Below are 57,671 nucleotides of genomic sequence, written 5' to 3'. Positions count from 1 at the left end.
CGTCCCCCTGACACGTCGACACGGCGGTTGAGCGCCCGGGATTACCCGTTCTGAGCCCGCGTACACCCGAATCGGGTGCTCCCGGTGGCCGGACCGCCGGGAGCACCCGGTCCGCTCAGGGCAGCTTGGGCGGGTCGAGCCAGGTCCAGGTGACGCCGTCGGTGGAGAGCCAGGCGCCCTTGCTGTCCGGCCAGCCCGTCTGCACGTACCCGTCGGGCAGCGGGCGGGGGTCGGCGCCGGGCTCCAGTGGTGCGGGGCGCAGCGTCGCGCCGGCGTCGGAACTGGCGAACATCAGCGGGTTCTCCCGGGCGGAGATGCCGGCCTGCACCACCAGCACCCCGTCGGGCCGCACCGCCGCGCGGATCGTGCGGTCGCCGACCGGGGCCGTCGCGGCGGTCCGCGACCAGGTGCCTCCGCCGTCCGTGCTGCGCCAGACCACCAGGGCGCCGCGCACCCGGCCGAGCGCGTAGACGGTGCGGCCGTCCCGGGTGGCGACCGCCGGGCCGCCGATGTCGTCGGAGGCGGTGAGGTCGTCCGGGAACTCGTGCCGGGACCAGGTGCGCCCGCCGTCGCGGCTCACCTCCACGGCGCCGCCGGTGCCGACGATCCGGCCGTCGTGCTCGGTGCGCTCACCGGTGAACCCGCTGACCCACAGACCGGCCGCGGCGGGCACGCTCTCGACCCCCACCGCGTTGCGCAGGGCCGACCTACGGGTGAGCTGCGCCAGGTCGCCGGTGGCCGGGTCGGCGGCGATGATCGGGTCGTACGTGGGGCCGGGCTGCCGGCCGAGGACCCGCCAGCCGGCCGGTAGGGCGTCCACGGGCCGCACGGTCACCTCGCGCCAGGTGGTCCCGCCGTCGGCGCTGGCGATCCACCGCGCGGACCTGCTGTCCGAGGCGGACCGGGACAGGTAGCGGGCCACCACGGTGCGCGGTCCGGCCGCCCTCAGCTCCACCGTGGCGTCGGCCGGTACGGGCAGCGGACCGGTGCGCCAGTGCCGGCCGCCGTCGTCGGTGCCCGCCCACCTCGGGGGACAGCCCCGGCACCCGGTCCAGACCAGGTAGACGTGGGCCAGGTCGCCGGCGGCGGGCCGGCCGGTGGCGACCTCCGGGCCGGTGCCCGGGGTCGGTGTGCCACCCGGGGCGGGGATGAACTCCGGCGTACGGTCGGCGGCGAACCGGCCGACCGTCGGGCCGGAGTCGCCGGACCGGGCCGCCACGGCGGCCCCGGAGCCGGCGAGCAGCAGTGCGACCGTGGCGACGGTCACGATCTGCCGCCGGCGACGGCGCCGGCGGGCCGCGGCGACGACCTGCTCGAAGTGCGGCTTGAACCCGGCCTGGGCGGCCGCGTTGAGGCTGGCGAAGTTCAGCTCAGGCATGGCGGGCCTTCCGGTCGGGGCGGGTCGGGACACCAGCGGAGGCGGCCGGTGCCAGCGGGACGGGGTCGTCGTCCTCGCCGAGCTGCTCGGCCAGCGCGCGGCGGGCCCGGACCAGCCGGGTCTTCACGGCCTCCACCGAGCAGCCCATGGCGAGGGCCACCTCGCTGACGGGCAGGTCGGCGAGGTGGTGCAGCACGACGGTCTCCCGGGCCGTCCGCGGCAGCTTCTGCAGCGCCGCCACCAGCGCGACGTGGTCCGGGGACAGCGCCGGTGCGCTGGGCTGCCCCGGGTCGAGGCGGCCGGAGCGGACGAGCCCGTGCAGCAGCATGCGGCGGCGGTGCCGGGACCGGGCGACGTTCAACGCCACCGTCCGCAGCCACGCCTCCGGGTTGGTCACCTCGCGGAACCGTCCCGGCCGGGCCAGCGCCCGGACGAACGCCTCCTGCACCACGTCCTGCGCCTCGGCGTAGTCGCCGGTCATGGCGTACGCCTGCGCCACCAGGCGGGCCGCCGAGGTGGCGTACACCTGCCTGATCTGTTGCTGTGGCTCCACATCGTCCCCTCCCGTGTCGGTCCCTCCACCCGGTACGACCGGCGGGCGGGCCGCGAGGTGACATCACCGCCGGGCGGGCTCCCGTCCGGCGCTGGTGAGGATGACGAGCTGCTGGGTCGCCCGGGTCATCGCGACGTAACGGTCCACCGCTCCCTCGATGCCGCCGCCGAACGCCTCGGGGTCGACGAGGACGACCAGGTCGAACTCGAGCCCCTTCGACAGCTCCGGGGTAAGCGACCGGACCCGGGGCGTCTCCCGGAACGTCGGGTCGCCGATGACGCAGGCGACCCCCTCGGCGTGCGCGGCGAGCCAGGTGTCGAGGATCGAGTCCAGGTCGGAAACGGATCCGTGTACGACGGGAACGCCGCTGCCGCGGATGGAGGCCGGCACGTTGGCGTCCGGGAGCACAGCCCGGATGACCGGCTCGGCCTCCGCCATGACCTCCGTCGGCGTGCGGTAGTTGATGGTCAGCGTGGCCAGGCTGATCCGGTCGAGACCGATCCGTTCGAGCCGTTCCTGCCACGACTCGGTGAACCCGTGCCGGGCCTGGGCGCGGTCCCCGACGATGGTGAAGCTCCGGGACGGGCAGCGGAGCAGGAGCATCTGCCACTCGGCGTCGGTCAGCTCCTGGGCCTCGTCCACGACGATGTGCGCGAACGGGCCGGCGAGCAGGTCCGGGTCGGCGCCGGGCAGCCCGGCCTCGTCGACCAGGGCGTCCTGGAGGTCCAGTTGACGCAGACTCGACAGCACACCTTCACCGTCGTCGTAGGCGTGGGCCTCGATCAGCTCGTCGACGACCGTGGCCATGCGTGCGCGTTCGGCCGCCACCGTGGCGTCGTGCCGGCGCTGACGCCCGGACGCCTCGGGGTCGCCGAGCCGCTGCCGTGCCGCGTCCAGGAGCGGCAGGTCGGACACCGTCCAGGCCCGGGCGTCGGCACGCTGCAGCCGCCGGACCTCGTCCGGGCTGAGCCAGGGGGCGCACCTGCGCAGGTAGGCGGGGACCGACCACAGGTCTCCGACGAGGTCGGTCGCCTCGAGCAGCGGCCACGCCCGCTGGAAGGCCGTGCGCAGCTCCCGGTTCCGCAGCAGCGACCGGCGGAGCTGGTCGGCCGGTTCGTCGCCGTCGTGCTTGTCCATGAGGATCGTGAGCAGCTCCGCCCAGATCTGGTCGCGCGCCTCGTTGTGCGGGGTGCCGGGATCGGGTGCGTCGAACGCGGCGGCCCAGTCGTCGGCGCTCAGCCAGATGTCGGTCTCGTCGGTCGTGACGGTCATCCCGGTGGCCGGCGGCTCCTCGTAGAACCGGACGGCCGCGTCGATCGCCGTCACCAGCCGCGCGGACGACTTCAGGAGCGCCACGTCCGGGTCGGTCTCGACCGTCGCCGCGGCGCCCTCGGGGACGAGGTCGCGCAGGGTGCAGGTCTGCACCTCCTCCTCGCCGAGGCTGGGCAGGACGTCGCCGACGTACGCGAGGTAGGGCTGGTGGGGCCCGACGAACAGCACGCCGCCCCGGCGGTGCCCGAGGTGCGGGTCGGCGTAGAGGAGGTAGGCGGTGCGGTGCAGGGCCACGACGGTCTTCCCGGTGCCCGGACCGCCGTCCACGACGAGGGCGCCGCGGGACCCGGCCCGGATGATGGCGTCCTGGTCGGCCTGGATGGTGCCGAGCACGTCCCGCATCCGGTTCGACCGGCTGCCGCCCAGGCTGGCGATGAAGGCGGACTGGTCGTCGAGCGCGGCGTGCCCGTCCCACCCGTCGGAGGTGAACACCTCGTCCCAGTAGTCGGTGATCCGGCCCTGCGTCCAGCGGTACCGGCGGCGGCTCGCCAGGCCCATCGGGTTGGCGTGGGTCGCGCCGAAGAACGGCTCGGCCGCGGGGGAGCGCCAGTCGAGCAGCAGGCGCCGACCCGCGCTGTCCGTGAGGCCGCGCCGTCCGATGTACACGGGCTCGCTGCCGTCGGCGCCGACCATGCGTCCCAGGCACAGGTCCACGCCGTAGCGGCGCAGGGTGCGCAGCCGGGCGGTCAGCCGGCGGACCTCCTCGTCCCGGTCGGACGCCTGCCGGCCCTTGCCGCCGGGCGACCGGCGCGCGGCGTCGAGGCGGTCGGACAGGTCGGCGGCCAACCGCTCGATGCACTCCGCCATGGCCGCGAAGTGCTCCTCGTCGCGGGCGATCAGGGTCGGGTCGGCCTTGGGCGAGAGACGGTCGGGAAGGTCGAACACGCTGCTGGTCAGGGGATTCAACGCACCATTTCCGATCTGGGGCCGCGGCGGCGCCGCCGGGTCACCGGCGCCGGTCCGCCACCCCGTTTGCGCAGGTGGACGGCTTCGGCCGGTGATTCTGCGGCACCACCGGGGTCTTGCCGCAAGCCCCCCGGTGCGATATACGTTGGAGGTGGAAGGGAGCAGGTGCTCCCTTTTTTCGTGTCGAGGCCGGCGCCCCGGGCCCGCTCGCTGCGACCCCGGGGCGCCGGCGCCCGGTCAGGGCAGCGCCTTCAGGAACGGGCCGTGCTGGAGCCGGAACTCCCAGCCGTAGTACCGGTCCCAGTTGATCGACCACGTCATCAGGCCGCGGAAGCCCGGGTTGGTGCCGCTGCGCGGCGTGTAGCCGCCACAGTTCTGGCCCTTGACCAGGCAGGTGACCGCCTGCTGCACACCCGCCGGGGCGACGTAGCCGTTGCCGGCGCTGGTCGACGACGGCGCGCCGAAGGCCACCTGGTCCTCCCGTAGGGCCGGGAAGACGGCACTGGCGTTCCCGGCGACCGGGAAACCGGCGAGCAGCATGTCGGTCATCGCGATGTGGAAGTCCGCGCCGCCCATGGTGTGGTACTGGTTGTCCAGCCCGACGATCGGGCCGGAGTTGTAGTCCTGCACGTGCAGCACCGTGAGGACGTCGCGCAGGGCGTGGATCACGGGCAGGTACGACCCGGCGCGGGGATCCTGCCCGCCCCAGGGGCCCGGCCCGTAGAACTGGTAGCCGAGCTGCACGAAGAACGTCTCCGGGGCCATCGTGAGGACGAACCCGGCGCCGTAGCGCTGCTTCAGGGTCCGGATGGCCGCGATGAGGTTGACGACCACCGGGGTGGTGGGGTTGCGGAAGTCGGTGTCGCCTGCGTTCAGGTAGAGGGAGTGGCCCTCGAAGTCGATGTCGAGGCCGTTGAGGCCGTACCGGTCGATGATCGCGGACACGGACCGGACGAAGGTGTCCCGGGCGGCGGGCGTGGTGAGCTGGACCTGCCCGTTCTGGCCGCCGATGGACAGCAGCACCTTCTTGCCCTGCTGCTGCTTGGCCCGGATGGCGGCGGTGAACTCCGCCTCGCTCTCGACAGTGGGGCACTCGGCGACGGGGCAGAGTTGGAAGCGGATGTCGCCGGAGGTGACCGAGGTGGGCTCGCCGAAGGCCAGGTTGACGATGTCCCAGTCGGCGGGCACGTCGGCCATCCGCAGGTAGCCGGAGCCGTTGGCGAAGCTGGCGTGCAGGTAGCCGATCAGCGCGTGCTTCGGCAGCCCGCCGGCCGGCGGCGGGCCGGTCGTGGGCGGTGCGGTGGTCGTCGGCGGGGTGGTCGGGTTGCCGCCGCCGCACGGTGCGCCGTTGAGGGTGCAGTCGGTGGGCGAGCCGGACCCGGTGGCGAGGAAGCCGAACGACACCGAGGCGCCGGGGGCGATGGTGCCGTTCCAGGACCGGTTCGTGAACGTGTGCCGCTGGCTGACGCTGCTGACCGTGGCATCCCAGTACGAGCCGAGGGTGGTGCCCGCCGGCAGGGTGAAGGCGACCTGCCAGCCGGTGATGGTGCTGGCGCCGCCGTTGGTGATCGTGTATTTGCCCTCCCAGCCGGTGCCCCAGTCGGAGGTCTTGGCGAAGGTGGCGGTGGGGCCGGCGGCCAGCGCCGGTGCGGCGAGCGCCACGGTCGCGGCGGCGGTGGCGAGCGCCGCGAGGGCGGCCAGGAACGGGGTACGGGCGGTGCGGTGCATCCGGTCCTCCCGGTACGGGGTGGGCCGTCGGACGTATCGACGGATGCACAATTATTAGGTTTGTTAACTGTAGCTGTCCAGGACCCTCTGTCGCCGTGGTCACTTCCGCCGGTGGATGGCGGCGCACCGTGGTTGGATGGCGGGATGGGTTTCACGGTGACGGACGTGCCCGAGCGGGAACGCTTCGAGGCGCGGGACGAGACGGGCGCGACGGCCGGCCTGGTCACCTACCAGCTGACCGGCAACATCATCGCCTACACCCACACCGAGGTCGCCCCGGAGTTCGAGGGGCAGGGCGTCGGCTCGCTCCTGGCCCGGACCGTCATGGACGACGCGCGGGACAACCGGCGGACCGTGGTGCCGATCTGCCCCTTCCTGAGCGGCTGGCTGGAGAAGCACCCCGAGTACGACGGGATCGTGGCCCGCTCGACCCGCAAGGTCAAATAGCCGGAAGGCCTCAGTCCGCCGAGCGGGTGAGGACCGGCGACGCGCCGAGCGGCGGCGACGAGATCGCGGTCTCCGTGCCGTCACCCCCGCGGACCGGAAGGGCGACCGCCGGGCTCTCTGCCAGGGCGTGCCGGCGCCCGGCGCGGACCACCGCTGCCGCCGCCGCCACCGCGGTCAGTGTGATCATCGCTGCCTGCAGCAGTGACCGCCGCCTGCTCCGTCGACGCTTCATTGTCGTTGCCTCCTGGCGCTCGCGTCCTGTCTCGTTGTCATGATGAGGGCGTCGGACCGGCCGTTCAGGACGTTTCGGAACTTCGACACCGCCCGGGTGAGTCGGTCCGGCTCGCGGAGCCGAAGCGGCAATTCGTGGCGCCTGAGCCCGTCACGCCCCCGGCCGGCGTCCGGGCCGCCGTCAGCGAGCCAGCGCCGAGCAGGCGGCAGCCACGTTCGCGGTCAGGCCCTCGTCGCCGCAGTCGAGCCCCGGGCTGGTCCGTGCGGCCAGACGCCAGTCCGCGCCCACCCGGTGCAGGAACACCTGCCCGTTCGCCAACGGCTCGGCGTTCGATGCTACGGCGATCACCCGGGCGTAGGCGTTGCCGCAGCCGAAGATGTCGATCCGGTCGATGGGAACCCCGCCGGTCGCCCCGTCGAGCAGCGCCGTCGTGGCGCGCAGCAGCGTGCCGGGGGTGCACGACGGGTCCGTGGTGTCCGTGTTGGCGGGCGGGGGCGCGGCCCCGGCGCCCGACGGCCTGGACCCTCCGGTGGCACCGCCTGCCCCACCCGCGGCGGGCCGGTGGGGCGCGACCGGCTGACCGGGCACGCTCGCCGCGGGTTTCCCCGCACCTGCCGCGCCGCCCGACGGTCGGGGAGTCAGCGGGTCGCCGGCTACGGGCGCCGTGCCACCCGGGTGCGCCACCGCCGGCCCGGGGTCGCTCGACCCGCTCGAACAGCCGAGCACGGCGGCGGCCATGGCCACCGTGATGGACAGTGCCAGAGCGTTGCCTCGCTGCTTCATGGTCGCCTCGCATCGTCGTCGTCTGTCGAGCCCTCGCTCGATCCGCGACCGACGCTAGACATCGTGCCTCTGTCGAACCTGGACCAGACCTTGAATCCGCAGGCGGGGACCGCCGGGCCGATTCCCTACCGGTCCGCCGCGTCGCAACCCGGCCCACACGACACGTGCCAGCCGAGGGCCTCGCCGGCCTCCCGGGTGCCCAACCGCTCGAAGACCACCAGCGCCTCGGCCCACGCGAGGTGGGCGGCGGACCGATCACCGCGCCGGGCATGCACCATGCCCAGGTCCCGCAGCGTCCGCGCCTGGCCAAGGTCGTGGTCGAGCTCCCGCCAGTTCTTGTACGCGAGTTCGAGCATGTCGGACGCGGCCTCGAGTTCACCGGTGGCGAGTTGCAGTTCCCCGACGGTCCGGCGCAGCAGCGCGACTCCCAGCCGGTCGTGCAGCCGCTCGCACGTCAGCAGGGCGCGGTGCAGCGGCTCCCGGGCCCGATCGGTCCGACCCTGCCGGATCCAGATCTTGGCGAGCGCCTGGGTGGTGTAGCAGGACATGTGCGAGTCGTCGTGGGCGACGACCAGGTCGTGCGCCCGCGAGCACCACCGCTGCGCCTCGTCCAGGTCACCGAGGGCTCGGTGCACCAGGCCGATGCCACGGGTGGCGATCGCCTCGCCCCGCCAGTGACCCAGCCGACGATAGCGGTCCACCGCCTGGGTCAGGTTCTCGATCGCCGCGGCGTCCTCGCCCAGCTCGCGGTGGCAGTGCCCCAACCCGTAGCGGGCGTGGGCGGCGCCGTTCTCGTCGCCGAGCCGGGCGAGGGTGTCGGCGGCGGCCGCCAACAGCGGGATCGCCTCCCGGTGCCGGCCCACCTCGCGCAGCACCGTGCCCAGACCGTTGCGGGCGGCGGCCGAGCCGGCCTCGTGCCCCGCCTCCTCCAAGAGCGCGGTGGCTGAGGCGAAGTAGCCTTCGGCCTCACCGAACCGGTCCTCCTTGTATCGCAGCAGGGCGATGCCGCACTCGATGACCCCCTGGGCGACCCTGTTGCCCGCCCGGCGGGCCACCCCCAGCGCCGCTGCGTGCGTACGGCCCCAACCCACGAAGTCGTTGCGAACGGCGAACGACGCGAAGACCAGGGCGTCGGCCAGTGCGCAGGCGGCCTCGTCCATGCCCAGTTCGGCCGCGCGCTCGACGGCCGCCACGAGGCAGAGCCCTTCCGCGTCCAGCCAACCCGGCCGAAGGTGGTCCACGGCGAGCACGCCGGGCCCGAGACTGACCGGCACGGGCGGTCGGTGCAGCGGGGACACCGCGTGCGGCAGCCGCTCGCCGAGTCGTTCGCTGAGCGCGGTGGCGGCGGCCAGCACCCGGGCGACCGCGGTGTGCAGGACCTCCGGGGCGTCCTCCTGGACGGCGCACTCGTACGCGTACAGGCGGACCAGATCGTGCATCTGGTAGCGAACGGCGCAGTGCGCCGGGTCCTGGACCACCTCGACAAGCCGGGCGTCGACGAGCTGTTCGAGGAGTTCCTCCGCCTGGTCGGCGGGCTCGTCCAGCAGGGCCGCGGCGAGCCAGTCGGCGAAGTTGGGCACCGCCATGAACCCGAGCATCCGGAAGGCCTGCCGCGCCGGCTGGTCGAGCCCCTGGTAGCTGACCGCCACGCTGACCCGCACCGCCAGGCCGTCGACGGTCATCTCGTCGAGCCGGCTCCGCTCGTCGCTGAGGCGCTCGGCGAGCCGGGCCATCCGCTGGTGCGGCCGGGCCATGAGCCGTGCGCCGACGATCCGTAACGCGAGCGGCAGGCCGGCACAGAGGTCGACCAGCGTCCGAGCCGCCTCGGGATCAGCGGCGAGCCGGTCCGGCCCGACAAGCTGACCGAGCAGGGCCATCGACTGGTCGTGGCGGAACATCTTCAGCTCGACGTGCCGGGCACCAGGAATGGTGGTGAGCCGGGCGCGGCTGGAGACGATCAGGGCGCTGCCGGCCGAGCCCGGCACCAGCGCGCGTACCTCCTCGGCGCTGCCGGCCGAGTCGAGCACGATCAGGATCCGTCGCCCGCTCAGCGCCGCCCGGTACTGGCCGAGCTTCTCCTCAACCGTGCGCAGCTGCTGGACGTTGGCCACGCCCAGCGCGCGCAGCACCTGGTTGAGGGCGCTGGCCGGGTCGTCGCGGCCGCCGCCCAGCCCGACGAATATCTGCCCGTCCGGGTAACTGTCGCGGAGCAGGTGCGCCAGCCGCACGCTCAGCGAGGTCTTGCCGATCCCGCCTGCGCCGGTGAGCACCAGGGAGGGTCGTGGCTGGCCCGGTTGCCCCGGCCCGGCCAGCACCGCCAGTGCCTCGGCAATCTCCTCCTCGCACCCGGTGTGGTCGGGCAGCGGCGCCGGAAGCTGGCAGCCCGGCGCGGCCGGGGCGTTCCGCTCCGGTTCGTCCTCCGTGGCCGGAGGGACGGGCTCGGGTGCGGGCTGCCGCGGGACGGGCGGCGACGCGGCGGGCGACGGCTCGGCCCGCAGGAGTGATCGGTGCAGCTTCTGCAGCTCGGCGCCCGGATCCACGCCCAGCTCGTCGGCGAGCAGAGCCCGGGTCCGCGCGTACTGATCGAGGGCCTCGGCCCGGCGCCCACAGAGCTGCAGCGCCCGCATCAGGTAGAGCACCAGCGGCTCGGTGAGCGGATGGTGGTTCACCGCCTCGCGAAGCCGGTCGGCGACCGGCCCGGGACGTCCCTGGTGAAGCTCGCTGTCCGCCCAGTCGAGCAGGACCCCGAGCAGTTGCTGGCGCAGCCGCTCCCGGACGTGGGCCGCCCAGTCACCGGCCAGCCCCGCCAGCGGGTCGCCGCGCCAGAGGTCCACCGCCTGCCGGAGTAGGTGGGCGCGCGCGGGATCGTCCGGGCTCAGCCGCTGCGCCTGCTGGGTGAGGCTGCGCAGCCGGCCGAGGTCAACCTGGTCCGTTGCCGCGGTGAGCAGGTATCCGCCGGGCTGGCGAACCAGCGTCACGGCCGTCTCGCCGCCCGCGCCGGCGGTGGCGAGGAGCCGGCGGATCCGGGTGATGTAGGTGTAGAGGACGCCACGCGCGTCGGTAGGCGGGGAGGCGCCCCACACCCGGTCGATGAGCGCCTCGGTCGACACGGGCCGGCCCGCGTCAACGGCCAGCCCGGCCAAGACGAGCCGCTGTTTCAGCGGCCCCAGCTCAATCGGCCGCCCCTCAGAGCGGATCTCGAGTTCGCCCAACATGAGGACTTCCATGGCACCCATCCCGCCCCCGCGGTGACCGTCGCAAGCCGGCCCACCCGGGGCCGGCCAGGACCGTCAAGGATTCGTCCAGCTTCGCTACCGACACCGGCTGCGAAGGTCTCTCCAGCGCGGTGAACAGCACCGGAAAGGGCGCCACCGCCGGATCCGTCACCTCCTGCCGGAAGGGGCCGCACACCACAACTGAAGACGTTCGCCGATCGGAAGCCGCCGAGGAACGGCTGCTTTCTCGATCTTGCACGCCCGGATCACTCTACCGGCCGATCGGCGGCGGCAGATACCTGCGCCGCGTCCGTCGCCTGCCGGAAGCGAGATCGTTTTCGCCCGCCACACACCAGCTTGTACGGAGAAAGGTAGCGATGAATCTCTTCGCAGAAGGCAACAAGACCCGTCACGTCATCCGGCTCCTCGCCGGCACCACGCTCAGCCTCGTCGCCGTCGCTGCGGCCGCGGCTGTGGCCGTCACGCCGGCCCAGGCCTCCACGCTGAACGGCGAGATCACCCGGGACGAGATCCTCGACCGCGCGCAGAACTGGGTGGACCGGGGCATCACCTACACGCAGACCGGTACGTGGGCCACCGACCCGGACGGGGACCACCGGTACCGCCGCGACTGCTCCGGCCTGGTCTCCATGGTCTGGCACCTGTCCGACAGCTACGTGACCTCCGAGTTCATGGGCAGCAACGCGATGTGGAGCACGCTCGGCAGCATCAATGACTTCAAGCCCGGGGACGCGATGGTCCGTACCGGACACATGGAGCTGTTCGCGCACTGGAAGGATCCGGGCGACCATACGAAGGGCGCCTACGTCTACTCCTTCAACAGCGACGGACAGACCGTCCAGAACCCGTACGCGGACAACAACGAGGGGGCGCGCGGCTTCAACGGCTGGTCGGACCTCCAGTCGTACAAGCCGATCCGGCGGACCCGCATCGTCTCGCCGCCGGCCGTCATCCCGCCGAGCTATGCCCTGGCCGGCGACTGGTTCGGCACCGGGGAGGCCACCCCGGCCGTCGTGCAACGCAACGGCGCGGTGTGGGAGTGGCACATCAAGCGCACCCAGTCCTCCGGGTTCTCCGACCTGAAGTTCTCCTACGGGGACGCCGACATGGTTCCGGTCGCCGGTGACTGGGACGGCGACGGCAGGTGGACCCCCGGTGTGGTGGCCAACGAGGTCAACTCCCGACGGTGGTACCTGAAGAACTCGCTCTCCGGTGGGGTCTCCGACGTCGACTTCCTCTACGGCGGCAAGGACGCCGTCCCGGTCGTCGGCGACTGGGACGGCAACGGCACCTCCACCCCCGGCGTGGTCTCGGCCGACAGCGGCGCTTGGAAGTGGGAGCTGCGCAACGCCAACAGCGGTGGCGGCGTCAGCAACACCCTGCGCTACGGCAACGTCAACACCTGGCCGGTGACCGGCGACTGGGACGGCAACGGGACCTGGACCCCCGCCGTGGTCGACGACGCTGACGGCCCGCGTCGCTGGTTCCTGAAGAACGACCTGACCACCGACGGCCTCGCCGACGTGCAGTTCAACTTCGGCAGCCACGGCACCTACCCGGTTCCTGGTGACTGGAACGGCGCCACCGCCGCCACCGAGCCCGGCATCGTGGCGAACTACGACGAGCGGATGTGGCGCTGGTACCTGAAGGACACGGTCAGCGGCGGCGTCGACGACAACTACTTCGACTACGGCAACGACGCCCCGTACCCGTACACCTTCTGACCGCACCGCGGACACGAACGGGGTTGACGGGCCGCTGGTCGCGGCCCGTCAACCCCGATACGTGGTGCTACGCCGCTGACCTGAGCAAAAGGCCCCCATGAGGCAGCCTCCGGCGCCCGGCGGGTGACAGGCCGCCGCCGGCGTGGGAACCTACCGGTCGGTAACGTTCTCGGCGGAAGGCAGTGACATGGCGGACCTGACAGCGCTCGCGGATCCGGGCGGGCAGCAGCAGGCGGCGCTCGACCCGGCCGTCGTGCGCCGCGCCTGGCGGGTGACCGAGCCCCTGCACGCGATGATCTACTTCGTGCCGGAGGCGCACGAGCGGTACGCCGCCCTCGGCCTCCCCGCCCCGGCCGGCTACTTCGCCTCCCGCGCGGCCGCCCTGGGACCGGTCGGCCCCGGCCCGGTGGTGGCCAGCTTCTTCAACTTCAGCCCGGACCTCGTGGCCCGGGTGCTGCCCGCCGCCTGGGAGCGGGCGACGCCGGCCGCCGTGCTGGCCGCCCGGTGGGATGCCGCCGACGCGGCCCTGACCCGGGCGCTCGGCGACGCGGTGCGGGCCCCCGAGCTGGTCGAGGCCGCCGAGCTGGCCCGGCGCGCCGCCGAATCCGCCACGGCGTACCCCGAGGGGCGGCCGCTGTTCGCCGCCCACGCCGCCCTGCCCTGGCCGGACCGGCCGCACCTGATCCTCTGGCAGGCCCAGACGCTGCTGCGGGAGTTCCGCGGCGACGGGCACGTGGCCGCCCTGGTGCTCGCCGGCCTGACCGGGCTGGAGGCACTGGTGCTGCACGTCGCCTCCGGCGAGGTGCCGGTCCGCTTCCTGCGCCGCACGCGGGGCTGGACCGGTGAGCAGTGGGCGGGCGCGATCGAGCGGCTGCGCGGGCGCGGGCTGGTCGAGGGCGACGAGCCGGCCCTGACCGACCGCGGACGGGCGCAGCGCGCCTGGATCGAGGCGGCCACGGACCGGCTCGCCACCCCGGCGTACGCGGTGCTCGGCGGCGACGGCTGCGCCCGCCTCGCCGAGCTGACCCGGCCGCTGAGCCGGGCCGTCGTCGACGCCGGGCTGCTCGACGTCGACAACGCCGTGCCGCCCGCGCCCCGCGCGGGATGAGCCGGGTCAGCTCAGGTCGAGCTGCACCGTGGCGATCTCCCAGGCGCGCAGGGGCAGCCGGACCAGCCCGTCACCGTCGACGGTGAGCTGCTCGCCGGGCCGGCCGAGCAGGTCGGCCCGCCAGGCCCCGCGGACCGTCGCGCCACCGAGCACGGCGGTGGTGTCGACCGGGGCCTGCGCCACCAGCCGCACCTCGGTGCGGCCCGCCCGGTCCCGGACGCTGGTCACCGCGACGCCCGGCCCGTCGACGGAGAGCCCGACCGCCGGCGCGGGCAGCGCGGTGGCCGGGTCGGCGGCGCCCGGGAACGCCAGCACCTCGTGCCGGTACGCCTCGGCCGCCGCCAGCACCCCCGCCTCGTGCCAGGCGCCCCGGTAGGGCAGCACCGCCAGCTCGACCGTGCGGATGCCGCGGCACTGCGCCTGCGGCGTGGGCAACTGCGGGCCGGCGGGCTCGTCACGCAACGCGTGCCGGTTGCGCGACAGCATCCCGATCGACCGCAGCACGGTGACCGCCAGCTCGCGGCCGGCGTCGGTCAGCTCGTACTCGGTGGGCTGGGTCAGCAGCACGGCGAGCGCGCCGTCCGGCCCGCCGGCCGCGACGAACCCGTTGGCCGGGAAGGTGGGCAGCGGCACCTCACCGCCACCACCCTCGGCCGTCAGGCCGCGCCCCACCACGGCGAACTGACCCTCGGCGTACGACGTGTCGGCCGGCGACGGCAGCGGCAGGTGCAACCGCACCCGATGGTCGTCGCAGCGGTTGTCGAACTCGACGCGCAGCCGGACGAAGCCCTCGCCGCGGCGCAGCTCGACCCGGGTGGTCACGGTGATCGGCTCCCGCTCCACGGCGCGGGAGCCCGCGTCGACGTCCGCGGCCACCGGCCAGCGGTACTCGCGTACCACCTCCAGGACGGCCACCAGCGGGCCGTCGTGGCGCACCACGGTCCGCACGGCCTGCGGCTTGTCCACCAGCTCGTCGGCGGCCGGCGGGGCGTAGTTGTAGCTGTCGCCCACGTCGCCGCCGTCGACGATCCGGCCCACCCCGTCCACGGTCACCCCGTCCGGGGTGGACAGCGCCAGGGTGCCGTCCTCGGCGACGTCGACCCGGAGCAGGCCGTTGTCGAGGCTGCGGCCGGCCACCGTGACCGGGTCGGACGCGGGCGTCGCGGTCGCCGGCAGCGGCACCGGCCGGACCGCGGCCCGCCCCAGCGGCGGCACGTCGACCAGGGCGGCGACGGTGGCCCGGGGCGCGGCGAGGATGCGTACCCGCCACCGGTCCGGCTGCGCGGCGGCGGCGAGCGCCAGCCGGACGTCCTCCACGTCGAAGGCCGGATCCCCGTGCCGGGCCACCTCGAAGGTGAGGGTGGCGTCGTCGGGCGACACCGACCAGGCCGTGACCTCCTGGCCGTACAGCTCCCGGCCGTGCACCCGGGTGAGCACGGCCGGCAGGTCGGCCGCCGGCACGACGTCGTCGGCGAGCAGTGTGCGGCCCCGATCGAGGACCTGGGTGGCCACGCTGCGGCCGGCGGCGTCGGCGAGCGCCACGGCGCCGCCGGCCGGTGTCTCCACGTCCAGGCACACCAGGGCGGTACGCGCCGCCGGGGTGGGGTTGAACAGCAGGTAGCCGTCCCGGGGCACGGCGGCCGACAGCCGCGCGCCGACCAGGTCGCACACCGCACGGCCGAGCTGGTCGGCCTCGGCGAGCCGGGCGGCGACCTGTTCGGCGGTCTCGTCACAGCCGCAGCCGGTCACCGAGTCGTGGCAGCTCGCGTCGATCAGCCGGGTCCAGGCCATGTCGAGGAAGCGCTGCACGGACCCGTCGTGGGTGAGCGCGGCGAGCGGTTCGGCGTACCGTTCGACGCGCCGCTCGGCGCGGTTCATCGCCTGCTTCAGGTGCGCGCGGACGGAGATCACGCCGGGCAGGATGTTGGCCCGGGCGTGCGAGCGCAGTTCGCCACGGACCACGGGCAGGCCGTCGACGGTGGCCGGTTGGGTGGCGAAGTACTCGGCGAGGGTGCCCAGCCGCAGCCGGGTGCCGGCGACGTCCGCGGTGGCCAGCAGGTCCGGGGCGTCCGGCGCCGGGGCGGCGTGGTCGGTGCCGTACATGGCCAGCACCGGGGTGTCGTCACCGTCCGGCCGCCATTCGGCGAGCCGGTCGGCGAGGTCACCGGCCCGGCGCGTGACCTGCCCGGCGTTCTCCATCAGCGCGGCACCGTTGCCGTAGCCGCCGGGCAGGTACTGGGTGCGGATCGTGGTGCCGTCGGGCGCCTGCCAGGCGAACGCGTGACGGTGCACCCGCTCGGGCACGCCGCGGAACACGCAGGCGTGGGCAAGCCCGGCGCCGGCCAGGATCTGCGGCATCTGTGCGATGTGGCCGAACATGTCGGGCAGGTAGCCGACCGGCATGGCGCCGCCCAGATCGGCGCTGCGGGTCAGCCCGCGTTCGAGGTTGCGGACGATGTTCTCGCCGGAGCAGAGGAACTCGTCGAGCAGGATCTGCCAGGGGCCCACCGACAGCCGGCCGGCCCGGACCAGGTCGATCACCTGCTCCCGCCGCTCCGGGCGGACCTCCAGGTAGTCGTCGACCGCGGCGAGCTGCCCGTCGAGGGTGAACCGCTGCCGCGGGTCGCGCTCCATCCGGTCGAACACGTCGTCCAGCAGCGCCACCAGCCGCAGCCGGAACCGCTGGAACGGCTCGTACCACTCCCGGTCCCAGTGGGTGTGTGGCACCACGATGATCTCGGTCGGTCGCGTCATCAGCTCGCCGCCTCTCCGCCGATCGCCGCCCCGGTCAGCTCACCGTAGCGGCGTACCACCTGCTGGCTGGTCCGTACGTCGGCCGCGCCCTCGGCGATGCCGGTCAGCGGCGCGGCGCCCGCGGTGACCATCGCGTGGAACGCGACCAGCTCCTGCTCGAACGCCTCGGTCACCGACCGGTACGCGGCCCGCCGCTCACCGCCGCCGTGCTCGTCCACCACGGTCAGCGTGGTCGGCGCGTTGAGCAGGTACGGCGAGGGGAACACCAGCTCCAGCGAGCCGCGGGCGTGGTGCAGGGTGACCGTCTCCCGGTAGGCGGGGTAGTCCGGCAGGTTGAGCCACCGGATGCCGTAGCGGGCGCCGTCCGGCAGCCGTCCGCTGATCTCCACCGACGGCTCGGCCGGGCCGTCCGGGAGCGGCCACGTGGCGACCTGCTCCACGGTGGCCGGTGCCCCGGTGAACAGCCGCAGCAGGGACAGGTCGTGCGAGATGCTGTTGATCAGGATCTGGTAGAGGGTGCGGGCGCCCGGGTCGACGCCGACGGCGGCGTCGAGCAGCGCCCGGTCGGCGGCGGACAGCCGGGCCGCCTCCCCGGCCGGCACATCGCCGGCGGCCGGGGGCAGGTTGGCGAAGCGCAGCTGCCGGTCGCCGCCGGCGTGCAGCACGGTCACCTCCACGGCGTGCACCCGCTCGGCCCCGCCGAGTTCCGCGAGCAGTCGCGCCGCCTCGGCGACCGCTGGGTCGTACTGCTTCATGTAGCCGACCATCAGCGCCGGGCCGCGGGTGTCCAGCTCGGCCAGCCGGGCCGTCTCGGCGAGGGTGTAGGCCAGCGGTTTCTCGCACAGCACCGGCAGGCCGGCGCGCAGCGCCAGCGCGGCCAGGTCGCCGTGCGAGCCGGAGGTGGCCAGCAGCACCGCGTCGCAGCCGCCGTCGGTGACCATCCGGGCCGCGTCGGTGTAGCGGCGGGCGGGCTCGACGCCGTACCGCTCGCCCAGCTCGGTCATCCGGGACGGGGACAGGTCGGCCAGGGCGACGATTTCGAACAGGTCGCCGCGGCGTTGCAGCAGCGGCAGGTGCACGGTGCGGGCGATGATGCCCAGCCCGGCCACCGCGATCCGGATCCGCTTGCCGGGCTCGGTCATCGCAGCACCTCCTCGAGCCACCGCCGGTTGGCGTGCTGGTCGGCGCGGATCCGGTCGAGGTCCCCGTCCTCGGGGGCGTCCTGCTCGACCACCAGCCAGCCGGTGTAGCCGATGTCGTCGAGCGCGGCGAAGACCCCGGCGAGGTCCACGTCGCCGCGGCCCAGGGCGCAGAATCCGCCGGCGGCGACCATGTCCATGAGGCCGCCGCCGGCCGCCCGGGTCCGGGCGTGGGCGGCGAGGTCGGCGTCCTTCAGGTGCACCTGGCCGATGCGGCCGGCCCAGCGGCGTGCGGCGGCCACCGGGTCGCCGCCGGCCAGCGCGAGGTGCCCGGTGTCCAGGCAGATGGCGATGTCGGTCAGTTCGAGCAGCCGGTCGGCCTCCGCCTCGGTCTCCACGTCGGTGCCGAGGTGGTAGTGGAACACCGGCTCCAGGCCGCGGTCGCGGCACCGGTCGGCGGCCTGCTGCACCCGGGCGGCGAAGTCCGGCCAGGCCGCGGCGGGCAGCGCCGACGCCAGGTCGGTCGGCATGCCCGGCCGGGCCATCCGGCCCGGGTTGCCGGGGCAGGCCAGGGTCGGCCGGGGCGCGAACCGGGGGTCGTCGACCGGCGCGGCGGTGAACACGTCGAGCGCGGCGTCGAGCTGGGTCAGGTCCTCGGCGAAGCCGGCCGGGTCGGCGAACCGCAGGTCGACCCAGCCGCCGGCCAGCGCGATGCCGGACGCGGCCAGCCGCCGCGCGAGGGTCTCGCCGGTGCCGAGGTAGCCGATCGGGCCGGAGTCCACCCCGGTGTAGCCGTCGCGGGCCAGTGCCGCGAGCAGGTCGTCGGGGCCGACGGGCGCCCCGGTGGGCTGGTAGATGCCGTAGTTGACGGGGGCGCCGGCCACCCGCGTGCGTGCGGTCAGCTGCACAGCGCGATCACCTCCATGCGGTGGGACTCCAGGACGTGCAGCCCGTCGCCGGCCGGCAGCAGGCACCGGTCGCCGCGGACCAGCCGGTGCCGGCCGTCCGGGTAGGCCAGCAGCGCGCCGTCGGCGTCGAGCGCCAGCAGCTCGTCGCCGAGGCGCAGCAGCAGCGGCCCGCCGGGGTCGGCGGAGATCGCGGTACGGCCGCCGCGCAGCGCGTCCAGCACGGCGTCGCCGGGGGCGCGGTCGGGGTCGGCGAGCACCCAGGTGGTGGGGGAGCCGGGCGGTGCGTCGTCGCCGGGGCGGTGGAAGTCGCTGCCGCCGATCGCCACGACGTCGGGCCGCCAGGCCCGCGCCCAGGCCAGCGGGGCGCCCCAGGTGCGGTCCCACCAACCGGAGTGCCACACCTCGACCAGTGGGGTGCGGTCGGCCAGCGGCTGGCGCCAGGCGCAGTCGCCGCCGAGGGGGTGGTTGACCGACATGAGCCCGCCGTCGCGCCGGGCGGCGGCGAGCCACTCGTCCGGCAGGCGGCGGAAGTCGATCCAGCCCACCGGCCCGAACACGTTGGCGTGTCCCCGGTCGGTGGTCACCTCCTGGCCGGGCAGCAGGCTGATGCCGTAGCGGGTGGAGGCGTCCGGCAGCCACGGGTGGTGGCTGACGGTGTTGTGGTCGGTGACGGCGAGGAAGTCCAGGCCGCGGGCGGCGGCGAGCGCGGCCAACTCGTCGATGGTCTGGCTGCCGTCGCTGTGCACGGTGTGCGCGTGCAGGTCGCCGGCGAGCCAGCGCCGGCCGTCGACGGCGGGCAGGTCGCGGCGGGGCGGGCGGTCCGGGCGCGGCGGCGCCGCCGGTGCGGCGGGCGCGGGCGGCGGCGTGGTGCTGGTGGTGGCGGTGACCTCGTAGTCCAGCCCGTCCGGTGGGATGCGGTGCAACCTCAGCAGCACCTGCCACTCGCCGGGTTCCAGCTCGCCCGGCAGGTAGCCGGGGGTGGCCCAGCCGGCGGCCACGGTGTAGCCGTCGCGGGCGCCGCCCGACCAGCCGCGGAAGCCGTCCGGCCCGACGCAGCCCAAATCGAGCACGCCGGCGCCGCGGGGATAGTCCAGCCGGACGGTGAGCGCGGCGGTGCCGGGTGCGACGGTGACCGGCAGCGCCCGCAGCATGTCGTCGGCCCGGTCCTGCAGGGTCCACCTGCCGCGGTGCACGACCACGGTCAGCTCCGCGCGGCGGCGTCGGCGCGGGGGGCCGGCACGCCGGCCGTGGCGGCGGCGGTGACCAGGTTCCCGTCGCGGTAGAGCAGGGACCGGCCGGGGCGGGGCACCGCCCAGCCGGTGTCGCCCGGTTCCGGTTCGCCGCCCTCGGCCACGACGACCTGCACGCTGGTCCGGCCCGGGCCGGTCTCCTCGGTGTCCTCGCCGGGGACGTCCAGCGAGACCAGGGAGACGCTGCCCAGGTTCTCCACGACGACGACCTCGCCGGTCAGCGCGCCGGGAACGGCCGTGGGGGAGTAGTCGAGATATTCGGGTCGGATGCCGTAGACCAGCCGCTCGCCGTCGGTGACCTGGCCCCGGGCGTCGTCGGGCAGCGGCAGCCCGGCCCGGGCCACCGACAGCTCGTCGCCCCGCACCCGCGCGTCGATCAGGTTCATGGGGGTGGAGCCGATGAAGCCGGCCACGAAGGTGTTGGCGGGGCGGCGGAAGACCTCGGTGGGGGTGCCCACCTGGCGGATCCGGCCGCCCTCCATGACCGCGATCCGGTCCGCCAGGGCCAGCGCCTCGGCCTGGTCGTGGGTCACGAAGACGGTGGTGACGCCCAGCTCCCGCTGGAGGCGCTTGAGGAAGGTCCGGGCCTCCAGCCGCAGCCGGGCGTCGAGGTTGGACAGCGGCTCGTCGAGCAGGAACACCTGCGGGTGGCAGGCCATCGCGCGGGCCAGGGCGACGCGCTGCTGCTGGCCGCCGGAGAGCTGCCCCGGACGGCGTTCCAGCAGCCCGGACAGGCCCAGCTCGTCGGCGGTGTCGGCGGCCTTGCTGCCCCGGCTGCGCCGGTCGACCTTCTTGATCCGCAGCGGATAGGCGATGTTGTCCCGCACGGTCATGTGCGGGAAGAGGGCGTAGTCCTGGAAGACCATGGCCACGTCCCGCTTGCCCGGCGGCAGGTTGGTGACGTCGCGCTCGCCGATGCGCACGCTGCCGCCGGAGGCGACCTCCAGGCCGGCGATGGTGCGCAGCAGGGTCGTCTTGCCGCAACCGGACGGGCCGAGCAGGGCGAAGAACTCGCCGTCGGCGATCTCCAGGTCGAGGGCGTCCAGGGCGCGTACCCCGCCGGGGTAGACCTTGGTCAGCTCGCGCATGGTGATGGCGGACATCAGCGCTTGATCCCTCCGTGGAAGCGGAACCCGTATCGGCTGCTGACGAAGACGAACATGAGCGCCACCGGCAGCGAGTAGAGCAGCGAGAAGGTGGAGAGCAGCCGCAGGTCGGCCTGCCCGCCCTCGGTGTAGAGCGTGTACATGATCACCGCGGCCGGCGCCTTGTCCGGCCCGCGCAGCAGCAGGAACGGCACCAGGAAGTTGCCCCAGACGTTGGCCACGGCCCAGACGCCCACGGTGGCCAGGCCGGGGCGGACCAGCGGCACCACGATGTGCCGCATGATCTGCAACGGGCTCGCGCCGAAGACCCGGGCCGACTCCTCGTAGGACGTCGGGGTGGAGTCCATGAAGTCCTTGAGGATGAAGATGGCCGCCGGCAGCAGCCCGCCGCTGAGGATCAGGATGACGCCCAGCCGGGAGTCGATCAGGTTGAGCCGGAAGGCCAGCTCGAACAGCGGCACCATGGTGGCGGTGCCGGTGACGATCGAGGACAGCAGCAGCAGCCCGTAGAGCAGCGCGTCGCGGCCGGGCACCCGGACCCGGCTCAGCGCGTACGCGGCCAGCGCCGCGAACGTCACCACCAGCGCCGCGGTGCCGGCCGCCAGGTAGACCGAGTTGAGCAGCGAACTCAGCGCGTACGGGTTGTCCAGCAGCGCGCGGAAGTTGTCCAGGGTGAACCGCGGCAGCGAGGCGGTGACCGTCGGGGTGTCGTCGAACGGGGCGGTGGCCAGCCACAGCAGCGGCAGCGCGAAGAAGGCCAGCACGGCGCAGAGGAACGTGTAGCGGCCGATCTGGGCGAGCAGGTGGCGTACGGCCACGGTGGGCCCCGTCGGCTCGGTGGTGGGCGCGGGCGCCGTGCCGGTGGTCACGCCGACTCCTTCCGCCGGCCCAGCATGCGCAGGTAGACCAGCGCGATGACCAGGTTGATCAGCAGCATGACGAACGAGATGGCGGCGCCGAAGCCGAGTTCGCCGCCGGAGAGCGCCACCTTGTAGACGTAGACCGGCAGGATCTCCGAGCGCTGCTCGGGCCCGCCGGCGGTGATCAGGAACGGCGCGAAGTCGTTGAACGTCCAGAGGCTGATCAGCAGCAGGTTGGTGAGCACGTGCCCGCGGATGCGGGGGAAGACCACGTCGCGCAGCTGCTGCCAGGTCGAGGCGCCGGCCAGCCGGGCGGTCTCCAGGTGCGAGCGGGGGACGTTCTCCAGCGCGGCGGCGTAGAGCATCATCGAGAACGCGGTGCCGCGCCAGGTGTTGAAGACGATGATCGACAACATCGGGTGGTCCAGCAGCCACGCCGTCCCGGGGATGCCGAGCAGCGCGTTGAGCGTGCCGGCGTCCCTATCGAGCAGGGCGATCCACAGGAAGGCGACCACCGAACTGGGCAGGATCCAGGAGAGCAGCACGAACCCCTCGACCACCCGGCGCAGCGGGCCGCGGCGGTCGCGCAGCGCGAACGCGATGGCGAAGCCGAGACCGGCCTGGCCGATCACCGCAGAGCCGAGGACGAACTGCAGGGTCAGCAGCAGGGAGGTGCGGAACCGCTCGTCACCGAGGGCCCGGGTGTAGTTGTCCAGGCCGACGACCTCGGGGTGGGCGGCGGCCAGGCCGGTCAGCCGGTAGTTGGTCACGCCCAGGTAGATCGTCCAGGCGGCCGGAACCACGAGGAAGACCAGGATGAGCACCATGGCCGGGACGAGGAAACCGGTGGCCCGGGCCCGGCCGAGCCCGGCGGCGTCGGGGGCCGGGGAGGCGCCCGTGACCGGGCGCGCTCCCTCGACCACCTCGTCAGGAGGTGACGTTACCTGGACCACCGACGAACCCTTCGACCTTCTTCTGGTACTCGGCGGCCGCCTCGTCGGCGCTCTTGCCCGCCGTGGCGGCGGCGGTCGCCTCCTGCAGCGCCACCGACACCTGCGGGTACACCGCGAGCGGCGGCCGGTACGCGGTCACCGGCAGCACCTTCTCGGTGATGAAGCTCAGCATCGGGTCGCCCGCGAGGACCTCCTTGTTGACGTCCTGGCGCGCGGTGATGCGCGCCTCGCCGGCGAGTTCGGCCTTGACCGCCTCGGCCGAGTGCATGAACGACAGCAGCTCCCACGCCTGCGAGGGGAACTTGGAGTTGGGGTTGAGCGTCCGCACACCGCCACCGGACATGCTGACGAAGTCCTGGCCGCGGATGCCGGCGCCGGGCTGCTTGGCGGGGATCATCGCGTAGCCGACGGTGGTGTCCCGGTCGGCCATCTTGGCGATGCCGGTGGTCGGGTTGACCACGCTGCGCCAGAAATAGTCGCCCTCGGCGAGGATGCCGATCTTGCCGGCGGCGAACTCGGCGAACGACTTGTCGCGCCCCTTGGCCTCCTGCTGGAGCTTCGGGTCGCCCAGGCCGCCACCGTAGACCTTGGTGTAGAAGTCGAGCATGTCCTTGACCGGCTGGGTGGCGCCGGACCACTTGCCGTCCTTCCAGATCTCGCCGCCCGCACCGACCAGCAGCGGCAGCGCGCCCTGCATGGAGGTGGCCTCGCCCATCGCGGTGCCGGCGTTGATCTGGATCGGCGTCACCCCGGGCAGAGCCTTGAGCTTGGCGCCGGCGTCGAGGATCTCCTGCCAGCTCTTCGGCTGCCAGTCGGCGGGCAGGCCGGCCCGGGCGAAGAGCTTCTTGTTGTAGTAGAGGACCCGGCCGTCGGTGCCGAGCGGGATGGCGTAGCGCTTGTCCTCGAACGAGCCGAGGCCCTGCACGGTCTCCGGGATCTGGGACCAGCCCTCCCAGGAGTCGACCTGGTCCCCGGCGACCTCGGACAGCGGCTTGAGGTAGCCGGCCTGGACGAACTCGCCGACCCAGATGCCGTCCACGGCGATCACGTCGGCGCCGCCCTTGGAGCGCAGGTCGAGGGCCAGCTTGGTCTTGTACTGCTCGTCGTCGACGCCGCTGGGCACGAACGTCACCTTGGCGGTGACGCCCTTGGCCTTCTGCGCCTCGACGAACTTGGGGATGACCCATTTCTCGATCCACTCCGCGCCGGCGGAGTTCTTGCCCCCGACGATGGAGTTGGCGGAGATGGTGAGGGTGATGTTCTTGGCGTCCTTACCGGCGGGCTCGTCCGAGCCGCCGCAGGCCGTGGCGGTGAGGGCGACGGCGGTGAACGCGGCGAGCACGCCGGCGGCGCGTCTCGGCTTGGCTGACATGGGCTGTTTCCCTTCGCAAGGAGGAACTTCGAAGAGACTCGCGGGGTCGCCCCACCGGCCGCAGGTCCGCCGCCGGCGGTGCTTGCGGCCACAATGTCATGACAGCTTGACGACGTAAATACCTGTCACTGAAATGAGCGCGAAACATCCACCGTCACCGCTCGGCGACGGTCACCTCGAGGGAGTAGCGGCTGGCCCGGTAGATGTGGGCGCCGTGCTCGACGTAGCGGCCCTGGTCGTCGTATGCGGTGCGGGTCATGGTGAGCACGGGCGCGCCGCGCCGCTCGCCCAGCATCTGCGCCTCGGCGGCCGTGGCGGCGCGCGCCCCGATCCGCTGCTGGGCGCCCCGGATCCGCCGCCCGCCGGCACGCAGGATCGCGTAGAGGCCGTCGGCCTGCAGGGCCGCCATGGTGAGCCGCGGCTGGTCGACCGGGAGCCAGTTCTCCATGAGGGCGAGGGGTTCCCCGTCGGAGAACCGCAGCCGGCGCAGGTGCTGCACCTCACCACCCGGTGGCACGCCGAGGGCGGCGGCGACCGCCGGCGGGCAGGCCACGGTGGCCAGCTCCAGCACCGAGGTGGACGGCTGCTGGCCGGCCCGGACCAGGTCGTCGTGCAGGCTGGTCAGCTCGACGGCCCGGCGGACCTCGCCCCGCACCACCTGGGTGCCCACGCCCCGCCGGCGGACGATCAGTCCCTTGTCGACGAGGTGCTGGATGGCCTGCCGCACGGTGGGCCGGGACAGCCCCAGCCGGTCGGCCAGTTGCAACTCGCTGTCCAGGCGGTCCCCCGGGGCCAGCTCACCGCGCTGGATCGCCGCCGCGAACTGCTGCGCGACCTGGAAGTAGAGCGGGACCGGGCTGCTGCGGTCGACCGCGATCTCGGGGCCGGTCACGGAATCCTCCTCGCTGCGGCTGCGCGGGATCGGCGTGCTGATGCGCGCCACTGTACCGAAGCGATCACGGAGCGCAGAGCACGGTTGTCATGACAACACATTGACACAACTCGTAGAGCACTGTTACCAATCAGGGACGGAATCGAGCTGGCGGACACGCCGACGCCGGCCGGGACGGAGGGCGCCGCATGCTCGATGTGCTCACCATCGGCCGGGTCGGGGTGGACATCTATCCGTTGCAGATCGCCACGCCGCTGGCCGAGGTCGAGACGTTCGGCAGGTTCCTCGGCGGCAGCCCCACCAACGTGGCGGTCGCGGCCAGCCGGCAGGGCCTGCGTGCCGGGTTGATCACCCGCACCGGCGCCGACGCCTTCGCCGGTTACGTGCACCGGGCGCTGCGCGAGTTCGGTGTGGACGACAGCCAGGTCCACCCGGTCGACGGGCTGCCCACCCCCATCACCTTCTGCGAGATCTTCCCGCCGGACCACTTCCCGCTGTGGTTCTACCGCACCCCCACGGCCCCCGACCTCCAGATCCGCCCGGAGGAGCTGGACCTCGACGCGATCACCTCGGCCCGCGTCTTCTGGCTCACCGGCACCGGCCTGTGCCAGCAGCCCAGCCGGGACGCGCACCTCGCCGCGCTCGCCGCCCGGGCCGCCCGCCCGCACACCGTGCTGGACCTGGACCACCGGCCGATGTTCTGGCCCGACCCGGCCGCCGCGACGGCGGCCGTCGCCGAGGCGCTGCCCCGGGTCACCGTCGCCGTCGGCAACCTCGACGAGGTGGAGGTCGCGGTCGGCACCCGCGACCCGGACCGGGCCGCCGACCTGCTGCTCGAACGGGGTCCGCGGCTCGCCGTGGTCAAGCTCGGCCCGGCCGGCGTGCTGGCCCGCACCGCGGAGCAGAGCGTACGGGTGCCGCCGGTCCCGGTGGACGTGGTCAACGGGCTGGGCGCCGGCGACGCCTTCGGCGGCGCGCTCTGCCTGGGGCTGCTGCGCGGCTGGCCGCTGGAGCGGACCATGCGCTTCGCCAACGCCGCCGGCGCGATCGTCGCCTCCCGGCTGGCCTGCTCCGCCGCCATGCCCGACTACGCCGAGACGGCGGCGCTGGCCGGGGACGCCGCGCCGTCGACGGCCGTCCTGACAGGAGAAGACCGGTGAGCACCGAGTACGACGCGCTGACCCGCACCCGGGCGCACCGGCCGCAGGCGATCGCCGAAGCCGCGGCCCGCCGTACCCGCCGGCCCTGGCCCGAACCGGGCCGGCCGCTGTTCGTCATCGCCGCCGACCACCCGGCCCGCGGCGCCCTCGGGGTACGCGACCGGCCGATGGCCATGGCCGGGCGCGCGGACCTGCTCGACCGGCTGCGGGTGGCGCTGTCCCGGCCCGGCGTCGACGGGGTGCTCGGCACCCCCGACATCCTGGAGGACCTGCTGCTGCTCGGGGCGCTGGAGAACCGCCTGGCCATCGGCTCGATGAACCGGGGCGGCCTGTCCGGGGCCGCCTTCGAACTCGATGACCGGTTCACCGCCTACGACGCCGACAGCATCGCCGCGATGCGCTACGACGGCGGCAAGATGCTCTGCCGGATCGACCCGGACGACCCGGCCACCGCCTCCACCCTCCAGGCCTGCGCCCAGGCGGTCACCGCCCTCGCCGCGCACCGCACCGTGGCCCTCGTCGAACCGCTCTGGGTGGCCCGCGACGGCGGCCGGGTCAGCGCCGACCTGCGCCCGGAGGCGGTCATCAAGGGCGTCAGCGTCGGGCAGGCGCTCGGCGCGACCAGCGCGTACACCTGGTTGAAGCTGCCGGCCGTCGACGAGATGGAGCGGGTGATGGCCGCGACCACGCTGCCGGTCCTGCTCCTCGGCGGCGACCCGGTGGAGGCGCCCGACGTGGTGTACGCGCGGTGGGCGCGGGCGCTGCGGATGCCCGGCGTGCGCGGCCTGGTCGTCGGCCGCGCGCTGCTCTACCCGCCCGACGACGACGTGGCCGCCGCCGTGGACCTGGCCGGCTCGCTGCTGCCCACCGGGCAGGACGCGTGAGGACCCCCGACGCCCACCTGCCCTGGGGCGGCGCCGCTCGGGAACCGTGGGCGCTGGAGGTCACCCCCGAGCGGGCCGGCTGGACCTACGCCGGGCTGCGGGTGCTCACCCTGCCCGCCGACGGCGAGGCCAGCTTCGCCACCGGCGACGAGGAGATGCTGGTGCTGCCGCTGGCCGGCGCCGCCACCGTGCACTGCGACGGGCTGCGGATCGCCCTGACCGGCCGGACGTCGGTGTTCGCCGCGGTCACCGACTTCGCCTACCTGCCCCGCGACGCCGAGGTGACGATCCGCGGGGCGGGACGCTTCGCGCTGCCGTCGGCGCGGGCCACCCGCCGGCTGTCGCCCCGCTACGGCGCGGCCCGGGACGTGCCGGTGGAACTGCGCGGCGCCGGCCCGGCCAGCCGGCAGGTCAACAACTTCTGCGCCCCGGACGCCTTCGACTGCGACCGGCTGGTCGCCGTGGAGGTGCTCACGCCCAGCGGCAACTGGTCGTCGTACCCGCCGCACAAGCACGAGCAGGAGCGGGCGTACGGCGACGGGCGGGTCGAGGCGGCGCTCGAGGAGGTCTACTACTTCGAGGTGGCGGGCGGCGCGCCCGGCGAGGGGCCGGTGGGCTACCAGCGGGTCTACGGCACCGACGACCGGCCCATCGACGTGCTGGCCGAGGTGCGCACCGGCGACGTGGTGCTCGTCCCGTACGGCTACCACGGGCCGTCGATGGCCGCACCGGGCTACGACCTCTACTACCTCAACGTGCTGGCCGGACCCGGGGCCGCCCGGACGATGGCCTGTGTGGACGATCCCCGGCACGGCTGGATCCGGGGCAGCTGGGCCGGCCAGCCGGTGGACCCGCGGCTGCCGCTGACCCGGCCCGGAACGAAAGAGGCGTGATGCCCAGGTTGACGGTGGCGCAGGCGGTCGTGGCGTTCCTGGCCCGGCAGTTCTCCGAGCGCGACGGGCGGCGGCAACGACTGATCCCGGCCTGCTTCGGCATCTTCGGCCACGGCAACGTCGCCGGGCTCGGCGAGGCGCTGGCCACCGCCGGCGCCGACCTGCCGTATCACCTGTGCCGCACCGAGCAGGGCATGGTGCACACGGCCGCCGCGTACGCCCGGATGACCGACCGGCTCAGCACCCTGGCCTGCACCACCTCCATCGGCCCCGGCGCCACGAACCTGGTCACCGGCGCCGCCGGCGCCACCATCAACCGGCTGCCGGTGCTGCTGCTGCCCGGCGACATCTTCGCCACCCGGGTCGCCAACCCGGTGCTCCAGGAGCTGGAGGACCCGCGCTCCCACGACGTCAGCGTGACCGACGCGCTGCGGCCGGTCTCCCGCTACTGGGACCGGATCAACCGGCCGGAGCAGCTGCCCGCGGCGCTGCTGGCCGCCATGCGGGTGCTGACCGACCCGGCGGACACCGGCGCCGTCACCCTCGCCCTGCCGCAGGACGTGCAGGCCGAGGCGTACGACTGGCCCGACGAGCTGTTCGCCGAACGGGTCTGGCACGTGCCGCGCCCCCGCGCCGACGAGGCCGCGCTGGCCCGGGCGGCCGGGATCGTGCGGGCGGCCCGCCGGCCACTGCTGGTGGCCGGCGGTGGGGTGATCTACAGCGGGGCGACCGGGGCGCTGCGCCGGTTCGCCGAGGCACACGGGGTGCCGGTCGCCGAGTCCCAGGCCGGCACCGGCGCGCTGCGGCACGACCACCCGCTCGCCCTCGGCGCGGTCGGCGTCACCGGCACCACCGCCGCCAACGAGATCGCGGCCGGCGCGGACGTGGTCATCGGGGTGGGCACCCGCTACAGCGACTTCACCACCGCCTCCGGCACCCTGTTCGGCGACGGCACGCGCTTCGTCAACCTCAACGTCACCCGCTTCGACGCGGCGAAACTGTCCGGCACGCAGATCGTCGGCGACGCCCGGGAGAGCCTCACCGCCCTCGGCGGGGCCTGCGCCGGCTGGACCACCGAGCCCGCGTACCGGGAGTCGGTGGCCCGGCTGCGCGAGCGGTGGACGGCCGTCGCGGACCGCGCCCGGCACGCCGACCCGGACGCCCGGCCCACCCAGACCGCGGTGATCGGCGCGGTCAACGACGCCGCCGGCCCGGGCGGCGTGGTGGTGTGCGCCGCCGGGTCGATGCCCGGCGACCTGCACCGGCTGTGGCGCAGCGCGGACCCCAAGAGCTACCACGTCGAGTACGGCTACTCCTGCATGGGCTACGAGATCCCCGGCGGGATCGGGGTGAAGCTGGCCGCGCCGGAGCGCGAGGTGTTCGTGCTGGTCGGCGACGGCTCCTACCTCATGCTGCCCAGCGAACTGGCCACCGCGGTCGCCGAGGGCGTCAAGCTGGTCGTGGTACTGGTCGACAACTCCGGCTTCGCCTCGATCGGCCGGCTGTCCGAGAGCGTCGGCGCGCACCGGCTCGGCACCGCCTACACCGACCGGGGCGGGGAGCCACTGCCCGTCGACCTCGGCGCCAACGCGGCCAGCCTCGGCGCCGAGCTGATCCGGGTGTCCACCATGGCGCAGCTCCGGGCGGCGCTGGCGACGGCGAAGGCGGCCACGCGGACCACCGTGGTGCACGTGCGGACCGACCGGTTCGAGGCCGGACCGGACGCCGGCGCCTGGTGGGACGTGCCGGTCGCCGAGGTCTCGACCACCGCGGAGGGGCGGGCCGCCCGGGCGGCGTACGAGGCGGGGCGCAAGAACCGGCGCACCCACCTGCGGCCCGCCTGACCGGTTTCCTGTTCTTCCGGTCCCGGGCCTGTCACGATGGGCGCCCGACCGGACATGGGATGGACGTGAGCTCCGGGACCGAGCACGAGGACCGCTTCCGACGCGTCTACGCCGCCGACTTCGCGCCGCTGCTGGCGTACGCGCTGCGCCGCGTCGCGCAGCCCGAGGACGCGGCCGACGTCGTCGCCGAGACCTTCCTGGTCGCCTGGCGCCGGAGACACGACCTGCCGGCCGACGGCGAGGCCCGGCTCTGGCTGTACGGCGTGGCCCGCCGCGTGCTCGCCAACCATCACCGCGGCGGCGTACGCCGGCAGCGGCTGGGGGAGCGGCTCCGCCAACGGATCACCGCGGCGGTCGGCGCCGACCCGGGCAGTGAGGTGCCCGAACGGCTCGCCGTCCGGGCCGCGCTGGCCCGCCTCGGTGAGCTGGACCGGGAGGTGCTGCTGCTCACCGTCTGGGAGGGACTGGAACCGCGCGAGGCCGCCGAGGTCCTCCGGGTGAGCCCGGCCGCCGTCCGGACCCGCCTGTCGCGGGCACGGGCCAGACTCCGCGAACTCGTCGGTGACGACCTCGGGCCGCCCGGACATGTACTCGACGTCCTGACCGCACCCGCCCCGAAGGAGGGCAGATGACCGAGGAGCACCTCGACCGGATGGTCCGAGACGCCGACCCCTACCGACCCGATGTCATCGGGCACCTCGACGGGGCCAAGCAGGCTCTCCTGGAGGAGATCATGTCCGAGCCGACGCTCGACCGCGTCGCCGAAACACCGCAGCCGCGTACCCGGAGCAGGCGCACCCTGGTCCGCCGCCTGGCCGGCCCGCTGACCGCGGCCGCCGCGCTCATCGGTGTCCTCGCCGTGGCCACCGTCTACGGCGAGCCTCCGCACGACGGCGGGCCGGCTCCGGCCGGTACCGCCGCCGCACCCGGCACCGCCGGTGCGGGTACGCCCGTAAGCTACTCGCCGGTGGCGTTGAAGGCCGCCGAGCAGAACCCGCGGCTGCTCATCGACGAGCCCGGGTGGAAGGTCACCACCGTCTACGGGTTCGCCGAGAAGCAGGGCACCATCGCGTTCCGCAACGGCGCGCGGCAGATGGACATGAACTGGTACCCGGCGGACCAGTACGACGGCTACCACGCGGACCGGCGCAACGTCAGCGCCCCGCAGGCGGTGAAGGTGGACGGCTGGCCGGGTGACCTGTTCCGCTACAGCGGCGAGGACTTCGCCGTCATGCTCCGCCCCCGCGACGGCGTCTTCGTGGAACTGCGGGCCAGCGGCGGAAACCGCACCGAGTTCGACCGGATCCTCACCCACGTCGTCCGCGTCGACGTGCGCACCTGGCTGGCCGCGCTCCCGCCGGAGATCGTCACGCCGGCCCGCGTCGACGAGCAGGCCACGAAGGTGCTGGCCGACATCCCGCTGCCCCCGGACTTCGACCGGGCCGCGCTGGCCGGCCTCGGCACCAACGACGCCTACCAGTTCGGCGCTCAGGTCACGTCCCGGGTCGGCTGTGGCTGGATCGCCGAGTGGCAGCGCGCGAAGCGGGCCGGCGACGACGCCGCGCTCCGGCGGGCCGCCGACGCGCTGCGCAGCAGCCACAACTGGAAGGTGCTGCACCAGATGAACGACGAGGGCGACTGGCCGGAGGTGTTCTGGGAGACGGCGGACAAGGTGGTCGCCGGAGAATCGGTCAGGTACGCCGACGCGTTGGGCTGCGGCTGACCGTCCCTGGTCCAGCCGTGCCGGCGCTCCCACGGGGGGAGCGCCGGCACGGCGGCCCGTAGGGTGGATGCCGTGATCACCTGCGTCGTGCACTACACGATCGACCCCGCGCAGATTGAGGCGTTCGAACGCTTCGCCCGCGAGTGGATGCGGCTGGTGACCAAGCACGGCGGCGTGCACCACGGCTACTTCCTGCCCGCCGAGGGCGCCAGCGACCGGGCCGAGGCGCTGTTCAGCTTCGAGAGCCTGGCGGCGTACGAGCGCTACCGCGCACGGTTCGACGACGACCCGGAGTTCGTGGCCGCCGACCGGATCCGCGACGACTCCGGCTGCGTCCTGCGCTACGAGCGCACCTTCATGCGCCCCCTCCTGCCGACCGACTGAGCGTAGGCTCTCCCCGCCGCAGTCTGGTTCTCGTGCAGTCCCTGCGGCAGGAGCGGTATCTGCGGGGCGAGTGCCGTCGGTGCGAATGGCGCGGCTCGTGTGAGCGCGGCTGTTGCGGAGCTCGCCCTGGTTCGGTGCGGGAGGGGTCTCGGTCGGTTGGCGTCCGGTGGGTCACCGGTTGGCGGCCCGGGCCTCCGGTTTGATCCACCCGAAGGTGCGCTCCACGGCGCGCTGCCAGTTCTCCCGTTCCTCGGCGCGGATCGTCTCGTCCAGTTCCGGTTCCCAGCGGGCGGCCAGGTGCCAGTTGCTGCGCAGCCCCTCCAGGTCGGCCCAGTAGCCTACCGCGAGTCCGGCGGCGTACGCGGCGCCGAGCGAGACCGTCTCGGCGACCATGGGGCGCACCACCGGGACGCCGAGCACGTCGGCGACGAACTGCATGAGCAGGTTGTTGGCAGTCATCCCGCCGTCCACCCGCAGCGCCGTCAGATCCAGTCCGGAGTCGGCGTTCATCGCCTCGACCACCTCGCGGGTCTGCCAGCCGGTGGCCTCCAGCACCGCCCGGGCCAGGTGCCCCTTGGTGATGTACGAGGTGAGCCCGACGATCACGCCCCGCGCCTCGCTGCGCCAGTGCGGCGCGAACAGCCCGGAGAAGGCCGGCACGATGTAGCAGCCGCCGTTGTCGTCGACGGTGCGGGCGAGGGTCTCGATCTCCGGCGCGGTGGTGATGAGGTCGAGCTGGTCGCGGAACCACTGCACCAGGGAGCCGGTGATCGCGATGGAGCCTTCGAGGGCGTAGACGGCGGGCCGGCCGGCGATCTGGTAGCCGACGGTGGTGAGCAGCCCGTGGTCGGAGTGCACCGGCTCCTCGCCGGTGTTGAGCAGCAGGAAGCTGCCGGTGCCGTAGGTGCACTTGGCGTCGCCGGGTGCGAAGCAGGTCTGGCCGAACAGGGCGGCCTGCTGGTCGCCGAGCGCGGCGGCGATCCGTACGCCGGGCAGGACGGTGGTCGCCGTGCCGTAGACCTCCGACGAGGAACGGATCTCGGGCAGCATGGCGGCCGGGATGCCGAAGAAGGCCAGCGAGTCGGGGTGCCAGCGGAGCGTACGCAGGTCCATCAGCATGGTGCGGCTGGCGTTGGTCACGTCCGTCAGGTGCAGACCGCCGTCCGGGCCGCCCGTGAGGTTCCAGATCAGCCAGCTCTCCATGGTGCCGAAGAGCACCTCGCCCCGCTCGGCCCGCTCCGGCAGGCCGGGGGTGTGGTCCAGCAGCCAGCGCAGCTTCGGTGCCGAGAAGTACGTGGTGAGCGGCAGGCCGCAGCGCTCCCGCAGGCCGTCGGCGCCGGCCGCCTCGGACAGCGTCTCCACCAGCGCGTCGGTCCGGGTGTCCTGCCAGATGATCGCGGGCGCCACCGGCACGCCGGTGCGGCGGTCCCACACCACGATGGTCTCCCGCTGGTTGGCGATGCCGATGGCGGCGATCTGGTCGACGCCGATGCCGGCCTCGACGAGGGCCCGGGGCACCACCTTGCCGACGTTGCGCCAGATCTCCAGGGCGTCGTGCTCCACCCAGCCGGGGCGGGGGAAGTGCTGCTGGTGCTCCCGCTGGGCCACGGAGACGAGGTTGCCGCGGCGGTCGAACACGATGCAGCGGGTCGAGGTGGTGCCCTGGTCGATGGAGACGACGTAGCTGTCGGTCATGTCCTCGTCCTCTCTGGCGCGGGGGTGGCGGTGCAGCCTGGACGGATCACCAGCGGGCGGCCCCGAGATCGCGGGACACCGCCCGGGCGGCGTCCCGGACGTACGCGACGAGCGCGGGCCGGGGGTGGCTCTTGCCGTCGCAGACCCGGTCGACCGGGCCGGAGAGCCCGATCGCGCCCACGACGAGGCCGCCGTAGCCGCGGATGGGCGCGGCGATGCCGGCCTCGCCGAGGGTCATCTCCTCGATCTCGGCGCCCCAGCCGTTGTCCCGGATCTCGGTCAGCGCGCGGGACAGGGTCCGCGGGGTGACCAGGGTGCGGCGGGTGTACGGCTCGGGTTCGCCCTGCAGGACCGCGTTGGCAGCGCCGACGTCGTAGGCGAGCAGGACCTTCCCGAGCGCGGTGGCGTGCGGGGGGAGCAGGGACCCGACGTCGAGCGTCTGCAGGGTGTCGTCGGGTCGGAAGACGTGGTGGACCACCAGCACCTTGCCGTCCAGCAGAGTGCCGATGCGGACGGACTCGCCGCTGCGCGCGGCCAGCGGGTCGGCCCAGTTGATGGAGCGGGAGCGCAGTTCGTTGACGTCGAGGTAGCTGGTGCCGAGGTGCAGCAGCGCCGCCCCGAGCTGGTACTTGCCGGAGGTCTTGTCCTGCTCCACGAAGCCGACGTCCTGAAGGGTCCGGACGATCCCGTGCGCGGTGCCCTTGGGCAGGTCGAGGGAACGGGCGATCTCCCCGATGCCGAGCCGGCCGGAACTGCTGGCCAGCAGGCGGAGGATCGCCGCGGCACGCGCGATGGACTGCACCTGACCCGGCATGGGGCGGAATGCTAGCGGCGTTCCACCAGTCGCAACAGTGTTCGGCAATGTCGACCGGGGTTCGTTGACCCGACCTCGCGGCGCTCTCTACGGTTCAGCCACTCCCACCGCTTCTGGAGGCGCCAGATGACGCAACGAGCGAAGGTTCCCGGACTTCTCGGTGAGTTGGCCGCCGAGTTCGCCGGCACCGCGATCCTCATCCTGTTCGGCGTGGGCGTGGTCGCCCAGGTGGCCGCCGCCGGCACCGGCGAGTTCGACAGCATCGCCTGGGCGTGGGGCCTCGGCGTCACGCTCGGCGTGTACGTGGCGGGCCGGATCAGCGGCGCCCACCTCAACCCGGCGGTCACCGTCGCCCTGGCCGTGTTCAAGGGCTTCTCCTGGCGCAAGGTGATGCCGTACGCGCTGGCCCAGACCGCCGGCGCGTTCGTTGCGGCCCTGGTCATCCGCTGGAACTACAGCGAGGCGCTGTCCCGCTTCGACCCGGGCCTCACGGTCAAGAGCCAGGGCGTCTTCTCCACCCTGCCGGGCGCCGGCGTCAGCGAGTGGGGCGCCCTGCGCGACCAGATCATCGGTACGGCGATCCTGCTGTTCCTGATCCTGGCGGTCACCGACGCGCGCAACTCGCTGCCCGGCGGCAACCTCGCCCCGCTGATCGTCGGCCTGATCGTGGTGGCGATCGGGATGGCCTTCGCCGCCAACGCCGGCTACGCCATCAACCCCGCCCGCGACTTCGGCCCCCGCCTCGCCTCCTTCCTGACCGGCTACGAGACAGCGTTCCAGGATGCCGGCGGCTACCCGTACTTCTGGGTGCCGATCGTCGGGCCGCTCGTCGGCGGTGTGGTCGGCGCCGGTCTCTACGAGCTGATCGTCGGCCGGTTCCTGCCCGACGAGGACACCCCGGAGCCGGGCGCCCTGGCCACCGAGGCCGCGCCGGGAGAGGCCGAGCTTTCCCGAGTCTGATCCGCCGACCCCGTATTTCCCGTACCGGAAGGAGACCCCCGCATGGCTGACTTCGTCGGCGCCGTGGACCAGGGCACCACCAGCACCCGATTCATGATCTTCGACCACGGTGGCAACGAGGTCGGCCGCCACCAGCTCGAACACCAGCAGATCCTGCCGCGGGCGGGCTGGGTCGAGCACAACCCCCTGGAGATCTGGGAACGGACCCAGACGGTGATCCAGACCGCGATGAACGAGCACGGCCTGGCCGGCGCCGACCTCGCCGCGCTCGGCATCACCAACCAGCGCGAAACCATGGTGGTGTGGAACCGCCGGACCGGCCGGCCCTACTACAACGCGATCGTCTGGCAGGACACCCGCACCGACCGGATCGCCTCTGCCCTCGAACGCGAGGGCAAGGGGGACGTCATCCGGCGCAGGGCGGGCCTGCCGCCGGCGACGTACTTCTCCGCCGGAAAGATCCAGTGGATCCTGGAGAACGTCGACGGGGTCCGGGAGGCGGCCGAGCGTGGCGACGCCGTCTTCGGCAACACCGACACCTGGCTGCTGTGGAACCTGACCGGCGGCACGGAGGGCGGTGTGCACGTCACCGACCCCACCAACGCCAGCCGCACGATGCTCATGAACCTGGAGACGCTCGACTGGGACGACGAGCTGCTGTCGTTCTTCGGCATCCCGCGGGCCATGCTGCCGGAGATCCGGCCGTCCTCCGACCCGCGCTCGTACGGCAGCACCGTGCCGCACGGGCCGTTCAGCAGCCCCGTCCGCATCACCGGCGACCTGGGCGACCAGCAGGCCGCCACGGTCGGGCAGGTCTGCTTCGCGCCGGGCGAGGCGAAGAACACGTACGGCACCGGCAACTTCATGCTGCTCAATACCGGCACCGACATCGTGCGGTCCAAGGCCGGGCTGCTCACCACGGTCTGCTACCAGTTCGGCGACGACGCGCCGGTGTACGCGCTGGAGGGCTCGATCGCGGTCACCGGCTCGGCCGTGCAGTGGCTGCGTGACCAGCTCAAGATCATCAGCACCGCCGCGCAGAGCGAGATCCTGGCCCGCCAGGTCGAGGACAGCGGCGGCGTGTACTTCGTTCCGGCGTTCTCCGGCCTGTTCGCCCCGTACTGGCGCTCCGACGCTCGCGGCGCGATCGTCGGCCTGTCCCGGTTCAACACCGACGCGCACATCGCCCGGGCCACCCTGGAGTCGATCTGCTACCAGAGCCGGGACGTGGCCGAGGCCATGGAGCAGGACTCCGGGGTGCACCTGGAGTGCCTGAAGGTCGACGGCGGCGTCACCGTCAACGACCTCTGCATGCAGCTCCAGGCGGACATCCTCGGGGTGCCGGTCAGCCGGCCGGTGGTCGCCGAGACCACGGCCCTGGGCGCGGCCTACGCGGCCGGGCTCGCCGTCGGGTTCTGGAAGAGCACCGACGAACTGCGCGAGAACTGGAACGAGAGCCGGCGCTGGCAGCCGACCTGGTCGCCGGAGCAGCGCGAGACCGGCTACGCCCGGTGGAAGAAGGCGGTCGGCCGCACCCTCGACTGGGTCGATGTCGACTGAGCCGTATCCCTGTCCCACCCCCAGGATCCGGGCGGCCGGCGCCCCCTCGTCGGCCGCCCACCCCGCGCAGAAAGAGAAGACGGATGCATTCCGCGACACTGTCACCGGCCGCCCGCGAGCGGTCCCTGGCCGCGCTCGGCGGCGGCCAGGAACTGGACGTCCTGGTGATCGGCGGCGGCGTCACCGGCGCCGGCTGCGCGCTCGACGCCGTCACCCGCGGCCTGTCGGTCGGGCTCGTCGAGGCCCGCGACTGGGCCAGCGGCACGTCGAGCCGGTCCAGCAAGCTCATCCACGGCGGCCTGCGCTACCTGGAGATGCTCGACTTCGGGCTGGTCCGGGAGGCGCTGCGCGAGCGCGGGCTGCTCCTGCAGCGACTCGCCCCGCACCTGGTCCGCCCGGTGCCGTTCCTCTACCCGCTGCGGCACCGCGGCTGGGAGCGGCTGTACGCGGGAGCCGGCGTCCTGCTCTACGACACCATGAGCCTCTCGGGCAGTCACGCGCGCGGCGTGCCGGCCCACCGGCACCTGACCCGCCGGGGCGCGCTGCGCGCCTGCCCGTCCCTGCGGCCCGAGGCGATGGTCGGCGCCCTCCAGTACTACGACGCCCAGGTCGACGACGCCCGGCTGGTGACCTTCCTGGTCCGCACCGCCGCCGCGTACGGGGCGCATCCGCTGTCGCGGGCGCGGGTGGTGGGTTTCCTCCGCGAGGGCGCCCGCGTCACCGGGGCACGGGTGCACGACCTGGAGACCGACCGGGTGTTGGAGGTGCGCGCCCGGCAGGTCGTCAACGCCACCGGCGTGTGGACCGACGACAGCCAGGCACTCGTGGGCGAGCGGGGCCAGGTCCAGGTCCGGGCCTCCAAGGGCATCCACCTGGTCGTTCCGCGCGACCGGATCCGGTCCCGGACCGGCCTGATCCTGCGTACCGATACCAGTGTGCTGTTCGTGATCCCGTGGGGCCGGCACTGGCTGATCGGCACCACCGACACCGACTGGGACCTGGACAAGGCGCATCCGGCGGCGACCAGCCGGGACATCGACTACCTGCTGGAGCACGTCAACCAGGTGCTGGCCACCCCGCTGACCCGCGACGACGTCGAGGGGGTGTACGCCGGACTGCGCCCGCTGCTGTCCGGGGAGTCCGACGCCACGGCGAAGCTGTCCCGCGAGCACGCCGTGCTCCGCCCGACGCCCGGGCTGGTGATGGTGGCCGGCGGCAAGTACACGACGTACCGGGTCATGGCACGCGACACGGTCGACGAGGCCGTGCGCGGCCTCGGCGGCGGGGTTCCCGCCTCGTGCACCGACCGGGTGCCGTTGCTCGGCGCGGAGGGCCACGTCGCGCGATGGAACCAGCGACGCCGGCTGGCGCAGCAGTTCGGCCTGCACACCGAGCGCGTCGAGCACCTGTTGCACCGCTACGGCGCCGCCGTTGACGAGGTGCTGGAGCTGCTGCGGGAGGACCCGACGCTCGGCCGGCCGCTCGACGGCGCGGAGGACTACCTGCGGGTGGAGATCGCCTACGCGGCCTCCGCCGAGGGAGCGTTGCACCTGGAGGACGCGCTGACCCGGCGTACCCACATCTCGATCGAGAGCTTCGACGGGGGGCTGACGGCGGCCCGGCCGGCGGCGGAGCTGATGGCTCCGGTCCTCGGTTGGGACGAGCAGCGGGTCGACCGGGAGGTGGCGCACTACCGGGACCGGGTCCGGGCCGAGCGGGCCGCGCACGAGCAGCCCGACGACACGGCGGCCGACGCGGCCCGGCTGGGCGCCCCCGAGGTGGTGCAGCAGGCGGCCGTGGCGGTCTGACGGGTCAGCTCAGCGCGATGGTGACGGTGGCGGTCAGCCCGTCGGCGCGGCGGCGCAGGCTCAGCGAGTCGGCCAGGTGGTCCGCCAGCCAGAGGCCCCGGCCGCCCGCCGCGTCCCCGGCGACCTGCCGGATCGGCGGCGCGTCGACGCCCGCGCCATGATCGATGACGTCGCAGAGCAGGAGGTCGCCCTGCCGCCGCAGGTGCAGGTGGCCCGTGCCGCCGCCGTGGCGTACGGCGTTGGTGGCCAGCTCGTGGACGGCCAGGACGAAGTCTTCGGCGGGCTCGCCGGTCAGCCCCGCTGCCGCGACAGCCGCGGCGACGGCATGCCGCAGCTCGGTGATGCTGGCCGTGGTGAAGGCCCGGGCCAGCAGCGACGACGCCGCACGTCGCGTATGCCCGGCCCCCGTGGAATTGATGTCGGCCGGCGGTCCCGAACCGCCCATGGAAAAGAGGCTACCTGCATTCCGATTTTTCGCCCGCGACGCCCCGGCCTCGCCCGCCTACCCCGGTGTGCCGGCGGGCTCCGGCGGAATCCGCAGCACGAGCAGGGCGATGTCGTCGTCGCTGCTGGCGGCGAAGCGGGCCAGCAACTCGTCGCAGAGCTGCTCGGCGGTCGACCCGTGCCGGCCCGTGAGGCTCCGCACCAGCTCCGCCAACCCGTCGTCGATGATCGCGTCGCGCCGGTCGATCAGGCCGTCGGTGTACAGGACGACGGCGCTGCCGGGCGCGAGGGTGACCCGGTGGTCGCCGCGCGCGACGCCGGCCTGGACGCCCAGCAACATCTCCGGCGGCGTGCGCAGCAGGGTCGCGGTCCCGTCGGGGGCGACCAGGACCGGCGGCGGGTGTCCGGCGTTGGACCACGACAGGGTGTGTACGCCGGTGCGGGCCTGCTCCTCGTCCTGCTCCAGCCGGGCCAGGACCGCGGTCGTCAACGCGCTCACGCCCAGGCCCCGCGTCGTCGCCTCCAGGCCCTCGAGCACCCCGCCCGGCGGCTTCCCCACCGTGTACGCGACGCCACGGAGCACGTTGCGGATCTGCGCCATGGCCGCGGCGGCCTGCTGGTCGTGGCCCGCCACGTCCCCGATGACCAGGGTGAGGGAGCCGTCGGGCAGCAGGAAGGAGTCGTACCAGTCACCGCCGATCCGCGCGCGTTCCGCCGCCGGCTGGTAGCGGACCGCCACCTCGGTCCCGGGCGGCTGGGCGGGTGGGGTCAGCAGGCTGCGTTGCAGCCGCTCGGACAGGTCCCGTTCGAGGATCGCGACCCGCCGCTCGGCCTGGCGCGCCTGGGCCCGCTGCAGCGCCTGCGCTACCGTCGCGCCCAGCAGCCGCACGAACCCCACGTAGCCGTCGTCGAGGGGCAGGTGCTGGCTCAGCCGTGCCACCAGGACCGTCTCCGCGGACGGTGCCAGGCCCGGCAGGCGCATCCGCATCACGGGGACGTCGGCCATCGTCTCCAGCGCGAAGTCCCCGTCGCGGAGGATCGTCGACGGCAGCGCGGGCAGCGGTGGGTGACCGGCGTCGCCGCCGGCGTCCAGGACCAGGATGTCGACGTCCGGCAGGTCCTGCGGATCGGTGCGCAGCACCCGCAGCGCCAGGTCGAGGATCTCCGCCGGGTCCTCGATGCCGCTGAGGGCGTCGCTGAGCCCGACCAGCATGATCAGCCGCCGCTGGGACAGCACCTGCGTGGTGGTCTCCGTCGCGATGTCGATCACGCCCTCGGCCCGGCCGTCCGGATCGCGGACCGCGGAGTAGGAGAACGTGAAGAAGCACTCCTCGGGAAAGCCGCGCCGGTCCATGAGCAGCCGCATGTCCCGCGTCCAGGTCGCGCGCCCGGTCGACCGCACCGAGCGGAGCATCGGCCCGATGACGTCCCAGATCTCGGCGAACACCCGCGCCGCGGGGGCGCCGAGCGCGGCCGGATGCTTCTGCCCGATCAACTCGACGTAGGCCTGGTTGTAGACCATGACGAACTCCGGTCCCCAGAACAGCGTCACGGGGAACCGGGAGTGCAGGGTGAGGTCGACGGCCGCGCGCAGTGTGGGACTCCAGTCGCGCACCGGGCCCAGTGACGTGGATGCCCAGTCCACCGCGCGGTACGCCGTGCGCAGCGTCCCTGCCGGCGCGAACAGCTCATCCACCGCCCGACCATAGCCGCACCGTCGTACCGCGTCCGGCGTCGGCCTCAGGTGGTGCCCGCGCCCACGGCATCGTCCGGGCGGGGCTGCCGCCCGGGCGCCGGGCCCACCCCGGTCGGGTCGTCGCCCGTCGGGGACGGCCGGCGGGGCAGGCGAGCGAGTGCGGCGGCCGCCACGCCGAGGGCGATCGTGGCCGCGGCGCACAGCAGCAGCGTGTGACGGGCGCCGATCGTGGCTGTCAGCGGGCCGCCGAGCATGGTGCCCAGCGGCACCGCCAGCACGATCACCGCGCTGTAGGCGGCCAGGGCCTGCGGGAGCCTCGCGCCGGTGGTGCTGCGCTGGAACAGCGCCATCGACGTGGACGTGTAGGGGGCCCAGAGGAGGCCGGCCAGGGCGAAGGCCGGCAGCGAGAGGCCGACGGGCGCGTCCAGGCCGAGCGGCAGCATGGCGGCGCCGAACCCGACGACGATGCCGATGGTGGTGGGCCACAGCGGCCAGCGGCGCAGGTGACCGGTGACGAGACCGCCGAGGAGGGAGCCGGCGCCGAAAGCCGTGTAGTAGAGACCGAGGGTCGTCGCGGAGCCGTGCAGCTCCTCGGTGACCACGACGGGCATGGCCACGTAGAACGGGCCGAAGAGGAGGAAGAACCCGAACGTCAGGGCCAGCAGGCCGCGCAGGGTCCGGTGCTGGCGGATGACGCCGAGGCCGGCCGTGCGGGACGGGACGGCCTCCGTCGGGTCCGCGCGCGTGCCGCGGGGGAGGGCGAGGCGGTAGGTGAGGGCCAGCACGGCGAAGGTGAGCGCGTCGAGCGCGATGACCCAGACCGGACCGGCCGCGCCGATCAGGATGCCCGCCAGCGGGGGCCCGGCGATGGTGGCGGCCTGGCCCATGATGCCGAGCACCGCGTTGGCCGGCAGGTGATCCCGTTCGGGCAGGAGTTCGGCGATCAGCGCGTAGCGTCCGGCGGAGCCCCACGAGTGCAGCAGCGAGGACGCGGCGAGCAGGGCCACGTACAGGCCGATGGTGAGCGTCCCGGCAAGGTGTGCGGCGGGGATCGCCGCGAGCGCGCCGGCGCGCAGGACGGCGTCCCAGCCGGCGAGTTGCGCACCGCTCCGACCGGCCAGGCGCCGGCCGAAGGCGATGGTTCCGGCGGCGCTGGGGAGGGTGTACGCCGCCACCGCGACGGCTGTCCACGTGCCGCGCTGACCGTGGGGCGCGAGCTGCAACGCCAGCCAGGTCACCGCGACCAGGGCCATGCCGTCGCCCAGGGCGGACACCGCCAGCCCGGGCAGGACCCGGCGCAGCAGCGGATGGGTCACCACCGGCCAGTAGGGCGAGGAACGCGGAAATCGGGGCGTCGCGGTGTCGGGCGGCATGTCGCCACCCGACACGACGGGGGCGCCGCGCCACAACGAAATCGCCTGAGAGCAGAAGGTCTAGCGGATCGGACTCCCACCCGAAGTGGTGGCGCGCCAAGGCCGGATGTCGGCCTTGCGACAGGGTGACATACGCGCGAAGAGGATTGTGAAAAGCCGGTTACAAATGCGCGACGGCGGCCCCCGGAAAAGCGAGCGGCCGTTCAATGCGGAGCGCTTTTCCGACAGTTTCCGGGATCGCCGGGAAGCGTTCCTGACAGGTGTCTTCCCTGCTCAGCGTTCGTGTGGGAACCGGCAATGGTCGCACGCCGACCGAGCATCCGTAAATGGCTGAGTCCGCTTGGTAGCAGGAGGCCGGTGAATGGGATTCATCGCGCAGAATTCGAGGTCGACCGGGGAAATTGTCACCCCGGCGGCTCTCACCTCCAGGAGGTAAATCTCTATGAGTCCAATGACATCGGGCGGACGCGGGGGCACGGTCATGCGCCGTACCCTTTTCGCGTTGGCCGCCGCGATCGTCGCCACCGGCGCCCTCGGGACCCCGGCGATGGCCGAGGGCAAGCCCGTCACGCCGTCGACCCAGCCGGCCGAGGCGGTGCCGGGCGGGTTCGCCAGCTGGCGTGCGCTGTTCGCCGAGCAGGACCGGCTCAACGCGGCGGCCGGCGAGATCACGGCCGCCCGCGGCGAGGGCTTCGCCGGCGTGGTCGCCGCGCCGGAGGCCCGCAGGCTCACCGTCTACTGGAAGGGGCGGGTGCCCGGGTCGGTCCGTGACCTGGCCAAGCGGCTCTCCGTGCCGGTGAAGTTCAAGCCGGCCCGGTTCCACCAGCGCGAGATGGTCGCCGAGGCGCAGCGGCTCGCCGCCGACCCCCGGGCCGTCTCGGTGGCCGCCAAGGTCGACGGCAGCGGCCTCGCCGTGACCGTCACCGGCAAGGCGCTGGCGTCGGGCAAGCGGGACGTCCTGCGTACCGCGCGGCTGCCGCTCAGCGTGAGCACCACGCCGAACGCGACGCCGCTCAACCGCCAGAACGACTTCGCCCCGTACTGGGGTGGGGCGCGCTACTACGCCAGCGGCGGCTGCAGCACGGGCTTCGGGGTGTACTGGAACGACGCCCGGCAGATCCTCAGCGCCGGGCACTGCGGCTACAACGGCCAGGTCGCCTACGACGGCGGTGGCGTCACCAACACCATGGGGCCGATCATCAACGACTGGAACCCGCGGGACACCTTGATGATCCGGGTCGCGGCCGGCGGCCGGATCTACACCGGGCCGTACAACGCGGCCACCAGCATCGGGGTCGGCGGCGCCGCGTCGGACTACGTCGGCAACTACGTCTGCACCGGCGGCTCCTCCAGCGGTGAACACTGCAGCCTGCGGGTCGACGTGGTCAACCAGTTCGTCAACATCGGGTACGTGATCGGGCCGGTGACGCAGGCCAACCACATCGTCGCCGGGGGCTGCGCCGCCGCGCCGGGCGACAGCGGCGGGCCGGTGTACTCGTACCGGTCGGACGGCCGGGTCGACGCGCGCGGCACCGTCTCCGCCGGCGTGCTCGGCACGGCGGCCTGCCCCGGCGTGAGCCCCAACGGCTCCCGCACCGTCTGGTACGCACCGCTGCTGCGGCCGGTGGGTGACGCGCAGATCGGGTCGCTGACCTACTACGGCGCCTCGCTCATCCAGGGCTGAGGCACCGACGCCGCGACGGCCGGCGTACCGCAGATCCGAACAGCGTGGGCCGGTCCATCCAGGACCGGTCCACGCCGCTGCCCGGCGCGGCCGGCGCCTCAGGCGGCCGTCAAGAAGCGGTTCCGGCCGGTTTCGCCCGCCGGGCGGCGCTGGCAGACTGGGTCGATGCCCGCCGCCGAAACGCCCGTTCCGCCCGTTCCCCGCCGCCGTACCCGGGCGCTCGTCGCGGTCGTCGTCGCGCTCGCCGTGGTGGCCGGGGTCGGCGCCTGGTCGCTGCGCGACCGGGTCGCCGGCACCGGTGGCGCGGCGGAACCGGGGAGCGCGGCCGCCGGCCCGGCCGGCGGTGGCCGGGACTGCGCGGGCCGGCCGACCCGGGCGACCCGCGAGCTGCGCGGCATGTGGATCACGACGGTGAACAACATCGACTGGCCGAGCCGGCGGGGGTTGCCGGCCGACGCCGCCCGGGCCGAGTTCCGCGGCTGGCTGGACCTGGCGGTGCGGCGCCACCACAACGCCGTCTTCGTGCACGTGCGACCGAGCGGGGACGCGCTCTGGCCGTCGAGCTACGCGCCCTGGTCGGAGTGGCTGACCGGGCGCCGTGACGGCCGCGACCCGGGCTGGGACCCCATGGAGTTCATGGTCGCCGAGGCGCACGCCCGCAACCTGGAGTTCCACGCCTGGTTCAACCCCTACCGGGGCGGCCAACCCGCCACCGTGGGCGGACCGGGCCCCCACCTGGACCAGCTCGCACCGACGCACCCGCTGCGGCGGCACCGCGACTGGATGGTGACCTATCCCAGCGCCGACAAGCCGGGCAGCCGCCTCTACTTCAACCCGGGCATCCCGGAGGCGCGCCGGTTCGTCGAGGACGCGATGCTGGAGGCCGTCCAGCGGTACGACGTCGACGGGGTGCACTTCGACGACTTTTTCTACCCCTATCCGGAGGCCGGGCAGGACTTCCCGGACGGCGCGGCGTTCGCCCGCTACGGCCGGCGGTTCGCCGACCGGCACGCCTGGCGCCGGGACAACGTGAACACCCTGGTCCGGGAGATGAGCGAGCGGATCAAGGCGATCAAGCCGTGGGTGAAGTTCGGCATCAGCCCGTTCGGCATCTGGCGCAACAAGCGCACCGACCCGGCCGGCTCGTCCACCGCCGGCCTGCAGAGCTACGACGACATCTACGCCGACACCCGGCTGTGGGTACGCCGGCAGTGGCTGGACTACGTCGTGCCGCAGCTCTACTGGCACATCGGGTTCGGCAAGGCCGACTACGCCAAGCTGCTGCCGTGGTGGGCGGCCACGGTGCGGGGCACCCGGGTGCAGCTCTACATCGGTCAGGCCGACTACCGGGTCGGTGAGCGCGGCGCGTGGCGGGATCCGGCCGAGCTGGACCGGCAGCTCGCGTTGAACCGGCGGCACGGGGTGAGCGGGAGCGTGCACTTCAGCGCCCGGCAGGTGCGTGCCGACAAGCTCGGGGCGGTCAGCCGGTACAGCCGGGCGCACTACGCCGCCCCCGCGCTGCTGCCCCCGATGGCCCAGCTGCCGGCGGCGCCGCCACCCGCACCCGCCCTCAGCGGCGCGCGGCGTCAGGACACCGGCGGTGTGGCGCTGACCTGGCGCGGCGACGCCGTGAGCTTTGCCGTCTACCGCGTGGACGGTGGCGTCGCCCGGCTGATCGGCACCACCCGGAGCGGTGACTGGGTGGACACCGCCGCCCCGGCCGGTGGGCCGCTGACCTACTGCGTGTCCGGCCTGGACCGCAGCGGCAACGAGGGCGGGCTCAGCGCGCCGGCGTCCGTCGCGTGACGGTGGCGGGAGCCGGCGTGTCGGCCGCGTCGCGGTCCGCCGCCGCCGGCCCTGGGTCGTCGGGCGGCTGCGGCGGGTCGGGCGGCTGCGGCGGCGAGATCCAGGTGACCAGCACCACCGAGATGATCATGAGGAGGAACCAGGAGGCGAGCTTCGCCGGCGAGACCAGGTGCCAACCGCCCAGCTGGCTGGGGTAGAGCCAGGCGTTCGACCAGGTGGCGATGTTCTCGGCGAGCCAGATGAAGAAGGCGACGAGGAGGAAGGCCAGCAGCAGCGGCATGCGCCACCGGAACCGGAAGATGCGGAACTGCATGACGCAGCGCCCGAACACGAGCGCGACGGCGGCGATGAGCAGCCACCGCACGTCGACGACGTAGTGGTTGGTGAAGAAGTTGGCATAGATCGCCGCCGCCAGCAGCGCCGTCACCCAGCGCCTCGGATAGCGGGTGAAGCGCAGGTCGAACAGCCGGTTCACCCGGACCAGGTAGGAGCCGACCGCGGCGTACATGAAGCCGCTGAACAGGGGCACCGCGCCGACCCTCAGCAGCCCGTCGGAGGCGTAGGACCAGGAGCCCACCTCGGTCTTGAACAGCTCCATCGCCGTGCCGACGAGGTGGAACAGCACCACCACCCGCAGCTCGCGCAGGGTCTCCAGGCGGCCGGCCACCATCGCGACCTGGATGGCGACCGCCGCGAGCGTCAGGAAGTCGTTGCGGGCGAACGCCGGGTCCGCCGGGTACCAGAGGTGCGCCGCGAAGATGACCGCCAGCATCGCCCCACCGAACACGCACGCCCAGGCCTGTTTGAGCCCGAAGACCGCGAACTCGGTCAGCCAGCCGGCCGGACCGTGCCGGGGCAGCCGGGCGAGGATGGCGCGGGAGCGGGTGTCGATCGCGCGTTCGGCCGTGGTCAGGGCGGCCGGTCCGGACGGGTTGGGCATCAGCTGCGACGCTATCGCGCGCCCGCCGGGGCCGTCCGGGCCGTCCCGCGCAGCCCCAGCAGGGCGACCGCGGCCAGCACGATGACGGCGACGGCGTACTCCTCGGCGGTCCGGCGCAGGCCCCCGCCGTGGACCACGAGGAAGCCGGCGATCACCGTGGGCAGGCCGAAGCCGACGTAGGACACGATGTAGAGCAGGGAGAGCACGCTGGCGCGCTCGTGCGCCTCGACCAGCGGCGTGACGGTCTTGAGGCTGCCCTGGAAGCCGCCGCCGAAGCCGACGCCCCCGAACGCGAGGCCGACGAAGAAGCCGGCGATGGATTCCGCCCGGACCGACACCAGCGTGATGATCATGCCGATCACGAGCGCGGTGATGCCGGTGAGCATGACGGTCCGCGCGGGCCGGTCGCGCAGCACGAGGATGGCGACCGACCCGAAGACGGCGAAGACGAAGATGCTCAGACCCCCGGCCACGATCGAGGAGTTCATGAGCGCACGCACGAGCGCCGGGCCGAGCGCGGCGAAGAACCCCGCGAGGGCCCAGACGGCGAAGGCGACCGGCGCGACGACCAGCAGTGGCCCGCGTACCGCGCGGGGCAGCCGGATCTCCGGCCGCAGGCTCCGCAGCGCCCCCGATATGGGCGTGACCGTCTCCGGCATCAGCACGACCCCGACGCCCTGGATGAGCAGCACGACGAGCAGTACGACGTACACCAGGCGCGTCGGCGCGGGCAGGTACTGGACGAGCAGCGCGGAGAGCAGCGCACCGACCCCGGTCCCGATGCCCGGGGCGATCGAGTTGGCGAGCGTGCCGCGGGCACGGTCGATGTCGAGCATGGCGGCGGCCGCCGCGCCGGTGGCGGTGCCTGCCGCCAGGCCCTGCACGACGCGGGCGGCCACCAGCTCCGGTACGCCGCCGGCGAGGACGAAGATGACCAGCGAGACGATCTGGACCGCGATCGCGGCGAGCAGGACGGGGCGCCGCCCGACATGGTCGGAGAGCTTGCCGACGGTGAGCAGCGAGGCCAGCACCGCGACGGCGTAGACGGCGAACACCACGGTGGTGGTGATCGGCGAGAAGTGCCAGCGCGCCTGGTAGATCCCGTACAGCGGGCTCGGGGCCGTCGACGCGGCGACGAACGACACGATGATCGAGGCGAGCAGGACCACTGTGACGTTCGGCGTGAGGCGCTTCTGCTGCGGGGCGATGCTCATCGGGCGTGCTCCTCGGGTGAGCGGCGCGCGGGCGGGCTCAGGCGGACACGTCGACGGCCGCCGCGCCGACGACGGCCCGCTCGCCCTCCTGCTGCACGTAGCCGACCACCGACGCCTGCGCGGGATCGAGATCCGGCGGCACGGACAGGTCCACCCGGCCCTCCTCGGCGCCCAGGCCGACCGAGGTGAAGGCGCGTACCACGTTGTCCTGCCGCAGCCGGCGGCCGGCGTTCTCGCCCCGGGGCACGTCGTTCTCCAGGCCGCGCTCGACGACCGCCACGTGCAGCATGCCCCGCGCCGGCGGCCGCTGTGTCCGGTAGTCCACCACCACGTGCCCGCCGCCCGCGTCCCCGACCGACAGGGCCAGCGGCGTGAGGGCCGCGGTCGACAGCGCGGACGTGATGGCCTCGGCGGCCCGCCGCCGGTCGGAGCCCACGAACTCGGCGGTGCCGTTGATGACCATCTGCGGGGTGTAGAGGTGTCCGGTCCCGAAGGCCCGCGCGTACGCCTCCTGCCGGGCCGTGTACGCCCCGGCGGCGTACGGGTCGGGCCAACCCAGGTGGTCCCAGTAGTCGACATGGAAGCCCAGGGCGAAGACCGGCTCGCCCCGCTTGCGGGCGTCCCGCTCGATCTCGGTCAGCACCTCCTCGGCGGGCGGGCAGCTCTCGCAGCCCTGCGAGGTGAACATCTCCACGACGGCGAAGCCGCCGTTGCCGGCCTGGGGCGACCCGGTGGGCGAGAGGTCCGTCATGGCGTGGCTCCTGGCGTCCGTCGGTCCTGCTGGCGGCACTCCGATTCCCGTTGCGGCCCGGACCATGCGCCGACGTCCGTCCCGCGTCAGGTCGGCGCCGTGTCCAGCGCCGCCAGGAAGTCGTCGACCAGGTCGGCCGTGTCCTCGATGCCGGTGGACACGCGGACCAGGCCCTCCCCGATGCCGGTGGCCGCCAGCTGGCCGGCGTCCACGATCCCCGCCCACATCGACCGGGGATGCACCACGAGGGTGCTGACGCTGCCCAGGCTGGCCGCGCGCTTGGCGAGACCCAGACCGGCGAGCAGGGCGGCGGCCCCCGCCCGGCCCGCCGCGAGGTCGACGCCGAGCACCCCGCCGAAGCCGGTCATCTGCCGGCGCGCGAGATCGTGCTGGGGGTGCGACGGCAGCCCCGGGTAGCGGACCCGGGCGACCGCCGGGTGCCCCTCCAGCGCCTCGGCCAGGGCGAGCGCGTTGGCGTTGTGCCGCTGCACCCGCAGCGGCAGCGTGCGGATGCCGCGCAACAACAGCCAGGCGTCCACCGGGCCGAGCGTGCTGCCGGTGACGATCGAGGTCCGCCACACCCGCTCGACCAGCCCGGCGGGGCCGACGACCACCCCGGCCGACACGTCGGAGTGACCGCCGAGGAACTTGGTGCCGCTGTGCCAGACCAGGTCCGCCCCGGCGCTCAACGGGCGCTGGTTGACCGGCGTGGCGAAGGTGTTGTCGACCACCACCAGCGCGCCCGCCGCGTGCGCCGCGGCGACCACGGCCGCCAGGTCGGTCAGCTCCAGCAGCGGGTTGCTCGGCGTCTCGACGAGCACCAGGCGGGTCTCCGGGCGCAGCGCCCGGTCGAAGGCCCCGCTGTCGGTCTGGTCGACCTGGGTGCAGGACACCCCGAAGCGCGCCAGCAGGCCGGTGGCCAGCGAGGTGGTGCCGCCGTACGTGCTGCGCTGCACCACCACGTGGTCGCCGACCGAGAGCAGGGCCAGGGTGATCGTGCTGATCGCGCCCATGCCGGAGGCGGTCACGAGGCCCGTCTCCGCCCCCTCCAGCTCGGCCACCACGGCGGCCACCTGGGCGTGGTTGGGGTTGCCGTAGCGGGTGTAGAAGACGCTGCCCCGGGCCTCGGTGGCGATCTCGGTGAACCGCTCGTCGGACTCGGCGCTGAACGTCGCGCTCTGCACGATCGGTGGCGCCACCGCCCCACCGGGAACCAGGCCGTCGTCGCCGTGCACGGCGGCCGTGCTGAAGCCGGTCACGAGCGCGCCACCCGGTCCACCAGCGCGCCGAAGCTGCCGAGCGCCGCGAACTCGGGCAGCGTGAGGTCGCTGCCGTGGCGCTGCCGCAGCACGGTGACCAGCCGCAGGGCACGCAGCGAGTCACCGCCGGCGGCCAGGAAGTCGGTGGCCGGGTCGCGCGGCGCGGCCCCGAGCACCTCCTGCCAGGCCCCCGCCACCCGGGTGGCCCACTCGCCGCGCCCGTCGCCGGCCGCGGGCCCCGCAGGGGCGACGGGCGGCAGCGACGCGGCCGGGTCGGCGGTCAGCAGCCGGCGGAAGCCGTCGGCGAGCGCGTCCACCCGCTCGGCGGGAACGTGCCGGTGGTCGTACTGGACGGTGAGGGCCAGCCGGCCGGTCCCGGCGTCGAGTTCGGCGTCGACGGCGAGGCTGAACGCCACGTCGACCGTGATGCCCCGGCTGTCCACGATGCGGCTGCCGCCGTCGGCCGGCCCGTGCGGGAAGTGGGTCCAGTTGAAGAAGTGGTCGAAGCGGGGGCCGCCGCCGGCACGGACGATCTCGGCGAGCGGGAAGCGGTGGTGCCCCATCAGCTCCCGCTCGGCCCGCCACACCTCGGCGGCCAGCTCGGCCGGCGACCGGGTGCCCAGCGCCACGCTCACCGGCAGGGTGTTGAGGAACAGCCCGAGGGTGGCGTCACTGCCCGCACCCTCCGGCCGGCCGCCGACCACCAGGCCGCTGACCACGTCGTCCCGGCCGGCCAGCTCGCCGATCAGACGCAGGTGGACGGCGAGCAGCCAGGACTTGACCGGCACCCCGGCGGCCCGGGCCGCCTCGGCGACGACCTCGGTGGTGTCCGCCTTCAACGGCACCCGCTGGGTGGTGGTGGTCCGGGGCTGCGCCCCGCCGAGCAGCAGCGGCCGTACCGCGCCCGCGCCGTCCAGCCAGAACCGGCGGGTGACCGGGTCGGCCAGGGCGTGCCGCTCGGCCGCCACGTACTCCCGGAACGGCAGGCCCGGGTCGGCCGGGTGGGTCCGGCCGGCCCGCTCGGCGTCGTACGCGGCGAGCAGGCCGGTGAGGAACCGGTGCAGGCTCCACCCGTCGAGGATGCCGTGGTACTCGGCGACGACCAGCGTGAACGCCTCGGCGTCCTCCCGCACGGCGTGCAGCCGCAGCAGCGGCGGGCGGGCCCAGTCGAAGGGGCGTACCCGCTCCTCGGCCACCAGGTCGTCGATCCGCGCCCGGCGGACCTGCCGGTCGGCGCCGGCCAGGTCGGTCACCGGCACCTCGACCGGCACGTCCGCGTGCACGAGCTGCAACGGCTCGGAGTAGGCGCCCAGCGCGAACCCGGTCCGCAGCACCGGGTGGGCGGCCACCAGCCCGGCCAGCGCGCGGCGCAGCGCCGCCGCGTCCAGGGGCGCGGCGACCCGGTGCGCGGTGACGTTGTGGTACATGGCCGGGTCGCCGGTCAGCTCGCCGTGGTAGACCATGCCCTGCTGGAGGGCGGTCATCGGGTACGCGTCCGCGAGCCCGTCGGGCAGCCGCTCCCGGTCGGCGGCGGCCACCAGGGCGAACCGCCCGGCCTCCACCGCGCCGGGCCCGGCCTCGACACCGTCGACGGTGAGCCGCCCGTGCGCGACCAGCTCCCGGATCGTCTGGTGGGCGAAGATGTCGTTGAGCTGGAAGGACAGCCCCCGCTTCTGCGCCGCCACCTGCATCTGGATGCTGCGGATCGAGTCGCCGCCCAGGGCGAAGAAGCTGTCGGTCACCCCGAAGTCCGCCACCCCGAGCACCTCACGCCACGCCTCGACCAGGATCTCCTCGGCCCGGTTGGCGGGCGAGACGCCCTCGCCGGCGCCGGGCCGGCCCAGGCGGGGCGCGGGCAGCGCCGCCCGGTCGAGCTTGCCGTTGCGGGTCAGCGGCAGCTCGTCGACGAGCACCACGGCGGCCGGGAGCAGGTGGGCGGGGAGCCGGTCGGCCAGCCAGCCGGGCAGCCGCTCCGCCAGCGGGCCGGCCGCCGGTGCGGCCGGCGTGACCACCGCCGGGCGCGGGTCGGCGGCGTACTCGGGGCGCACGGCGTGCAGGGTGTGCCGGTCCGTGCCGGCCAGCAGGTCGTCCTGCCGGGTGACCACGGTGAAGCCGCGCGCCTCGAAGAACGCGACCAGCTCGGCCAGCCGGCCCGCGGTGTCGGTGCCGGGCGCGTCGTGCACCTCCATGGCGACCTGCGCGACCAGCGGCCAGTGCCGTTCCTCCAGCCCGGCCAGCACGTCGGCCTCCGCGCGCTGTACGTCGATCTTGAGCAGGTCGATCCGTTGCGGGGCGAGCTCGTCCAGGACGGCCGACAGCGGCCGGACCGGCACGGTGAGCCGCCGGCCGGCGAAGCGCTCGGCGAGCAGCTCGTCGACCCGGCCGAGCAGGACGTCCCGCTCGCCCGCGCCCGCGTTCCGCTCGTTCGTGAGGTACCGCTTGATCACCGCCACCTCGGCGTCCGCGTCGGCGTACGCGGCGTGGCCGGACATCATCGAGTAGCCGGGGTAGTAGGTGAAGCACACCTCCCCGGCCGCCCGGGACAGCCCGAACCCGTGCACCGTGGCCGGCACGCCGAACTCGGCGACGTTGCTCCGCAGCACGTCGACCACCGACGGCACCGGCTCGAACGCGTGGATGGTCGCGTCCGGGCAGACGGCGTGGACGAAGAGCGAGAACATGCCGATGTTCGCGCCCACGTCGAGCACGGTCGCCCCGGGCCGCAGCACGATGCCGTCGCGCAGGTAGACCTGCTGGACGAAGATCTCGTCGTACAGGTAGCGGGTCTCGTGCGGGTTGACCCCGGCGATCCGGTCCACGTCGACGGTCGGCGCCGGGCCGGCGCCGGGCCGGACGTAGGCGACGAGGCGGTCGCCGTATCCGTCGTCGTCGCGGGCGACCACGGCGGCGTCGGCCACCTCGGGGTGCCCGCGCAGGACGGCGGCCACCTCGCCGGGCTCCACCCGGAACCCGTGGATCTTCACCTGGTCGTCGAGGCGTCCCAGGTAGCGCAGCCGCCGGTCGGCGTCGAGGCGCACCCGGTCGCCGGTCCGGTAGACCCGCGCGGTCCCGGTGGGCAGGCCCACCTCCGGGAAACGCCGCGCCGTGGCCTCCGGGTCGCCCAGGTACCCGTCGGCGAGCTGCGGGCCGCTGACGCAGAGTTCCCCGGCCACGCCCGGCGGCACCGGCCGCAACCGCTCGTCGAGCACCCAGACCGCGACGCCGGGCAGCGGCCGGCCGATGGTCGGCGCGTCCCCGGCGCGGATCTCGGCCACGCTGGTGTCCACCGTGCACTCGGTCGGGCCGTACAGGTTGACCGCGCGGACGCCGGGCAGCGCCGCCACGGTCTCCCACAGGTCCGGCGGGACGGCCTCGCCGCCGAGCAGCAGCAGGCCGGGCAGCCGGGTGTCCCCGGCGCCGGCGAGCAGGATGCGCAGCTGGGCGGGGGTCAGGTCGAGCACGTCCACGTCGTTCGCGGCCAGGGCGGCGGCGAGCGCCGCGCCGTCCCGGCGGACCTCCTCCGGCACCAGGTAGAGGGCGCGCCCGTGGCCGAGCTGCACGAGCTGCTTGACCGAGGCGTCGAAGGTGAGCGGGGCGTTGACCGCCACCCGCAGGCCGGGGCGGCTGCCCGCGTACACGGTCTGCTCCAGCGCCCCGGCGAGGTGCGTGGCGGCGCCGTGGGACACCCGCACCGGGCGGGGCGTTCCCGTGGAGCCGGAGGTGAAGATCACGTACGCCGGGTCGGCCGGGACCGGCGCCGCGGGCGGCGGGCCGCCGGCCGCGACCAGGTCCTCGACGGTGACGGTCGCCGGGCCGCCGGCGCCGACGACGACCTCCGCGTCCACCGCCCGGAGCTGGGCGGCGAGACGCGACGGCGGGGCGTCCGCGTCCAGCGGCACGAACACCGACCCGGCCCGCAGCACGCCGAGGAAGGCCACGACGGTGTCCCGGGAGCGGGCGGCCAGCACCCCGACCGGCGCGCCGGCCAGGCCGCGCGCCGCGAGGGCGCCCGCCACCCGCGCGGCCCGCTCGCGCAGCTCACCGGCGGTGTACGCGCCGTCCGCGGCGACCACCGCCGGAGCCTCCCCGGCCATCCCGGCCAGGCCCGCGTCGAGCAGGTCCACGAGCGTACGCCCCGGCGCCTCGGACGCGGTGCCGGCCGCGTCGGCCAGCCAGCCGGCCTCCCCGTCGCCGAGCAGGGCCAGCGGGGCGTCCCCGGTGAGCGCGGCGGGCAGCGTGCGCAGGACCGCCAGCAGCGCGTCGAGCAGCCACTGCCCCCCGACCACGCGCAGGGTGACCCGGTCACCGTCGGTCAGCGCGGTGAGCTGCGGGCCGGCGACCGGAGCGGGGTCGGCGACCGTCACCGTGGCGGCGCCGAGACCGGTCACCGAGGACGGGTCCACGGCGGACCGCAGCGCGAAGGCGGCGACCGCCCCGGACTGCTCGTCCACCGGGTCGACCAGGTGGAACGTCTGGTCGGCGGCGGCCTCGGCGGCGCGGACGCCCGCCAGCAGGTCGGCGGGGGAGGCCGGCAGCGGCAGGGGCAGCCGGAGCGGGCCGTAGGCGCCCAGCGGGCCCACCACCTCCGCGGTGCCGTCGGCCTGCCGGCCGTCGCTCCACCGGGCCAGCACCAGGTCCGCCTCGTCGGCCCCGTCCGGCGCCTCGGCCCGCCGGGACACGGCGAGGGCCCAGGCGGCGAGCAGCACGGTTCCCGGCTCCACGCCCGCGGCCCGCGCGGCGTCGGCCAGCGCGGCGGCGGGCACCGCCGCGGTGACGACCGCGCTCGGGTCGTCGCCGTGCGGGGTGACCAGCCGGGCGGCCGGCGCGGCCGGCCCGGTGGCCGGGGCCTGCTCCCGCTCCTCCAGCAGCCACTCGGCGACGTCGAGGAACTGCAACGCCTCCGGGTCCTCCGGCAACGCCTCGCCGGCGTAGGCCCGCGCCAGGTCGGCGAGGACCAGCCGCAGGCTGGCCGGGTCGGCGATCAGCGGGGTGGCGGCCACCTCCAGCGCGTCGTCGGTCAACGTGACCGACAGGTCGCCCTGCGCCCCGACCGTCACGGCGCGGGCGTCGTCCACGTCCTGCAACGGCACCCGCAGCCCGGGATGGTGCACCAGGGTCAGCCGGAGCGCCTCGTGGCGGGCCACCACCGCGTCCACGGCGGCCTGCAACCGGGCCCGGTCCAGCGGCCGGTCGAGCCGGACCCGCGCCCGGACCAGGTCCTGCTTCCCGGCCCAGGCCAGGCGCTGGATCGGCGACAGACGGTATCCGTTCACACCACACTCCGATTGACGTAGAGGTCGGACATGGCGACCAGGATCTGCCGGTCGCCGCTGAAGGGTTCCCGGCCGTGGGTGGCCAGGAAGTTGTCCACCACCAGCACGTCGCCGCGCTGCCAGGGCACCGAGACGGCGTGCTGCCGGTACAGCTCGCGGATGCCGGTGACCACCTCGTCGGGGATCGGCTCGCCGTCGCCGTAGTAGGCGTTGCGGGGCAGCCCGTCCGGGCCGTACTCGCGCAACAGGGCGCCGGACACCTCGGCCGGCATGTTGGAGACGTGGAACAGGTGCGCGTGGTTGAACCAGACCGTCTCCCCGGTACGGGGGTGCGTGGCCACCGCCTGCCGGCGGGCCCGGGTCCGCAGCCCGTCGGAGCCCAGCCAGGTGAACTCGGTCGCCGACGCGGCGCAGTACGCCTCCACCTCCGCCCGGTCGCTGGTCTGGAACGCCTCCTGCCAGGGCAGGTCCAGGTGCGGGCCGTAGTTGCGCACGTAGCTGACGCCGGCGCGGAGGAACCGCTCCCGCACGTCGGCCGGGATCAGCGGGGTGATGACCCGCTCGCTGGCCAGCGGGGTGGCCCCGCCGCTGCCGGTGGCCGGCTGCGCGCACCAGAAGTAGAGGTGCGTCGGCCAGTTGTGCGAGTACGACATCTCGTGGTGCAGCGGGATCCACTGCTCGGCGTTGAACTCGGTGGAGGTGAACACCCGGTCGGCGACCTCGTGCCGGGGCGCGGCCCGCTCCAGGTAGCCGAGCAGGTCCGGGCTGACCGCCCGGGCGGCCAGGCTGAAGTCGTCGGGGGTGCGCACCTCGAAGCCGCGGAAGAACACCGCGCCGTGACGGTCCAGGTCGGCCAGCAGCTCGCCGCGCCGGCCGGCGAGCCAGCCGGCCAGGTCGAGGTCGGGCACGGCCGCCTCGACGAGGAGCACGAACTCCTCGTCCACGAGGACCCGCCGGGTCACCGGCGCGGTGACCGTGCCGGTGGCGCGCCGCCGGGGCGCCGGCCCGCTCATGCCCGGCCTCCCGTCGCGACGGCCCGCAGCGCCTCGGTCAGCTCGGGCGCGGCGACCGGGTCGGACATCGCGGTGAGGATGCGGCGGGGCGGGGTGAACGGCTCCCGGGCGTGCGCGGCCAGCATGTTCTCCACCAGCAGCACGTCGCCGCGCTGCCAGGCGAAGGAACGGGTCTCCGCGGCGTACGCGGCCCGCAGCTCGGCCAGCACCGCGTCGGGGATGGGCGTGCCGTCGCCGTACGCGGTCTGGTAGGGCAGGTCCTCCTCGCCGAGCGCGGCCCGCAGGCCGGCGCTCACGTCGTCGGGCAGCGAGGTGACGTGGAAGAACAGCGCGTGGTTGAACCAGGTCCGCTCCCCGGTGACCGGGTGCCGGCGCACGGCCGGGCGGACCTGCCGGGTGCGCAGCTGCCGGTCGCCCACCCACTCCACGTCGATGAGCGCCCGCGCGCAGTACGCCTCGACGTCCTCGCGCCGCTCGGTCTGGAACGCGGTCTGCCAGGAGAGGCTGATGCCGGGCAGGTAGTTGCGCCGGTAGAGCACGCCCCGCCGCTCGAACTCGGCGATCGTCCCGGGGCGCAGCCGGGCCAGCACCCGGCGGCTGTCCGCGAGGGGGGTGCGCCCGCCGGCGGCCGGCTCGACCTCGCAGTGGAAGACGATCCGCAGTGGCCAGTTCACCGTGTACGACTGCTCGTTGTGCAGCACGATCGGCTGGTCGGCCGGGTGCTCGGTGGAGGTGTACACCCCCTCGGTGACCTGGCTGCGCGGTGAGGAGCGCTCGCCGTAGGAGAGCACGCCGTCGGAGAGGGCGGCCATCACCGCGCGGAAGTCGTCGGCGCCGGCCACGGCGAAACCGCGGAACAGCACCGCCCCGGCGCGCCGGGCCAGCTCGTCGACCTCGTCGCGGTGACCGGCCAGCCAGCCGGTCAGGTCGACGTCGGGCACGTTGGCCCGCACCAGCGCCGGCAGCGGCCCGCCGGGCCAGTCGGGGCGCACGTCCACCAGGTTCCGCTCGCGGCCGCGTCGGGGGATGGTCCGCGCGACCCGGTTCTGCTCAGTCATCTTCACTCTCCAGCGGTGTCGGCGCAGTCGGCGAGACTGCGCCGGGGGTCGGCGGCGGCGGTACGCAGCACCGCGCCGAACCGGCGGTGCCACGTGACCACGCCGTCGTGGTCGAACAGGTCGGTGCGGTAGGTCCAGAGGGCCGCCAGCCCGTCCCGCCGCTCGTCGAGCCAGAGGGTCAGGTCGAGCCGGGCGGTGTCCGGGGTCAGTTCCACGCCGCTGAACTCGACGCCGGCGGCGCTGCGGTGCCGGGCCGGCGGGGCGTTCTGCACCCCGAAGGCGACCTGGACGAGGGGGTTGCGCCGCGGCCGGCGGGTGGGCCGCAGCCGCTCCACCAGCAGGTCGAACGGGACGTCCTGGTGGGCGGCGGCGAACAGGGTGACCCGGCGGGCCTCGGCCAGCAAGCTGGCGAAAGTGCGGTCGGGCGCCGGCCGCAGCCGCAGCGGCAGCGTGTTGACGTGGCAGCCGACGCTCCGCTCGGCGGCGACGCTGGTCCGGCCGGCGAAGGCGACGCCGACGAGCAGGTCGCGCCGGCCGGTGGCGGCGCCGAGCACTGTGGCGAACGCGGCCAGCCCGACCATGTGCAGCGTGGCCCGCCCGGTCCGGGCCAACTCGCGCGCCGCGTCGGCGGTGGCGGCGTCCACGGTGGTCCGGAGCGCGGCGCCGGGCGCCGAACTGGTCCGGGCCGCCCTCGCCGGAGCCGGGGACGGCGGACCGTGGTCGGCCCGGGTGGCGGTCGGCGGATCAGGCCGGTCCGGGGCGGAGGCCGGAGCG

General features: G+C 74.2%; 44 protein-coding genes. 15 read left to right on the top strand and 29 right to left on the bottom strand.

The annotated features are described in order from the left end of the window. Nucleotides 1-115: 115 nt before the first annotated feature. The 4 genes from F8274_RS01255 to F8274_RS01240 all read right to left on the bottom strand — a co-directional run bounded on the left by F8274_RS01255 (nucleotide 116) and on the right by F8274_RS01240 (nucleotide 5,897). Complete coding sequence (locus F8274_RS01255; RefSeq protein ID WP_151460400.1) at nucleotides 116-1,378, bottom strand: sialidase family protein; 1,263 nt, start codon at nucleotides 1,376-1,378, stop codon at nucleotides 116-118. Then, nucleotides 1,371-1,931: an RNA polymerase sigma factor gene (locus F8274_RS01250; RefSeq protein ID WP_151460399.1), complete on the bottom strand. Its 561-nt coding sequence runs from the start codon at nucleotides 1,929-1,931 to the stop codon at nucleotides 1,371-1,373. Before F8274_RS01250 ends, F8274_RS01255 begins: the two co-directional genes overlap by 8 nt. Before the next feature lie 63 nt (nucleotides 1,932-1,994). After that, nucleotides 1,995-4,148, bottom strand: coding sequence for an RNA polymerase recycling motor ATPase HelR (gene helR / locus F8274_RS01245; protein ID WP_225853527.1), 2,154 nt, complete (start codon nucleotides 4,146-4,148; stop codon nucleotides 1,995-1,997). Between the two features lie 258 nt (nucleotides 4,149-4,406). Further along, a complete protein-coding gene (locus tag F8274_RS01240) occupies nucleotides 4,407-5,897 on the bottom strand; it encodes a chitinase (RefSeq protein WP_151460397.1) in 1,491 nt (496 codons plus the stop codon). Nucleotides 5,898-6,041: 144 nt separating this feature from the next. On the opposite strand from F8274_RS01240, the gene F8274_RS01235 reads away from it, so the two are divergent. Further along, nucleotides 6,042-6,344 carry a GNAT family N-acetyltransferase gene (locus F8274_RS01235; RefSeq protein ID WP_151460396.1) on the top strand — a complete coding sequence of 101 codons (303 nt, stop codon included), beginning with the start codon at nucleotides 6,042-6,044 and terminating at the stop codon, nucleotides 6,342-6,344. Between the two features lie 10 nt (nucleotides 6,345-6,354). Here F8274_RS01235 and F8274_RS31075 read toward each other — a convergent pair whose 3' ends face one another. From F8274_RS31075 to F8274_RS01225, 3 genes are all read right to left on the bottom strand, one after another. Then, the gene (locus tag F8274_RS31075) at nucleotides 6,355-6,531 is read right to left on the bottom strand and encodes a hypothetical protein (RefSeq protein ID WP_192579653.1); all 177 of its coding nucleotides are present in this window, start codon (nucleotides 6,529-6,531) and stop codon (nucleotides 6,355-6,357) included. A gap of 225 nt (nucleotides 6,532-6,756) precedes the next feature. Beyond that, nucleotides 6,757-7,359: a hypothetical protein gene (locus F8274_RS01230; RefSeq protein WP_151460395.1), complete on the bottom strand. Its 603-nt coding sequence runs from the start codon at nucleotides 7,357-7,359 to the stop codon at nucleotides 6,757-6,759. Nucleotides 7,360-7,484: 125 nt separating this feature from the next. Then, complete coding sequence (locus F8274_RS01225) at nucleotides 7,485-10,574, bottom strand: BTAD domain-containing putative transcriptional regulator (protein ID WP_192579652.1); 3,090 nt, start codon at nucleotides 10,572-10,574, stop codon at nucleotides 7,485-7,487. 377 nt (nucleotides 10,575-10,951) lie between these two features. Between F8274_RS01225 and F8274_RS01220 the strand changes: the two genes are divergently transcribed. Both F8274_RS01220 and F8274_RS01215 read left to right on the top strand, forming a co-directional pair. After that, nucleotides 10,952-12,319 (top strand): hypothetical protein, encoded by a 1,368-nt coding sequence (locus F8274_RS01220; protein WP_151460393.1) that lies wholly within the window; start codon nucleotides 10,952-10,954, stop codon nucleotides 12,317-12,319. A gap of 187 nt (nucleotides 12,320-12,506) precedes the next feature. Beyond that, nucleotides 12,507-13,427, top strand: a complete 921-nt coding sequence (locus tag F8274_RS01215; protein WP_225853526.1) for a hypothetical protein — start codon at nucleotides 12,507-12,509, stop codon at nucleotides 13,425-13,427. A 6-nt stretch (nucleotides 13,428-13,433) separates the two neighbouring features. Here the strand turns inward: F8274_RS01215 and F8274_RS01210 are convergent, their stop codons facing one another. From F8274_RS01210 to F8274_RS01170, 9 genes are all read right to left on the bottom strand, one after another. Continuing rightward, the gene (locus F8274_RS01210; protein ID WP_151460392.1) at nucleotides 13,434-16,181 is read right to left on the bottom strand and encodes a glycoside hydrolase family 38 C-terminal domain-containing protein; all 2,748 of its coding nucleotides are present in this window, start codon (nucleotides 16,179-16,181) and stop codon (nucleotides 13,434-13,436) included. Next, the gene (locus tag F8274_RS01205; protein WP_151460391.1) at nucleotides 16,181-17,323 is read right to left on the bottom strand and encodes a Gfo/Idh/MocA family protein; all 1,143 of its coding nucleotides are present in this window, start codon (nucleotides 17,321-17,323) and stop codon (nucleotides 16,181-16,183) included. Before F8274_RS01205 ends, F8274_RS01210 begins: the two co-directional genes overlap by 1 nt. Beyond that, nucleotides 17,320-18,228, bottom strand: a complete 909-nt coding sequence (locus tag F8274_RS01200; protein WP_225853525.1) for a sugar phosphate isomerase/epimerase — start codon at nucleotides 18,226-18,228, stop codon at nucleotides 17,320-17,322. The genes F8274_RS01205 and F8274_RS01200 overlap by 4 nt, the downstream gene beginning before the upstream one ends. Next, the gene (locus F8274_RS01195) at nucleotides 18,219-19,427 is read right to left on the bottom strand and encodes a CehA/McbA family metallohydrolase (protein ID WP_225853524.1); all 1,209 of its coding nucleotides are present in this window, start codon (nucleotides 19,425-19,427) and stop codon (nucleotides 18,219-18,221) included. The genes F8274_RS01200 and F8274_RS01195 overlap by 10 nt, the downstream gene beginning before the upstream one ends. A gap of 2 nt (nucleotides 19,428-19,429) precedes the next feature. Beyond that, a complete protein-coding gene (locus F8274_RS01190; protein WP_151460390.1) occupies nucleotides 19,430-20,581 on the bottom strand; it encodes an ABC transporter ATP-binding protein in 1,152 nt (383 codons plus the stop codon). Continuing rightward, on the bottom strand, nucleotides 20,581-21,453 hold the full coding sequence (locus F8274_RS01185) for a carbohydrate ABC transporter permease (protein ID WP_225853523.1): 873 nt from the start codon (nucleotides 21,451-21,453) through the stop codon (nucleotides 20,581-20,583). Before F8274_RS01185 ends, F8274_RS01190 begins: the two co-directional genes overlap by 1 nt. Beyond that, entirely contained in the window at nucleotides 21,450-22,397 is a 948-nt protein-coding gene (locus F8274_RS01180; RefSeq protein WP_225853522.1) for a carbohydrate ABC transporter permease, read from the bottom strand. The genes F8274_RS01185 and F8274_RS01180 overlap by 4 nt, the downstream gene beginning before the upstream one ends. Then, a complete protein-coding gene (locus tag F8274_RS01175; protein WP_151460389.1) occupies nucleotides 22,372-23,769 on the bottom strand; it encodes an extracellular solute-binding protein in 1,398 nt (465 codons plus the stop codon). Before F8274_RS01175 ends, F8274_RS01180 begins: the two co-directional genes overlap by 26 nt. A gap of 154 nt (nucleotides 23,770-23,923) precedes the next feature. Beyond that, nucleotides 23,924-24,661: a GntR family transcriptional regulator gene (locus tag F8274_RS01170; RefSeq protein ID WP_151460388.1), complete on the bottom strand. Its 738-nt coding sequence runs from the start codon at nucleotides 24,659-24,661 to the stop codon at nucleotides 23,924-23,926. A gap of 188 nt (nucleotides 24,662-24,849) precedes the next feature. Here F8274_RS01170 and iolC point away from each other — a divergent pair, with 188 nt between their 5' ends. From iolC to F8274_RS01135, 7 genes are all read left to right on the top strand, one after another. Then, nucleotides 24,850-25,821, top strand: a complete 972-nt coding sequence (gene iolC, locus F8274_RS01165) for a 5-dehydro-2-deoxygluconokinase (RefSeq protein ID WP_151460387.1) — start codon at nucleotides 24,850-24,852, stop codon at nucleotides 25,819-25,821. Then, nucleotides 25,818-26,705, top strand: coding sequence for a deoxyribose-phosphate aldolase (locus tag F8274_RS01160; RefSeq protein ID WP_151460386.1), 888 nt, complete (start codon nucleotides 25,818-25,820; stop codon nucleotides 26,703-26,705). The genes iolC and F8274_RS01160 overlap by 4 nt, the downstream gene beginning before the upstream one ends. After that, the gene (gene iolB, locus F8274_RS01155; RefSeq protein WP_151460385.1) at nucleotides 26,702-27,598 is read left to right on the top strand and encodes a 5-deoxy-glucuronate isomerase; all 897 of its coding nucleotides are present in this window, start codon (nucleotides 26,702-26,704) and stop codon (nucleotides 27,596-27,598) included. The genes F8274_RS01160 and iolB overlap by 4 nt, the downstream gene beginning before the upstream one ends. Next, nucleotides 27,598-29,442, top strand: a complete 1,845-nt coding sequence (iolD, locus tag F8274_RS01150; protein WP_151460384.1) for a 3D-(3,5/4)-trihydroxycyclohexane-1,2-dione acylhydrolase (decyclizing) — start codon at nucleotides 27,598-27,600, stop codon at nucleotides 29,440-29,442. Before iolB ends, iolD begins: the two co-directional genes overlap by 1 nt. A 59-nt stretch (nucleotides 29,443-29,501) precedes the next feature. Next, nucleotides 29,502-30,074 (top strand): RNA polymerase sigma factor, encoded by a 573-nt coding sequence (locus F8274_RS01145; RefSeq protein WP_151460383.1) that lies wholly within the window; start codon nucleotides 29,502-29,504, stop codon nucleotides 30,072-30,074. Beyond that, nucleotides 30,071-31,165 (top strand): hypothetical protein, encoded by a 1,095-nt coding sequence (locus tag F8274_RS01140; RefSeq protein WP_151460382.1) that lies wholly within the window; start codon nucleotides 30,071-30,073, stop codon nucleotides 31,163-31,165. The genes F8274_RS01145 and F8274_RS01140 overlap by 4 nt, the downstream gene beginning before the upstream one ends. 72 nt (nucleotides 31,166-31,237) lie before the next feature. Beyond that, nucleotides 31,238-31,549: an NIPSNAP family protein gene (locus F8274_RS01135; RefSeq protein ID WP_151460381.1), complete on the top strand. Its 312-nt coding sequence runs from the start codon at nucleotides 31,238-31,240 to the stop codon at nucleotides 31,547-31,549. Between the two features lie 171 nt (nucleotides 31,550-31,720). Here F8274_RS01135 and glpK (F8274_RS01130) read toward each other — a convergent pair whose 3' ends face one another. Both glpK (F8274_RS01130) and F8274_RS01125 read right to left on the bottom strand, forming a co-directional pair. Further along, complete coding sequence (gene glpK / locus F8274_RS01130) at nucleotides 31,721-33,244, bottom strand: glycerol kinase GlpK (protein WP_151460380.1); 1,524 nt, start codon at nucleotides 33,242-33,244, stop codon at nucleotides 31,721-31,723. Nucleotides 33,245-33,290: 46 nt separating this feature from the next. Further along, nucleotides 33,291-34,058, bottom strand: coding sequence for an IclR family transcriptional regulator (locus F8274_RS01125; RefSeq protein WP_151460379.1), 768 nt, complete (start codon nucleotides 34,056-34,058; stop codon nucleotides 33,291-33,293). Between the two features lie 126 nt (nucleotides 34,059-34,184). Between F8274_RS01125 and F8274_RS01120 the strand changes: the two genes are divergently transcribed. The 3 genes from F8274_RS01120 to F8274_RS01110 all read left to right on the top strand — a co-directional run bounded on the left by F8274_RS01120 (nucleotide 34,185) and on the right by F8274_RS01110 (nucleotide 38,386). Then, nucleotides 34,185-35,018, top strand: a complete 834-nt coding sequence (locus F8274_RS01120) for an MIP/aquaporin family protein (RefSeq protein WP_151460378.1) — start codon at nucleotides 34,185-34,187, stop codon at nucleotides 35,016-35,018. Between the two features lie 42 nt (nucleotides 35,019-35,060). Then, nucleotides 35,061-36,578, top strand: coding sequence for a glycerol kinase GlpK (glpK, locus tag F8274_RS01115; protein WP_151460377.1), 1,518 nt, complete (start codon nucleotides 35,061-35,063; stop codon nucleotides 36,576-36,578). A gap of 83 nt (nucleotides 36,579-36,661) precedes the next feature. Then, nucleotides 36,662-38,386, top strand: a complete 1,725-nt coding sequence (locus tag F8274_RS01110; protein WP_151460376.1) for a glycerol-3-phosphate dehydrogenase/oxidase — start codon at nucleotides 36,662-36,664, stop codon at nucleotides 38,384-38,386. 4 nt (nucleotides 38,387-38,390) lie between these two features. Here F8274_RS01110 and F8274_RS01105 read toward each other — a convergent pair whose 3' ends face one another. From F8274_RS01105 to F8274_RS01095, 3 genes are read right to left on the bottom strand one after another with little or no spacing between them, the layout of a single operon-like run. Next, nucleotides 38,391-38,831: an ATP-binding protein gene (locus F8274_RS01105; protein WP_151460375.1), complete on the bottom strand. Its 441-nt coding sequence runs from the start codon at nucleotides 38,829-38,831 to the stop codon at nucleotides 38,391-38,393. A gap of 57 nt (nucleotides 38,832-38,888) precedes the next feature. Beyond that, nucleotides 38,889-40,526 carry a PP2C family protein-serine/threonine phosphatase gene (locus F8274_RS01100; protein ID WP_151460374.1) on the bottom strand — a complete coding sequence of 546 codons (1,638 nt, stop codon included), beginning with the start codon at nucleotides 40,524-40,526 and terminating at the stop codon, nucleotides 38,889-38,891. A 44-nt stretch (nucleotides 40,527-40,570) separates the two neighbouring features. Continuing rightward, nucleotides 40,571-41,899, bottom strand: a complete 1,329-nt coding sequence (locus F8274_RS01095; protein ID WP_151460373.1) for an MFS transporter — start codon at nucleotides 41,897-41,899, stop codon at nucleotides 40,571-40,573. A 502-nt stretch (nucleotides 41,900-42,401) separates the two neighbouring features. Here F8274_RS01095 and F8274_RS01090 point away from each other — a divergent pair. Continuing rightward, on the top strand, nucleotides 42,402-43,583 hold the full coding sequence (locus F8274_RS01090; RefSeq protein ID WP_192579651.1) for a S1 family peptidase: 1,182 nt from the start codon (nucleotides 42,402-42,404) through the stop codon (nucleotides 43,581-43,583). Nucleotides 43,584-43,748: 165 nt separating this feature from the next. Further along, complete coding sequence (locus F8274_RS01085; RefSeq protein WP_151460371.1) at nucleotides 43,749-45,389, top strand: glycoside hydrolase family 10 protein; 1,641 nt, start codon at nucleotides 43,749-43,751, stop codon at nucleotides 45,387-45,389. Here the strand turns inward: F8274_RS01085 and F8274_RS01080 are convergent. From F8274_RS01080 to F8274_RS01045, 8 genes are all read right to left on the bottom strand, one after another. Further along, nucleotides 45,364-46,329: a DUF817 domain-containing protein gene (locus F8274_RS01080; protein WP_151460370.1), complete on the bottom strand. Its 966-nt coding sequence runs from the start codon at nucleotides 46,327-46,329 to the stop codon at nucleotides 45,364-45,366. The genes F8274_RS01085 and F8274_RS01080 overlap by 26 nt on opposite strands. An 11-nt stretch (nucleotides 46,330-46,340) precedes the next feature. Further along, nucleotides 46,341-47,543, bottom strand: a complete 1,203-nt coding sequence (locus F8274_RS01075) for an MFS transporter (protein WP_151460369.1) — start codon at nucleotides 47,541-47,543, stop codon at nucleotides 46,341-46,343. Nucleotides 47,544-47,580: 37 nt separating this feature from the next. Beyond that, nucleotides 47,581-48,294, bottom strand: coding sequence for a thioredoxin family protein (locus tag F8274_RS01070; protein WP_192579650.1), 714 nt, complete (start codon nucleotides 48,292-48,294; stop codon nucleotides 47,581-47,583). A gap of 86 nt (nucleotides 48,295-48,380) precedes the next feature. Then, nucleotides 48,381-49,553, bottom strand: coding sequence for a PLP-dependent aspartate aminotransferase family protein (locus F8274_RS01065; RefSeq protein WP_151460367.1), 1,173 nt, complete (start codon nucleotides 49,551-49,553; stop codon nucleotides 48,381-48,383). Next, nucleotides 49,550-54,826, bottom strand: coding sequence for a non-ribosomal peptide synthetase (locus F8274_RS01060; RefSeq protein ID WP_151460366.1), 5,277 nt, complete (start codon nucleotides 54,824-54,826; stop codon nucleotides 49,550-49,552). The genes F8274_RS01065 and F8274_RS01060 overlap by 4 nt, the downstream gene beginning before the upstream one ends. Beyond that, complete coding sequence (locus tag F8274_RS01055; RefSeq protein WP_151460365.1) at nucleotides 54,823-55,839, bottom strand: TauD/TfdA family dioxygenase; 1,017 nt, start codon at nucleotides 55,837-55,839, stop codon at nucleotides 54,823-54,825. The genes F8274_RS01060 and F8274_RS01055 overlap by 4 nt, the downstream gene beginning before the upstream one ends. Beyond that, nucleotides 55,836-56,897, bottom strand: a complete 1,062-nt coding sequence (locus tag F8274_RS01050) for a TauD/TfdA family dioxygenase (RefSeq protein WP_151460364.1) — start codon at nucleotides 56,895-56,897, stop codon at nucleotides 55,836-55,838. Before F8274_RS01050 ends, F8274_RS01055 begins: the two co-directional genes overlap by 4 nt. Nucleotides 56,898-56,899: 2 nt before the next feature. After that, on the bottom strand, nucleotides 56,900-57,671 hold a 772-nt coding region (locus F8274_RS01045), incomplete at its 5' end, for a condensation domain-containing protein (protein WP_151460363.1).

Source organism: Micromonospora sp. AMSO31t (genome assembly GCF_008868175.1).
In the GTDB taxonomy this organism is placed as follows: domain Bacteria; phylum Actinomycetota; class Actinomycetes; order Mycobacteriales; family Micromonosporaceae; genus Micromonospora.
Note: the sequence above shows the minus strand (reverse complement) of the source record. Positions and strands in the feature narration are given on the sequence as shown.

What these genes read in the sequence shown, in the direction of transcription:
- F8274_RS01075 (WP_151460369.1), bottom strand. Translation starts at nt 47,543, where the DNA reads ATGAGCATCGCCCCGCAGCAGAAGCGCCTCACGCCGAACGTCACAGTG.
- F8274_RS01175 (WP_151460389.1), bottom strand. Translation starts at nt 23,769, where the DNA reads ATGTCAGCCAAGCCGAGACGCGCCGCCGGCGTGCTCGCCGCGTTCACC.
- F8274_RS01210 (WP_151460392.1), bottom strand. Translation starts at nt 16,181, where the DNA reads ATGACGCGACCGACCGAGATCATCGTGGTGCCACACACCCACTGGGAC.
- F8274_RS01120 (WP_151460378.1), top strand. Translation starts at nt 34,185, where the DNA reads ATGACGCAACGAGCGAAGGTTCCCGGACTTCTCGGTGAGTTGGCCGCC.
- F8274_RS01125 (WP_151460379.1), bottom strand. Translation starts at nt 34,058, where the DNA reads ATGCCGGGTCAGGTGCAGTCCATCGCGCGTGCCGCGGCGATCCTCCGC.
- glpK (WP_151460380.1), bottom strand. Translation starts at nt 33,244, where the DNA reads ATGACCGACAGCTACGTCGTCTCCATCGACCAGGGCACCACCTCGACC.
- F8274_RS01205 (WP_151460391.1), bottom strand. Translation starts at nt 17,323, where the DNA reads ATGACCGAGCCCGGCAAGCGGATCCGGATCGCGGTGGCCGGGCTGGGC.
- iolC (WP_151460387.1), top strand. Translation starts at nt 24,850, where the DNA reads ATGCTCGATGTGCTCACCATCGGCCGGGTCGGGGTGGACATCTATCCG.
- F8274_RS01215 (WP_225853526.1), top strand. Translation starts at nt 12,507, where the DNA reads ATGGCGGACCTGACAGCGCTCGCGGATCCGGGCGGGCAGCAGCAGGCG.
- F8274_RS01235 (WP_151460396.1), top strand. Translation starts at nt 6,042, where the DNA reads ATGGGTTTCACGGTGACGGACGTGCCCGAGCGGGAACGCTTCGAGGCG.
- F8274_RS01095 (WP_151460373.1), bottom strand. Translation starts at nt 41,899, where the DNA reads ATGCCGCCCGACACCGCGACGCCCCGATTTCCGCGTTCCTCGCCCTAC.
- F8274_RS01190 (WP_151460390.1), bottom strand. Translation starts at nt 20,581, where the DNA reads ATGTCCGCCATCACCATGCGCGAGCTGACCAAGGTCTACCCCGGCGGG.
- F8274_RS01105 (WP_151460375.1), bottom strand. Translation starts at nt 38,831, where the DNA reads ATGGGCGGTTCGGGACCGCCGGCCGACATCAATTCCACGGGGGCCGGG.
- F8274_RS01230 (WP_151460395.1), bottom strand. Translation starts at nt 7,359, where the DNA reads ATGAAGCAGCGAGGCAACGCTCTGGCACTGTCCATCACGGTGGCCATG.
- F8274_RS01225 (WP_192579652.1), bottom strand. Translation starts at nt 10,574, where the DNA reads ATGTTGGGCGAACTCGAGATCCGCTCTGAGGGGCGGCCGATTGAGCTG.
- F8274_RS01110 (WP_151460376.1), top strand. Translation starts at nt 36,662, where the DNA reads ATGCATTCCGCGACACTGTCACCGGCCGCCCGCGAGCGGTCCCTGGCC.
- F8274_RS01220 (WP_151460393.1), top strand. Translation starts at nt 10,952, where the DNA reads ATGAATCTCTTCGCAGAAGGCAACAAGACCCGTCACGTCATCCGGCTC.
- F8274_RS31075 (WP_192579653.1), bottom strand. Translation starts at nt 6,531, where the DNA reads ATGATCACACTGACCGCGGTGGCGGCGGCGGCAGCGGTGGTCCGCGCC.
- iolD (WP_151460384.1), top strand. Translation starts at nt 27,598, where the DNA reads ATGCCCAGGTTGACGGTGGCGCAGGCGGTCGTGGCGTTCCTGGCCCGG.
- F8274_RS01240 (WP_151460397.1), bottom strand. Translation starts at nt 5,897, where the DNA reads ATGCACCGCACCGCCCGTACCCCGTTCCTGGCCGCCCTCGCGGCGCTC.
- glpK (WP_151460377.1), top strand. Translation starts at nt 35,061, where the DNA reads ATGGCTGACTTCGTCGGCGCCGTGGACCAGGGCACCACCAGCACCCGA.
- F8274_RS01055 (WP_151460365.1), bottom strand. Translation starts at nt 55,839, where the DNA reads ATGAGCGGGCCGGCGCCCCGGCGGCGCGCCACCGGCACGGTCACCGCG.
- F8274_RS01080 (WP_151460370.1), bottom strand. Translation starts at nt 46,329, where the DNA reads ATGCCCAACCCGTCCGGACCGGCCGCCCTGACCACGGCCGAACGCGCG.
- F8274_RS01255 (WP_151460400.1), bottom strand. Translation starts at nt 1,378, where the DNA reads ATGCCTGAGCTGAACTTCGCCAGCCTCAACGCGGCCGCCCAGGCCGGG.
- F8274_RS01070 (WP_192579650.1), bottom strand. Translation starts at nt 48,294, where the DNA reads ATGACGGACCTCTCGCCCACCGGGTCGCCCCAGGCCGGCAACGGCGGC.
- F8274_RS01145 (WP_151460383.1), top strand. Translation starts at nt 29,502, where the DNA reads ATGGACGTGAGCTCCGGGACCGAGCACGAGGACCGCTTCCGACGCGTC.
- F8274_RS01085 (WP_151460371.1), top strand. Translation starts at nt 43,749, where the DNA reads ATGCCCGCCGCCGAAACGCCCGTTCCGCCCGTTCCCCGCCGCCGTACC.
- F8274_RS01140 (WP_151460382.1), top strand. Translation starts at nt 30,071, where the DNA reads ATGACCGAGGAGCACCTCGACCGGATGGTCCGAGACGCCGACCCCTAC.
- F8274_RS01050 (WP_151460364.1), bottom strand. Translation starts at nt 56,897, where the DNA reads ATGACTGAGCAGAACCGGGTCGCGCGGACCATCCCCCGACGCGGCCGC.